We start from the raw sequence: 57671 nt of genomic DNA, 5'->3' as shown, positions 1-57671 counted from the left end.
ATCATTACTTATAAATTATAATTAACCTAAAAACTTTATATTTACAAAAAATAAACAATGAATAAATTCAAAATTTTAACTTATAGTTTCATTTTCTCAGCCTTTGCTCTTTCTTCTTGTAATAAGAATAAAACAGAGGTAATAACAGAAAACAAAAGTGACAGCTCAAAGGTTATAAAAGATAGCGCTACAATTATAGCTGAAAAAGAGGCTGCAGCAAAAGCCGAAATCGCCTCATTACCAAAAATTTATAACCCTGAAGATAATGCGGAGCAAAAAATTTCTGAAGCCGTTGCTTTAGCAAAGAAAGAAAATAAAAATGTGATGATTCAGGCTGGCGGAAACTGGTGCATCTGGTGTTTAAGATTTAATAATTACGTGCAGACAACGCCTAAATTAAAAAATTTAGTTGATAAAAATTACGTTTATTATCATTTAAATTATTCTCCCGAAGTTAAAAATGATAAAGTTTTTGCCAAATATGGTGATCCGGGTAAAAAATTCGGCTATCCGGTTTTTATTGTTTTAGATCAAAATGGTAAACAAATTCATACTCAGGACAGCTCAGTGCTGGAAGATGGAAAAGGCTACAGTTTAGAAAAGGTGATGAAATTCTTTTCAGATTATGCTCCAAAATCATAAAATTAAAAATCCCGGAAATTATTTTTCGGGATTTTTTTACATCCATTTTTTAATCGTGATAAATCTTGCATTGCTTCTAAAATAAATTTTTAGTTTGGGTGTTGATAAATAAATTTTATTTAAGATTGATTCACTTTTATTTTTGATTTTAAACGATTACTTTTGTGTCATTAAAAATTTAAAATGAATTCTTACAAAAATCCACTTGAAGAGCGATATTCAAGTGAAGAAATGCTTTTTAATTTTTCACCTGATAACAAGTTTCAAACTTGGCGCAAATTGTGGGTTGCTTTAGCCGAAATCGAAAAAGATTTAGGCTTAAATATTACCGATGAACAAATTTCTGACCTTAAAAATAACATAGAAAACATTGATTATGAAGTTGCGGCTGCATATGAAAAAAAGTTTCGACACGATGTAATGGCGCACGTTCACACGTTTGGCGATGTTGCACCTTCCGCGCAAGGCATTATACATTTAGGCGCAACTTCGGCTTTTGTTGGGGATAATACAGACTTAATTCAAATTCGTGATGGTTTAAAGATCTTAAAAGCAAAGTTAATTTCTACAATGAAATCACTTTCAGATTTTGCTTTAGAATATAAAGATCTTCCAACACTTGGCTTTACGCACTTTCAACCGGCACAATTAACTACCGTTGGAAAACGTGCGACTTTATGGCTTCAAAGTCTTCTTTTGGATTTTGAAGAATTAGAATTTTTTATTGATACACTGCGTTTTCGTGGCGTAAAAGGAACTACGGGAACGGCGGCAAGTTTTTTAGAATTATTTGATGGCGATTATTCCAAAGTAAAACATTTAGATAAAGAATTATCAAATCGTTTTGGTTTTACCAATGTTTTCGGTGTTTCAGGGCAAACTTATGATAGAAAAATTGACGCAAAAGTTGTTTCGCTTTTATCTAATATTGCTCAATCTGCGCATAAATTCAGCAACGATTTAAGATTACTTCAAAATTTAAAAGAGATTGAAGAACCGTTTGAAAAAAATCAAATTGGCTCGTCTGCAATGGCTTATAAACGCAATCCGATGCGTAGTGAGAGAATTGGAGCTTTAGCAAAATTCGTGATGTCTTTATCTTCAAGTTCGGCGATGGTTGCAGCAACTCAATGGTTTGAAAGAACTTTAGATGATTCTGCAAACAAGCGATTAACTATTCCGCAAGCTTTTTTAGCAGTTGACGCTATTTTGTTGATCTGGAATAATATTATGAATGGTTTGGTGGTTTATCCAAACAGAATTAATAAACATATTCAGGAAGAATTGCCTTTTATGGCGACGGAATATATTATTATGGAAGAAGTGAAAGCAGGTGGAAATCGGCAGGAAATCCATGAAATAATCCGCGTTCATTCAATGGAAGCCAGTAAAAAGGTAAAAGAAGAAGGTTTAGAAAATGATTTAATTGAAAGAATTATGAACGATAATTCTTTAAAAATGGATAAATCAAAATTAAAAGAAGTTTTAGAGCCACATAAATTCATAGGTTTTGCGCCGATACAAACTGAGGAATTTATAGCCAATGAAATTTCGCCTGTCTTAGACAAATACCGCGACTTAATTGATTCGAAATCAGAACTTAAAGTATAAAATAAATGCAGTCTTTTTTGGCTGCATTTTTTAGTTAAAATATTATAATGAATAAAAGAATTTTTGTAGAAAAAAGAGGTTTATTTGATGTTGAAAGTGCGTCAATTTTTGAAGAGATAAAAGATATTGTTCCTTCTATTTCAAATGTAAAGGTTTATAATATCTACGATATCTTTAATATTGAGGAAAAATATTTTGATGAATTTGTTCAAAATACTTTGTGCGATTCAGTAACTGATATTTTACATCTGGAAAATCCTGGAAAGCATCCTTTTTTTGCAGTTGAATATTTACCCGGACAATATGACCAAAGAGCAGATTCTGCCGAGCAATGCAGCTCTTTATTGACTGGAAATAATTCAGTTAAAATCCGTAGCGGAAAATTAATCGTGCTTCCAAAAATTAGCGAAGAAGATTTAAAATTAATTAAGGAAAATTTCATTAATAAAGTAGAATCACAGGAAAAAAATCTTCAAATTTTACAAATTCCAACAGAAAATAAAGCGTCGCAAGTTCCTGTTTATGAAATTTTTAACGGTTTAAATGAAACCGAATTAGAAACGTTTTATAAATCGCATGGTTTTTCTTTCGGTTTTGATGATCTGCAGTTTATCCAAAATTATTTCAAATCTGAAAGTAGAAATCCTACAGAAACAGAACTGAAAGTTTTAGATACTTATTGGAGTGATCATTGTCGTCACACTACTTTTGAAACGGAACTGATTGATATTCAATTTAATGGCGAATTTTCTGAAACTTTAAATTCTATTTTTAATGATTATTTAGAAAAAAGAAAATTTTTAGGAAGAGAATCAAAACCAATTTCTTTAATGGATTTGGCTACAGTTTGCGGCAAATATTTTTATAAAACGGGGAAATTAGATAATCTAGTAATCACCGATGAAATAAATGCCTGTACCATAGAAATTGAAGTGGAATATGATGGTAAAAAAGAGCCGTGGTATTTGTTATTTAAAAATGAAACACACAATCATCCGACAGAAATAGAGCCCTTTGGTGGTGCTTCAACTTGTATTGGCGGCGCAATTCGTGATCCTTTGTCTGGAAGAGCATTTGTTTACCAAGCGATGCGCTTAACTGGAGCGGGAAACATTTTAGAACCTGTTTCAGAAACTTTAACTGGAAAATTACCGCAAAGAATTATTTCAAAAAAAGCGGCAAATGGCTATTCTTCTTACGGAAATCAGATTGGTTTGGCGACAACTTCTGTTAATGAAATTTACCACGAAGGTTACAAGGCCAAAAGAATGGAAGTTGGTTTTGTAGTTGGTGCAGTTCCAAAAGATTGGGTTCGCAGAGAAAAACCTGAAGATGGAGATTTGGTAATAGTTTTAGGCGGCGCAACTGGTCGCGACGGCGTTGGAGGCGCAACTGGAAGTTCAAAAGAACAGGATGAAAACGCCATTCATCAACTTTCTACCGAAGTTCAAAAAGGAAATGCGGTAGAAGAACGAAAAATTCAGCGTTTATTTCGTAATCCTGAAGTCACAAAATTGATTAAAAAATGTAACGATTTTGGCGCCGGCGGTGTTTCTGTAGCGATCGGGGAAATCGCTGATTCACTGGAAATTAACCTCGATAATTTACATTTAAAATATGATGGTTTAAATGGAACCGAACTCGCAATTTCCGAATCGCAGGAAAGAATGGCAGTTGTGATTGAAGCAAAAGATAAAAATAAATTTATTCAATTTTGTAACACTGAAAATATTGTCGCTGTTGAAATTGCAAAAGTAACAGACAGTGGCAGAATGCAGATTTTTTGGCAAAATAATAAAATTTTTGATTTGAGCAGAGAATTTTTAGAAACAAATGGCTGTGCAAAGAAACAAGATGTACAAGTTTTTCATTTAAAGGAAGTTAACCAAAATAATTTGATTTTTAATGAAGATAATTTTTATAAAAAATTAAGCGAAAAAAATGTCGCTTCTCAAAAAGGTTTGCAGGAAATGTTTGATTCTACAGTTGGTGGAACAACAGTGATGCTTCCTTTAGGTGGGAAATTTCAGAATACTGAAATGGAAGGAAGTGTGCAGACTCTGCCTGTTTTAAACGCTAAAAATGTAAAAACAGTTTCTCTGGCAAGTTGGGGTTTTGACGCGGAAATTTCAGAGCAAAACACGTTAATCGGTTCAAGTTTAGCGGTGGTGGAAAGCGTTTGCAAGATCGTTGCAATGGGCGGAAATTATAAAAATATCCGACTTAGTTTTCAGGAATATTTTGAAAAGTTAGGAAATGATCCTGAAAAATGGGGAAAACCTTTGTCTTCTTTACTTGGTGCTTATGATGCCCAAACGAAATTAGGTTTGGCTGCGATTGGTGGAAAAGATTCCATGAGCGGAACTTTCCAAAATATCAATGTGCCGCCAACTTTGATTTCTTTCGCTTGTGCTAATGGAACTAATGATAATATTATTTCGCCAGAATTTAAACAGGCTGGAAATTTTATCTATCATTTTAAAGCAAATAATGATGAAAATGGTTTGCCAAAATATGATGAGTTAACTAAGATATTTGATTTTATTTATGCTAATATTTCTTCTAAAAAAATTGTTTCAGTTAAAACAATCAAAGAAGGCGGAGTTGCAGTTGCCTTGGCAAAAATGTCTTTTGGTAATTTTTTAGGTGCTGAAATTAATTTGGATAATGACTTACTTTTATCTAAAAATATTGGTGGATTTTTAATTGAAAGCAGTGAAAAATTAGATTTTAATCTACTTAAACTTATTGGTGAAGTAAAAAATATTTTAATATTGAAAATCAATGATTTAGAATTTGATATTAAGAAATTACTTGAAGTAAATTCTTCGATATTTGAAAACTTATTTCCAACAGTTGAAAAGGAGAAAATTGTTTTTGATTTTGATAAAAATTTAGAGGGAATTAATCAAAAATCAATTAATATAATTTCACATAAAATTGGAACGCCGCAGGTTTTTGCACCTTTATTTCCAGGCACAAATTGCGAATACGAAACCCAAAATGCTTTTAGAAAAGAAGGCGCAAATGTAGATAGTTTACCCTTTGTAAATCTTAGCCATCAAAGCATGGATGAATCCATTGAAAATTGGATAAAAAAAATTAAACAATCACAAATTTTGGTTTTTTCTGGCGGCTTTTCTGCTGGTGATGAGCCTGATGGTTCAGCGAAATTTATGGTAAATGTTTTAAAGAATAGCCGGATGAAAGATGCTGTTCATGAGTTTTTAGAAAAAGATGGATTGATTTTAGGAATTTGTAACGGTTTTCAGGCTTTGATAAAATCGGGATTGTTGCCTTTTGGCGAAATTAAAAATTTAGATGAAAATGCCCCAACTTTGGCGCATAATGCAATTGGAAGACATGTTTCTCAAATGGTTAATGTGAAAGTGATTAATGAGAAATCACCCTGGTCGTCGGGATTGAAAGATGAAATTTATACTATTCCTGTTTCTCACGGCGAAGGTCGTTTTATGGCCTCGAAAGATGTTATTGAGCAACTATATAAGAATGGTCAAATTGCCACGCAGTATGTTGATTTTGAGGGAAATTTAGCCCATGGAATGCCTTTTAATCCAAATCAATCTCTTTTTGGAATTGAAGGAATTACAAGTGAAAGTGGAAAAATTTACGGAAGAATGGGACATACAGAAAGGTTTAGTGAAGGTTTGTTTAAAAATATTCCAAATGCTAATTATCATAATATTTTTAAAAATGGAGTTGATTACTTTAAATAATATTAGTAAATTTTATTATATGTCTATTTATAATACTATTTTATAATAAATTTAATTATAATATAATTATATGATAATTTAAATTATAATATAATTATATGATAATTGAAATTATAATATTATTATATGATATTAATAATTATAGTATTAATATATAATAATTCTAATTATAATAGAATTGTATAATAATTTTTGTAAGTTTGTTATATGAGAGCGGTAATAACAGGAGATATAGTAAATTCTCAAAAAATAGATTTAAACATTTGGCTTAAGGCTTTAAATAAAGCGGTTGGCGAAGATTTTGAAAATCCTCAGAAATGGGGAATTTTTAGAGGTGATGAATTTCAATATTATATTGAAGATGCGAACGAAGCATTTTTAAAAAGTTTGAAAATAAAATCTCAGATAAAAATGATAAAAAATATAGATGTAAGAATGTCGATTGGGATTGGTAATAGAGACGTTGAGATGGAAAAAGTTTCAATTTCCAGCGGAACTGCATTCGTAAATTCCGGTAGAAATTTTGAAAGTCTTAAAAAAGAAAAGATAAATCTTAAAATTAATACTGGAAATAAAAATATTGATTATGATTTAAATCTAATGTTTCGCTGGGCTTCAGAAACAATGGACAACTGGACAGTCGCCGTTGCAGAAACAGTTTTTGAACTTTTATCAGATAAAAATTTAACTCAGGAAGAATTAGCAAAAAAACTAAATATAACACAATCATCAATAAGTCAGAGATTTAGTAGAGCAAACTATGCTTTAATCTCAGAAACAGATATTTATTTTAGAAAGAAATTAGCAGAATTATGATTTTTTTAAAACTCATATTAGCACATTTATTTGGAGATTTCCTTTTCCAGCCGGATAAATGGGTGCTAGATAAGGAGCAGAAAAAAATTAAAAGCAAGTATTTATATTTTCACATTTTACTTCATGTTTTCTTGGTTTTTATATTTCTATGGGATTTAAGTTTGTGGTATATTCCTTTGATAATAGGTGTTTCACACTATCTGATTGATATTTCAAAATTATATTTTCAATCTAAAAAGACCAAAAGATGGTTGTTTTTTATAGATCAGTTTTTACATTTATCAGTAATAATTGTAATTTCTACTTATTTTAAAGAAATTGATTTCAATTTTTTAAATAATCCGATTTTCTTAAAATATCTTGTTGCAGCGGTTTTTCTAACGGTTCCAACTTCTATTTTTATTAAAAACTTATTGGCTGCGTGGTCGCCAATAGTCATTGAACATAGTAAAATACAAACTGATTCACTCGTAAATGCGGGGAAATATATCGGAATTTTAGAAAGACTTTTGGTTTTCACATTTATCATTATAAATCATTGGGAAGGCGTCGGTTTTATGATCGCTGCAAAATCCGTTTTTAGATTTAGTGATTTAGCGGAAGCAAAACAAAGAAAACTCACGGAATATGTTTTAATAGGAACTTTACTAAGTTTCGGAATCGCCGTAATAACAGGAATTATCGTAAATATTTTTTAAATAAATAAAATTAAAAAAATGCAAAAAGGGGAAATGCTTTATGAGGGAAAAGCAAAACAGATCTTCGCAACGGAAGTAGCAGATGAAGTTATTGTAAAATTTAAAGATGACGCAACGGCTTTCAACGCACAAAAACGTGGAAGTTTTGACAGAAAAGGTGAAATGAACAACGCAATTACAACGCTTATCTTTGAATATTTAAATGAAAAAGGTATTGAAACGCATTTCATTAAACAACTAAATGATCGTGAACAACTGGTGAAAAAAGTTTCTATAATTCCAATAGAAATGGTAGTTCGCAACTATTCTGCGGGAAGTATGTCGCAACGTTTGGGGATTGAAGAAGGTATAAAATCACCAATTACAATTTTTGATCTTTGTCTTAAAGAAGACGCTTTAGGAGATCCATTGATCAATGATTTTCATGTCCTTTTTCTTGGTTTGGTAACAAGAGAAGAATTAGATGAAATGTATAGTTTGACAGGCAAGATCAATGAAATTTTAAAAGAATTATTTGATAAAATGGGTATTATCTTGGTCGATTTTAAAATTGAATTGGGAAAAACTACAGATGGTAAAATTATTTTAGCAGACGAAATTTCACCTGATACTTGCCGACTTTGGGATAAGGATACTATGAAAAAATTAGACAAAGATAGATTTAGAAGGGATTTAGGTGATGTAACTGAAGCCTATGTTGAAATCTACGATCGTTTAAAAAAGGCTTTAAATAAATAAAAATTTGAATCTTTAAAGGTTCAGCAAAATAAAAAAAATGTCAATCCATCAAAAATATAAGGAAGATTATTTAGATCAATTTAAGGACAGACCTTACGAAAGAAATGTCATGAAAAAAGGCAGTTCAGATTCGCCGGAAGAAGAATGTGGCATTTTTGGTCTGTATTCAGAAAATGAGATCGATACCTTTTCACTGTCGCAATTTGGACTTTTTGCTTTGCAACATCGTGGACAAGAAGCGTGTGGAATTTCGGTGATGAAAGATGGTAAAATTGTTAATTTAAAGGAAGAAGGTCTTGTTCTCGATTTTTTTAAAACCATCCGTGAACCCTCAAATTTCATGGGGAATTCCGTTATTGGACACACGAGATACACTACGGCGGGCGATAAGAAAAAGTATAATTTTCAGCCATTTTATGCTAAAAATGAGTATGACCAGATCATTCTTTCCATAGCGCATAATGGAAATTTAACTAATGCTCAGGAATTAAAAACAGAACTTGAAGCGGAAGGCGTAGTTTTTCGGGCAACTTCGGATTCGGAAGTTATTTTAAGATTAATTCAAAAACATTTAGATTTAGGATTGCGAGCAGCAATTAAAACTACAATGGAAAAAATTGAAGGCGCTTACTCCGTGGTTGGAATGACAAGAAATAAATTCTTTGCTTTCCGTGATTTTAACGGAATTCGACCTTTGGTTTTAGGTGCGATTGATGAAAAAACCTTTGTCTGTGCTTCCGAAAGTGTTGCTTTAGACGCGATTGGTGCACAATACGTTCGTGATATTTTACCTGGCGAAATTGTTTACACCAGCGAAAATGAAAGCGGTTTAAAGTCGTTTATGGTAAAAGAAAACTGCATCAATAAGATCTGTTCTTTTGAGTATATTTATTTTGCACGTCCGGATTCTATCTTAGAAAATATAAACGTTCACGAAATTCGTGAAAAATCAGGAGAAAAAATTTGGGAACAGGCGCCTGTCGAAGCCGATATCGTAATTGGCGTGCCAGATTCTGGAGTTCCCGCGGCGATAGGTTTTTCTAAAGCGAGTGGAATTCCATTTCGTCCTGTTTTAATTAAAAACAGATATATTGGTCGTTCATTTATAGTTCCTACGCAGGAAATGCGGGAAAGAATCGTCAATTTAAAATTGAACCCGATCGTTTCTGAAATTAAAGGAAAGCGTGTTGTAATTATTGATGATTCAGTTGTTCGCGGAACTACAGCGAAGCGTTTAGTGAAAATTCTAAGGGACTGTGGCGTTAAAGAAATTCACTTTAGAAGTGTGTCGCCACCGATTATTGCGCCGTGTTATTTGGGAATTGATACGCCTTCAAAAGATGAGTTGATCTCCGCAAATATGACGGTTGATGAATTGAAAGATTATTTAGGCGTAGATTCCTTGGAGTTTTTAAGTGTAGAAAACTTGAAAGGTATTTTAGGGTCGCCAAATCACTGTTTTGGTTGTTTCACCGAAATTTACCCGGTTAAAAGGGGTGAAGAAAGCGTCTTATTTTAAAGACTAGATATTTTGAAAAAATAAAATTAACCTCAATTATTTGGGGTTAATTTTTTATTGTATACTGTTGAAAAGCCTCTTCCAAACTGGAAAATTTCCCTAAAAATTCTGAAACAAGACAATCCTGAATAATTTCCCCGTTATTAATTAAAATCACTCTCGTGCAAATTGCTTCTACTTCCTGCATAATGTGGGTGGAAAGTATAACGGTTTTTTCTTTACCAATTTCCCGAATTAAATTTCTGATCTCCACAATTTGATTTGGATCAAGACCATTTGTCGGTTCATCTAAAATTAACAATTCAGGTTCATGAATAATAGCCTGTGCAATTCCAACTCTTTGTTGATAACCTTTCGACAGTTGGTGGATTTTTTTTGAATTTTCCGGTGTTAAGCCAACAGCTTCTATAACGTGATCTATTTTATCTTTCGAAATATGGTGAATTTCTGCAACGAAACTCAGATATTCCTTCACAAACATATCTTTATAAAGTGGATTATCTTCCGGCAAAAAACCAATTTTTTGTTTGGCTTTTATTTCATTTAAGATAATGTCTTCACCATCAAATAAAATTTGTCCTTCGTCAATTTTTAAAGCGCCCACAATGCTTTTCATCAAAGTTGATTTTCCTGCACCGTTTGGACCCAGAAGACCGATAATTTCGTTACCGGAACTTTTTATGTTTATTGACTTTAAAGCTGTTTGCGAACCAAATTTTTTGGTAAGATTTTGAATATCGATCGTCATTTACAGCTATTATTATAAGAATTAATTACTAACCGGCGCCACTTCACCTGTATTCATCCCGCTAAAAAGTCCCGGGAAGAAGAAAGTTAAAACGATATAAAAAATGATCACAAATGCGATCACAGCAACTACGGCGATTAGTGCTTTAGGCGGTTTATTTTTATTTGAAGGTTCCATTTTTAATTATTATAAGGTAAATCTAAGAAAATATTAGATAAAAAAAAAGAAAACCAATTTCTTGATTTTCTTTTCTAGTGACCTCGACTGGATTCAAACCAGTAACCTCCTGAGCCGTAATCAGGTGCGCTATTCAGTTGCGCCACGAAGCCTTTGTTTTGAGTTTGCAAATATAAGACTTTTTTATTTTCTTTGGGAAATGAAAAAGTACTTTTTTATAATTATTTCTCTCTTTTTAATTTTCTCCTGTAAACAAAAGAATGAAAATTCTGTTGTTGGTTGGAATGTTATTTCTCAAAATGTTAGTTATCAAAAAGATAAGAAATTTTTTAGTTTGAAATCTGGGAGATTTTCTTATCAATTTAAAAATTCAGATTTACCTTTCAAAAAAGTAATTCTTTTAAACTCCAGTCTTTTGGGTTTCATAGAAGCCATAAATTCCGAAAATAATATCATCGCTGTTTCCAGTCCGGAATATATTTACAGTCAAAAAATTAAAAATTTAATCAAATCTGGCAGAATTCAGGATGTTGGAAATGAACAAAAATTTGATGTTGAAAAAATTATTTCATTAAAACCCGACGTTATTTTTACCAATTATGTTCCCAGTTTTGAAAACACCTATAATTTATTAAGAAAAAACAGTATCGAAATTATCTTTTTTGATGAATATTTAGAACAGGATCCTCTAGAAAAATCGGCTTACGTAAAAGTATTTGGTCAGCTTTTAGGTAAAATTTCTGAAAGTGAAAAGGTGTTTGGTGAAGTAAAAAGTAATTACGAAAATCTAAAAATTTCTGCTTTAAAATCAATCGAAAAGCCGCAAGTTTTAGTTAATGAAATGTATGGAAATGAGTGGTTTTTAGCCGGTGGTAAATCAAACTTGGCTCAATTTATTAAAGATGCAAATGCAAAATACATTTTAGAAGAAAATCCAGAATCAAAAGGCATTCCGCTGAGTTTTGAAGAAGTTTTTGTTAAAGCAAAAGATGCAAAATATTGGGTAAATGTCAGTGATCATTTAGCGAAGAAGGAATTATTACAGATCAACCGCAGCTATGCAAAAATGAATGTTTTTAACATGGGAAATCTTTATTCTGTCAGCGGCAAAACAAAAAGTAAATCGAACGATTATTTTGAAAGTGGCGTTTTTCGGGCAGATCTGGTTTTAAAAGATTATATTAAAATATTTCATCCAGAATTACTTCCAGATTACAATTTAACTTACATGAAAAAGCTGAAGTAAATCCAAATTTAACTTAGTTTTAAAAAATCTCTTTAAACGAAATTTCTTATTTTTGCCTTTCAATTTTATCTATGTGGAAATTTATTAAACGAATAGTTTACCTTTTAATTCTTGCAAATATTCTTTTCATCGTGTGGGGAAAATTCTTTAATCCACCTTTTACCTTAACGCAAATTGGTGGTTTAATAGAATACGGAAAATTAAAAAGAGACTATATTTCTGATAATGAAATGGGCACAAATGTCAAAAAAGCAGTTATTGCTTCCGAAGATCAAAAGTTTTTTTCTCACAATGGATTCGATTATACAGCGATCGAAAAAGCGCTTAAACATAACGAAAAAGGAAAAACGGTTCGCGGCGGAAGTACAATTTCTCAGCAAACGGCAAAGAATATTTTTCTTTGGCAGGGTAGAAGTTGGATCAGAAAAGGCTTAGAAGCTTTTTTTACCTTTGAAATTGAATTAATTTGGGGCAAAGATATAATTCTGGAACGGTATTTAAATTCAATAGAAATGGGACGTGGCGTTTTTGGGATTGAAGCTGCGTCACAATATTATTTTACCAAACCGGCAAAAGATCTTTCTAAAAGTGAAGCCGCCTGGATCGCTGCAATTCTTCCTAATCCGCAAAAATATGATCCGAAAAATCCGTCAGCTTATCTTTCTAAAAAGCACAAGTGGATCATGCGTCAGATGAACAATGTCGTTTTAAAATAATCTAATTATAATATCAAAAGATCAGCGATGTTTTCTGCACCTTCAAGCTCTTGGAATTTCTTTAAAAAGAATGTTTTTTTTAATCTAAGGTCATTTTTTAGAAGAGCAGATTTTATTCTTAAGATTAAAATTTTTTCCTTTAAATTAACGCTTTCGATCTCCTGAAACATAATATTGTCTAAGTAATCTTCCAAAAAATCTTTAATTCTTATTGCGGTCAATTTATCTTCAAAACCATAAATTCTGGCAAAAGATTTTACAAGTTCTGAACTCTGATATTCTCTTCGCTTTTTCATTTCTTTCTAAATATTTTCAGAATTCCTGATTTATTTTTGCTTTTTGGAGTATTTTCTTTCACTGAAGTTTGGTCCATTTTAGCATTATTTTCTGCATTTTCCTGATTGGTGTAAACTTTAAAAGTTGATTTCCCCGAAGCATCATCTTTTATTTTTAGGAATATTTTTCGACCGGCTTCATCAAATGAAATTTTTGCAGGTACTTTACTTGGATCACGTTTTCTAAGTTCAGAAAATGGCACAGAAATCATCATATCAGTTTGATTTCCAAAACTATAAACGCCGTCCAAATAGAAATTTAAAGCGCTTGTCTGTACTTCCATTCGTGGAATTGTAATATTTCCGTTCTTAATTTTAACATTATTAGTGATTGATCTAAAAGCAACATCTGCAAATCTTTTTTTACTGATGATGAGCGATAACGCATCTCCTAAAGGCACAAAATTGTGAAAATTTCCATTTTTAATGTTAAAATATAGATTTCCATCCAATGAATTTGGTGAAATTGCTGCTTCGGAATTTATGAAAAAAGCCATTTTGGTTTTCAGGTCAGCACGACCTTTTAACTGACTGGTTTTTAATGAATTGATTCCGAAATAATCAAACGAAGTTAGCAATGTCTGGAAATCGACATTAGCGACGTTAATATCTGTATTAATAGCAAATCTGTTATCGGAAACATTTAAGATATCTGAATTCGATTTAATAGTTCCTCCCGCAAAATTGACGCTCAAATTATCGCATCGAAGTCGTGGATATTCTAAAATTAAATTAGCTTTCAAGTTTTGAGCGCGAAGTTTTTTATAGATAATATCCTTAAAATCAATACTTATTCGCTGATAATTTTTATTAATATTATCTAAAATTAATTTTTTGGAATTGTTTGCTGTTTTCTTCGCATTTGGATTAGATAAATAGTTTATAAATTGGATGAAATCATCAATTTTTATTGTGTTACTATTTAATTTTAGATCTAAAGCATAATTATTTGTGTTGTAAAGTAAGAACGGGACAACATTTTTAATACTTCCGTTAACGCCAAAAATTGTTTTTTGATAAGTTGATTTTATATTTTGCAGTATAAGATCCTGTCCTTTAAAGATCATTTTTCCACTGTTGATGATTTTTTCTTTTTTAGTTTTAGTAAGTAGAAGATCTGTGTCATTTATTTCGATATATCCGTCCAGATCCGGCGCTGCCAAATCTTTTTGTAGATAACCGTTCATCTTAAAATCCAGTTTAAAAGTACCGTTTCCAAGTGCCAGTTTATTATTTTTTAAAACCTGGTTCAATTCCGTGCTTTGGCCTTCTGCGCCAGCTTTTAGAGAGATTTTAACCGTATCAATATTAGAAATCTTCACGTATGGACTAATTACTTTTATCCCCTGAATTTCAGTGGTAATATTCTGGAAAAATAATTCAGAATTTTCATCTGTGCAGGCTAATTTTGGATCAACCTGATTTAGAAAATGTCCGGTCAGTTTCGTGTTTTTCGGACTAAACCAAGGCAGTATAACATCATTTTCCTCCATTTTGTAGTCAAGTCTGACGTAAGTTTCCTGGTTTGGTAAACCTTTAATATTTGCTTTTAAATAAAAATCTCCATCAACTTTATATTTTGAGACCGCTTTTTGGATATTATTTGCCAATAAACTTGACGAAGTTGCAAAATCAGTTTTTTCGTTTATTATATTAAGTTGAAAAGTAAAAACTTTACCCAAATTAAAATAGCCTCCAAGATCAAAATTTTGATTTTTTATTTTAAAATTCGTCGCGTCCCAGCTTAATTTTTTAGTCTCTTTATCGTAAATTAATTTTGGTGAACTTACCAATGAAGCATTTTGAAGAAACGCGCCATTTTTTTTATTGAAAAGCAATTGTTTTACAGAAAGATCCATTTTAGTATCAATCACAATCTGATTCGATGATGGATCTAAATCTGCTTTTAAAGCATTAATTTTTGCCTGATAATTATTCCCCTTAATTTGATTAAAGATATGAACTGAAAAATTCGAAAAACTTATTTTATCAAATTTTAAGTCAAAACCTTCAGATTTTTTTTTGTCCTGGACTTTATCTTTTTTTGGATTTAATAAATAACTGTTGCTGTAAGAATTTGACAAAGTAAAAAGGTTGAATTCACCATCTTCAAGATTCAGATTTTTTATTTTAATATTTTTAGCTAAAAGTGCTTTTAAATCTAACGCAGCTGTGAGATTTCCAACCTTTAAAGTCTCAATATGATGCTGAACGAATAGTGAATCTTTTAAACTCAAATTATCCAGAGAGACAGCACATTGTGTAATATTTCCCGAGAACTGATATTTTAGATCGCCAATTTTAAAATCGCCATTAAGTTTTTCACTAATGTTTTTACTAAATTTTTGAAGTAATTCCTGTTTATGAGAATTGATATAAAAATAAAGTATTGCGTTAAAAGCGAGCAATAACACGATTAAAATCCCCAAAATTCTGAGGAAATATTTTAAAAATTTATTCATTTAAAATTTTATTAAATTTCGAAGATCTTACTTTCTTCGTTAATTTTTTTTACTACAAATTCCGTGCGCTCTTTGCTAGTATCTGTGATAAAAATTTGCCCAAAATGTTCCTTATTAACTAAATTGATCAGTTGAGAAACGCGTAGATCATCTAATTTGTCAAAAATATCATCCAAGAGTAAAACAGGCGTTTTTCCGGTCAGATTTTTTATTCTGTTCATTTGGGATAATTTTAATGCGATTAAAAAAGATTTTTGCTGACCTTGAGAACCGAGTTTTTTTATCAAAGAATTGTCCATCTCAAAAATCAGATCGTCCTTGTGAATTCCTTTAGAAGTGTAAGTCAGGATTTTGTCTTTTTCTAAATTTTGTATTAATAATTTTTTAAAATTTTCCTCTTCTAAATCAGATTGATAGATAATTTTAATTTCTTCTTTTCCGCCACTTATAATTTTATAATATTCCTGAACAAAAGGAGAAAGATTGGTTAAAAATTCTTTTCTTTTATTAAAAATTTCCGTTCCAAATTTGCTTAATGGTTCATTGTAAATCTCTAAACTATCAATATCAAAATATCTGTTTTTCGCAAAATCTTTTAACAAAGCATTTCTTTGCTGCAATGTTTTTTGATATTGGATTAAATTAAATAAATATGCGGAATCTGTTTGAGAAATCATCGCATCTAAAAATTTCCTCCTACTTTCCCCTGAATCTGAAATTAAATTTGAATCATAAGGCGAAATCATCACAATTGGCAGATAACCAATGTGTTCGGAAAGTCTTTCGTAGCTTTTATCGTTTTTTTTAATTGATTTTTTGCCTTCTTTTGGTAAAATTATTTTTAAAATATCTGTCTTTTCTAAACCAACAATTTCCGCTTCAATAGTGAAGAAATATTCTTCTTTTTTAATGGAATTAAAATCTGAATTCCCCAGAAAACTTTTACCGACGGAGAGATAATGAAGTGCATCTAAAATATTGGTTTTTCCCGCACCGTTATTTCCGACGAAACAATTGATCTGCGGGGAAAATTCAAAAGATTTTAATGAATGATTTTTAAAGTTTATTAAAGAAAGTTTCTGAATTATCATTTACCAAAATTACTTTAAAATCATCAAAAATAAAAGAGGTAAAAGACTGCAACTTTCTACCCAAAAGGAAAAATAAGTTTCCCTGCGTTTGGTTTCAGAGAAATAAATAACAATGAAAGTAAAAACAGAAGTTAAATAAATTGAAAAACAATATAAAAAATTTAGATATAAAATGCTGATAATTAAACTTATAAAAACAAAAATATAAGCCAGATATTTTGTGTTTTGTACGCCAATTAATTGCGGAAAAGTAATAACATCGTCCGATTTCATATCGCGGATATCAAAAGGTAAAACCAACGCTGTTATAAAAAGCCATGAGATGAAAAAAATCGGCCAGTGCATTTCCGGTAAGATCAGCCAGGAATTAATTAATGCCCAGGTTAAACCAACATAAAAAACCTTAAAAAGTGGAATTTTTCTGATATAATATTTTAGAAAAAAACTATCATATAGAAGTCCTATAAAAACGATGATTCCCCAGCGAACCAATCTTTCAAAATTGTGATTCTGTAAAATTAAAAACACTGAAATTAAGCCGCACAAGCAATTAAACGCCAAAATTTTAAATAATATTACTTTATTTCCCTGATACTTTGTGTAAACATAACCACTAAAATAAGTGATGAAAATGAGCAAAACTGTTGGAAATCGGAATATGTTTTGATGAAGCATGAAAAATATGGCGAAAGATGTTCCCATCAATGAAACGTACAATTGACTGTCGATTACGTATTTTTTACTTATTTTTAAAAAATTCATCGTTCAAAAATAATCTTTATGAAATCACCATCAAAGTCTTCGATCAAAAAATAGATTAAATTTGTACTTCGCAGTAACAAAAAGAAACTTAAAAAACAACCTATGAAATTACTTACCAAACTTGTCGCGGTATTAATTCTGACCCTCACTTTTTATCAAATTTCAGCGCAGGAAAAATACGATCTGCAATGGAAAAAAGTGCAGGACAATTATCAAAAAGGACTTTATAAATCTAATTTGCCTTTAATTTTAGACATTCAAAAACTTGCTATGAAAGATAATAACGCGGTTCAATTAATTCGTTCTTTGAAAGCAGAATTTAGTATCGTAAAGCAAACGCAGGATGATACGAAAAATAATTCTGCAAGTTTATTTTTTAAAAAATTACAAGAAGTAAAACCATCTTTGAAAGGCGCTGATGAAATGGTTTTCAATGTTTTGTTGGGGGAGTTTTTTCAGGATTATTTTAACCAAAACCAGTGGAAAATTAATCAAAGAACTAATTTAAATAGCCAGGATTTTTCTCAAATAGAAACCTGGTCGAAACTGGATTTTAAAAATTATTTATCAAAATTTTATCAGGATTTTGATAAACAGCAAAATTCTCTAGAAAAAATTAGTTTAAAACCTTACAAAAATATTTTCAGCGAAACCGAAGATTTAGAGTTTTTCCCAACTTTAGCCGATTGGAATTCATCCAATAAAATTGAGTTTTTGCAGAATAGTTCTTTCTTTACTAAATATGAATTAGATTTAAATAATGTTGAAATTTTAAAAATTTATGATCAGTTAATTGCTCAAAATCTAGGAAATACGAAACTTTATTTTCAACATCAAAAATTGAATTATTCCTGTGGATTCAATCAATGTAAAGATAGGTTGCAACAACTGGAAACGCTTTACAACTCTAATGAATCCGGCGATTACAAAGTTTTAATTTCACAGGAAATTATTCAAAATTATGAAGACAAGGAAGATTTTAAAACGGCTTTACGTTGGATCGACAAAGTTGAAAAGCAGTTTCCAAAATCAAAATATTTAAGCAATATTCAAAATCAGAAAAATTCAATTCTTCAACCTTCACTGACTTTTAAATATGAAAAAACATCGCAGTCGGAAAAGCCGATTCACGTAGTTGCAAGTGCGAAAAATGTGGAAGAATTTTCCCTAAATATTTATGAAGTAAAATCGGATTTTTATAATTTTCTAAAATTTAACCAACGAGAATATGATAAAAATTTATTTGGTCAAGTTCAGAAAACATTGATTAGAAAGGATAAATTTTCGCTTCCTAAATCTGATGATCATAAAAACCATTCGACTTCTCTGGAATTAAAATCGTTGCCACCGGGAATTTATCTGGTTGATTATGTGGTGAATAAAGAAATTGTGGAACATTTTTCTTTCATTGTAAGTAATTCAAGATTGATTTATCAGAATAAAAATGAAGAATTGTTTTCTGCAAATACTTTGAAGTTAGTCAGCCGGGAAAATGGGGAAGAAGTGAAAAATCATCCTCTGGAAATTTATCAGATTCAGGATAATCAGAAAATTGTGAAATCTGAAGTTTCTACCAATTCTACAGGTCAGTTTAAATTTTTAAACTCTAAAACTGACGATTATTACAGAACTTATTTGGTTCGTGATGCTAAAACCAATGATTTTAATCTTTTGCAGGTTTATGGAAATAACAGAAACCAGGACAAATCTACAGATCCTGAATTTAAAACACAGATTTTTCTGGACCGAGCCATTTATAGACCTGGACAAATCGTTTATTTTAAAGTCATAAATACAAAACTTGATAAAGGAAAGGAAGCGGTAGCAGCCAATTTAAAACAAAAAATAACTTTAGAAGATGCGAACGGTGACGAAGTTTCAAATCAAACTTTTACGACGAATGATTTTGGTTCTTACAACGGCAGTTTTACTTTACCTAATGGAAAATTAAACGGCGAATTTACTTTGAATGTTGAAGGAGAGGATGAAGACGGAAGGAAAGATTTCCAGGTTGAAGAATACAAGCGTCCAAAATTTGAAGTGACTTTTGAACCGATAAAAGGCGAGTATAAATACGGACAAACTGTTGAATTAAAGGGAAAAGCGATGATGTTTTCCGGGGTTGCTTTGAGTAATTCTACGGTAAATTATGAAATTAAAAAACAAAATATCAGATGGCGTTATTTTTCCTGGTTTCCGCGTGGAAATGATAATGAAAACTCAATTCTTGGCGAAGTAAAAACCAATGAGAAAGGAGAATTTACCATAAAGATTGACCTTAAAAAAGATGAAAAAATTGACGGAATTCAAATTGATAATTATGCAGTTAATGCTTCGGTAACGGATATCAACGGCGAAACGCAGTCTGCGAACGAGAATTTTAAAGTGTCATCTATTTCACATTACATTAATGTCGCAGATATTCCGGATACCTTTTCTGATGAAGATTTAAAATTAAAGGTTGAAACCAAAAATTATAATGATCAGGTTTTACAAAAATCTTATCATTTAAAATTATCAAAACTGACTTCTGAAAATCGCGTGATCAGGGATAATTTTAAAAATGATATTCAGGATTTGCCAGTATTTTCAAAAGAGGAATTTGTCGCAAAATTCCCACACGATTATTTTTCCAAAGAAGAGAAGAAAGATAGGGTTGAGAAAGTTTTGGTTGAAAGGATTCAAGAACCAAGAACCAAGAACCAAGATGAAAAAGCAAACTCAAATCTTGATTCTAATATCTTGAATCTTGGTTCTTTAAAAGCAGGAAAATACAAACTCGAACTTTATAATATAGAAGGAAAAGATTCCATTAAAACTGAAAAAACCTTCGAAGTTTTTGATAAAAAATCATTATCAGATTTACAAAAACCTTTCTTAAAAGTAATTCAGCCAAAAGCAGAATTTCAGCGAAACGAAAAAGCGAAAATCTTTGTTTATTCTGCGATTCCGGATACTTTGGTGAATGTTTTTGTACAAAATGGAAAAGGTGACACTTTTACGGAACAGAAGAAATTTAAAAATGGCGTTTTAGAATATAACGTTGATTTCCCGAAAGATGAAAGTATTAAACAGATGAATGTCCAGTTTCAGTTGGTGGCTTTTAATGATGTGCAAACAGAATCTGTGAATTTAAATATTGCCTCAGATAAAAAACCATTGCGCATAGAAACCGTGACTTTTCGGGATAAAATAGAACCCGGACAAAAAGAAAAATGGACGGTAAGAGTTTTGGGCGATGATAAAGAAAAAATAAATGCCGAAGTTTTGGCAAATATGTATGATATGTCTTTGGATAAATTTGCAGTTAATTCTTACTATTGGCAAAGTCTGCAAAATGATTATTTTAGAATGTCTAATTACGGCATTAATGAAGGTTTAAGTCAAGAAAATTATAGTAAAAGAATTCCTTATTTAAACAATTACAATATTGAAAAACCTGGTTTTAATTGGTTTGATGGATGGTTAATGTTTAGAGATTATGCTATGGAACAAGAACGAAAAGTTTCAGCACCAATGGCTTTACGCGCTTTATCTGGACAAGTTGCGGGTTTAAATGTTCAAAAAGATTCTGTCAATTCAAAAAGTATTGATGATGTTGTAGTAGTTGGCTACAATTCATTAAAAAAGAAAAATATAGAAAATTTAGACAACATTCCAGTTCGTCAAAATTTAAATGAAACCGCATTTTTCTATCCTAATTTAATGACCGACAAAGATGGAAATGTGTCTTTTGAATTTACCTCGCCGGAAGCATTGGCACAATGGAAACTTATGTTTTTGGCACATACAAAAGATGCGAGAAGTGCAACTTTAGAAAAATCTGTGGTGACGCAGAAAGAATTTTCTGTAACGCCAAATTATCCGAGATTTTTGCGTGAAGGTGATGAACTTCAACTGCAATCTAAATTGTCTAGTTTGGTCGATAAGCCTTTGAACGGAACGGCGCAATTGCAGATTTTAGATGCTTTTACAAATGAAGATATTTCTTCAAAATTTAATTTAAATAACATTCAAAAATCATTTGACTTAAAAGAAAATGGAAATTCTGTGGTCAACTGGACTATAAAAGTACCGAATAATGTAAGTTCAATTATTTTAAAAGTAGTCGCAAAAGCCGGCGATTTTTCTGATGGCGAACAAAAAGCAATTGCAGTTTTACCAAATAGAATGTTGGTAACAGATGCTGTTCCGATTTTTGTGAAAGAAGGACAAACTAAAACTTTTAGCATAGAAAATTTGACTAAAAATAATTCGACAACGATTCAGAATTTTTCTAATACTTTGGAACTCACAACAAATCCGATCTGGGAAATTATGTTTGCTTTGCCAAGTCTTAAAAATGACCAAAATAATTCGGCTGATGTGGTTTTCAATAAATGGTTTGCGGATGTTTTGGCATCAGAAATTTTTAAAGCCAATCCAAAATTGAAAACTGTTTTTGATGAATATCAAAGTAAAGGTTTGCTAAAAAGTAATTTGGATAAAAATCAGGAATTAAAACAGTTGCTTTTAGAGGAAACGCCGTGGGTTTTGGAAAGTAAAAATGAGGAAGACCAAATGGCGAAAATTGCCAGATTGTTTGATGCGAATACGATGAAAAATTCCATTAACGATGACTGGTCAGAATTACAGAAACTGCAAAATCCAGATGGTGGATTTTCCTGGTATTCCGGTTATCCGAGTTCATATTCTACTTCGTTGTATATTTTGAAAAGTTTGGGCAGAATTAATGTTTGGCTTAAAGGAAACGTAAAAGATTACCAATCTTCCGAGCAAAAAGAAATGGTTTCAAAACTGGTAAAATATGTTGATTCTGAAGTTGTTCGATACGGGGAAATCGATAAAAATGTGGTTAATAATTATGTTTTAGATTATCTCGACACACGAAATTATTGGGAAAAAGATTTCCCTTTAAAACAAAAAGGAACTGCGCTGAAAAACGCCGTAATTTTAAAAGCAAAGACTGAAAAAATAACAGATTTCACTTTCGTTGGTTTGCACAGATTAGCCATTTTATTTGATGATTATGGACTGAAAGATATTTCAAAAAAATTCCTGACTTATTTAAAAGAAACTTCCACGGAAAGTGAAACGCATGGAATTTACTGGAAACAAAACTTAAATGATTGGGGTTGGTTTTCTTCAAAAGTGGTGAATCAAGCAGGTGCTTTGGAAGCGTTTAATAAATTGGTACCAATCGATGAAAAAATGATTGAGGAAATGAAAATCTGGTTGATCACGCAAAAAGAAGTCAATTCCTGGGGAAGTTCGCGCGGAACGGCAGAAGTGATTTTTACAATTTTAAATTCAGGGAAATCTTGGACCTCTTCAGATTCTGATAAAGCAACAATTATTTGGGGCGGAAAAACGTTGGAAAATCCAGATGTGAAAGCAACGGGTTATATGAAATCTACCTTAAAATCTGATGTTTTAGATAAAAAATTAGGAACAGTCACGATTACAAAACCTGGCGCTAGAATTGTGCAAGGTGGTTTATTTTGGCAATATTATGAAGATTTAGGGAAAATAAAATCGTCTGAATCTTATATTTCAATAACAAAAGAATTGTATAAAAAAGTAAAAACCGTAAATGGTGAAGAATTGCAAAAAATTGATGGAAATTCGCCGTTAAAAATTGGCGATAAAGTGACCGTCCGAATGATCTTAAACACCGACAGAAGTATGGAATTTATCCATTTAAAAGATATGCGCGCCGCAGGATTTGAACCTTTAAATGTGATTTCTGGGTATGAATATAAAAATAATCTGGGTTATTATCAATCGACGAAAGATGCTTCAACCAACTTTTATATTCAATATATGCCGAAAGGAAAATATGTGTTTGAGTACGATTATGTTTGCAACGCTGCCGGAAAATTCTCAAATGGAATTACGACTTTGCAAAATTATTACGCGCCGCAAATGAATGCGCATACGCAAGGAACGAGTGTTGAAATCAAAGAGTAAAATCAAACTGAAATATTAATCAAAAGAAAATCGCTTCCAGAATTTGGAAGCGATTTTTTAATTTAATTTGAGGAACTGAAAAGAATATCTTTTACACATTCACAAATTTAATAATAGAAATTCTACTAATTATTTTGGCATTAGTATGTGATCAACAACGTGAATTACGCCATTTGACTGATTTACATCTGCAATTGTTACCATTGCTTCACCGCCTTTTTCGTCAGTTAAATAAACTTTACCATCTTTTTCTGAAGCAGTTAATTTTCCACCGGCTACAGTAGATAAAGTTGCTTTACCATTGCCGTCTTTGATCATTTTCATTAAATCTTCTGCAGAAACTTTCCCTGCAACAACGTGATAAGTTAATACGCCTGTTAATGCTTTTTTGTTTTCAGGTTTTAATAAACCATCAACAGCTCCGTCAGGAAGCATTGCAAAAGCTTCGTTAGTTGGTGCAAAAACTGTGAAAGGTCCTGGACCAGATAATGTTTCTACCAAACCGGCTGCTTTTACAGCGGCTACCAAAGTCGTGTGATCTTTAGAATTTACTGCATTTTCGATGATATTTTTTGTAGGATACATTTCTGCACCACCAACCATTTTCGTGTCGCCAGACATTGTAGCATTTGCGCTGTCAGTCACCATTTCTGGTTGTGCCATAGCGGTGCTGTCCATACTGTTGCTAGATTCAACGGTTTCACTTTTTTTACAGCTTGTTGTGAACAATAAAGTTGCGAACAAAGCACCGACAAGTAGTTTCTGAATTTTCATAATAAAATTTTATTTAGTTAATAGCTTCTATATACGTAAACTATGTAATGTTAGATTTATAAAAATAGAAATAAAAATTTTAATTTTATTTAAATAAGAGATAAAGTGATTTATAGTAAAATTATTTAAAGAAGTATTCTTGCCACGAAAAGTGCGAAATTCCGCAATGAGAAACGCGGATTGAAAAACTGTAATTTGGATGAATTTATAAATTTTAAAAAAACCCTTTTGATAAGGACGTGATATTTGAAATTGAGATAATATGCACAAAATGAAATTTAAAAATTTTCAAATTGTTTTAAACTTTATCGTTAATTAATTTCGTTTTCATTAAAAGATTTAAAGTAAACAAAGCTCAAAAATAATCCGATGAAAGCCATTCCTGCGCCAACCAAGGAGGGATAATTATAACTTAAACCGTATACCAAAGGTAAGCCGCCCAAAAATGCACCCAAAGAATTAGCCACATTAAAACTTGCCTGCATGAAAGCAGCAGCCATCATTTCTGAATTTTTTGCAGCTTTTAACATTAAAATATTTACTGGTGCGCCAACTGACATAGAAAGTGCGCCGCAAATGAAAGTTAAGATCAGTGAAATAATTTTATATTCTGAAAACAGGAAAACTAAAATCAAAGCTAAAATCATTAACGAGAACAATAAAGCAATCGCTAAAACCGGTTTCATTTTATCTGCTAAAATTCCGCCCGCGTAATTTCCCACAACCATTCCGGCGCCCGCCAAAACCATAATATAAGAAATAGAATCTTTCTGAAAACCTGAAACATTCGTCATCAAAGGTGCGATATAACTGAACCACGTAAATAGTCCGCCAAAACCAATTGCCGTTATTGCCAAGATATTGATGGCTTTATTTGATTTAAAGAAAATCAACTCTTCTTTTAAAGTTGTTGTTCTTTGAGGTTCTAAATCAGGAAGCCAAAGTTTTAAAAAAAGTAGAGTTAAAATTCCCAATAAAGCAACAATTCCAAAGGCAAAACGCCAGTTCAGTTCGTGACCAATATAAGTAACCAACGGAACCATTGCTAAATTTGCGACCGTCAAACCACCAAACATTGCAGCAACTGCCTGTGCTTTTTTTCCTTCTTTAGCGAGTTTCACCGCGACCACAGTTCCAACGCCGAAGAAGGCGCCGTGAGGTAAACCTGAGAGAAAACGCATCACCATTAAAACATTATAACTGGAAGATAAAGCTGATAAACCATTGAAAACAGTGAAAATAACCATCAAAACCATCAGGATTTTCTTAGGTGGAAATTTCGCTGAATAGCCGATCAGCAAAGGGGCGCCAACGACAACGCCGAAAGCATAAGACGAAATTAAATGTCCCGCTTCCGGAATGCTTATTTTTAAAGAACTGGCAACATCCGGCAAAAGTCCCATAATTACGAATTCTGTAGTGCCAATTCCTAAACCGCCCAAAGCCAATGGAAATAAGTTTTTATTCATGTTCGTTTTTTGTAAGGTGCAAAATTAAGAGGATATTTTTTATAATTCAACCTCAAGAAGATTTCTTATTTAAAATTTAATTTTGATTGCAGAAATTAGAGTTAATTAAAATAATTGATTGTTTTCACTGGAAAAAAATTAATTTTGTTAAAACATAGAATTTATTAAATGCAGAACATTTTCGACCTCAAAGAAGCTCAAAATTACATTGACAGAATTCAAAAATTATCTGCAGAAACCCAGCGAAAGTGGGGAAGTATGACGGTTGACAAAATGCTGGCGCACTGCAATGTTTCTTATGTAATGGTTTACGAGCCACAAAAGCATAAAAAAGTAAGTGGGATCGCAAAATTTATTTTAAAGAATTTTGTAAAGTCTAAAATAATCAATGATGTTCCTTACAAACAAAATTTACCGACAAGTTTGGCTTTTAAAATTGCAGATTCCAGAGATTTTGACGCTGAAAAGTTACGTTTGATCGGTTTTATCCAGAAAACGCAACAACTTGGTGCCGAAGCATTTGACGGAAAAGAAAGTTCGTCTTTTGGAAAATTAAAATCTTCGGAATGGAATAATATGTTTGCAAAACATCTCAACCATCATTTGGAACAGTTCGGCGTTTAATAATGAATTAAAAAATATTTTAACTAAAAACTAAAAACTAAAAATAAAAATATGGCAACAATAAACCCTTATTTAATGTTTGACGGCAATTGCAAAGAAGCATTTGAATTCTACAAAAGTGTGTTTGACACAGCCTTTGCAGAATTTAGTTTATTTGGTGATATGCCACCGCAGGAAGGAATGGAGGAAATCTCTGAAGAGCAAAAAACTAAAGTGATGCATGCAAAACTGCAAATTTCTGAAGAAACGTTTCTTTATGGAAGCGATATAATGACGAAATCTGACAAAGAATTTTCACGCGGTGATGGTTTTCAACTTTCGCTGGATGCAAAATCACGTGACGAGGCGACAAATCTTTTTGATAAATTATCAGAAGGTGGAAACATAACAATGCCATTATCAGGCACATTTTGGGGCGCTTATTTTGGTATGTGGACCGACAAATTTGGTGTAGACTGGATGGTGAATTATGACGAACCTTCCAGAATATTGTAGTATTTTTTAGAAGCAAGAAGATTAATTTTCTGTTTCAAAATAAGTCCCGCTTTCCGCTATATCTTTTTCGGCGCTCGCTTCGCTCGCGCCAAAAAAGGATGCCGCTGCAATCGGGGCTAAAGTAGAAGTTTCGTTCTTTCAAAATAAAATTAAAAAATCCCAACATTATTGTGTTGGGATTTTTTAATTTTGATTAAATTTTAAATATTACAGTTTTCTAAAATCACCGCGTAACCTTGTCCGACGCCCACACACATGGTCGCTAAAGCGTATTTTTTTCCAGAATTTTTTAATTCCAGCGCAGCTGAATATGTTATCCTTGTGCCGCTCATTCCAAGTGGATGTCCAAGTGCAATTGCGCCGCCGTTTATATTGACACGCGGATCATTATTTTCTAAATTTAATTCCTTTAAAACCGCAATACTTTGCGCTGCGAAAGCCTCATTTAATTCGATAACATCAATTTGTTCTAATGTTAAACTGGTTCTTTTTAAAGCTAATTTGGTCGCCTCAACCGGACCAATTCCCATAATTCTTGGTTCAGCGCCCACAACTGCGGAACTTAATATTTTTGCTAAAGGTTTTAGATTATATTCTTTTACCGCATCTTCCGAAGCAATTAAAACTGCGGCTGCGCCATCATTTAAACCGGAAGAATTTCCGGCGGTGACGCTGCCGTTTTCTTTTTTAAAAGCCGGACGAAGTTTTCCTAAAATTTCTAAACTTGAATTTGGTTTTACAAATTCATCTACGTTAAAAATCAAATCATCCCCTTTTCTTTGCGCTATTTTTATATCTGAGATTTCTTCTTTTAATCTGCCTGAAATTTGAGATTTTGTAGCTTTCATTTGAGAATTTAAAGCAAATTCATCCTGTTCGTCACGGGAAATATTGAACATTTCTGCGAGATTTTCCGCAGTATTTCCCATCGCTTCAACACCAAAAAGATCTACCATTTTAGGATTTGTAAATCGCCAGCCAAAACTTGAATCATACATTTTTGCGTCGGTACCAAATGCGCTAGAACTTTTTGAAATAACGTAAGGCGCGCGTGACATTCCTTCTACGCCACCAGCAATAAAAAGATCACCTTCGTTAGATTTTATAGCTCTTGCAGCTTGAACAATTGCGCTCATTCCGGAAGCGCATAATCTATTCACCGTTTCTCCCGGCACAGAAAAAGGAATTCCTGCCAAAAGTAAAGCCATTCTTGCGACATTTCGATTGTCTTCTCCCGCCTGATTGGCGCAACCAATAATAACATCGTCAATTTTATTTAAGGGGATTTCTGGATTTTTATTGATTAAATTTTTTAAAACCTGCGCTAAAAGATCATCAGTCCGGATTTCGGCCAAAGTTCCTTTAAAATTACCAATCGCAGAGCGCGTTCCGTCAATTATATAAGCGTTTTTCATATTTTTTGTAAAAATGCAATTTAAGAAAATTAAAAGATATTACATTTTGCATTCGTCGTAAAATTTTTTACTTAAATCAGAAATTTTGAAAGGAAAAAGAATGACAAAATTTCGTAAATTTGAGGCAATTATTAAATAAAAATGAAAAAATATCTCGTTGGCGGAATGCTTTCACTCCTTTTATTAGCGGGCTGTAATAAAGATAAAGAAATCACCAATTCTTTAAATGATTACAGTAATTATATGACAACCAAAGGTTATAATTTTGGGGACAAATTGGATTTACCAAAAAATGTGACGGACAATGCTGAAAGTATCACTATCAGTTTTGGTGATAAAGAACTCAATAAACTGGTAATCGATCCTGCTTATTTTACTTTAGGTGAAAACGATGTCACTTATAATATTAAGAAAAAAAATGGTGAAGTTTTGCAACAAGACGCTACAATCAATGTTTTTGCCAAAAATGCGCCAAAAAGTTTAACTTATGAAATTGTAGCAGATTATCCGCACGATACAAAGAATTTCACTGAAGGTTTCTTTTTAGACGGAAATACTATTTACGAAAGTGTTGGTCTTGCCGGAAAGTCCAAACTGATGAAATATTCTTTAGGAAGCACAACTCCAGCTTTAGTAGTTGATCAACCCGCAGATATTTTTTCAGAAGGCATTTCTATAATGGGAGATAAACTTTATCAGCTAACTTACCAGACAAAAATTGGATTTATTTACGATAAAAATACTTTTAAACTTTTAAATCAATTTAAATCAAACGGTATGATTGCGGAAGGTTGGGGATTGACAACTGACGGAAAAAATCTTATAACAACAGATGGCACAAAAAATATCTATTTTCTCGATCCGGCAGATCCGTCAAAAATGATCCGATTTGTTGCTGTTGCAGACAATAATAAAGTTTATGATTCATTAAACGAAGTTGAATATCACAAAGGTTTTATTTATTCTAATGTTTGGCAAAAACCAATTATTTTAAAGATAAATCCAGCAACCGGTGAGATTGCGGGTATTTTTGATTTAACGAAAATTGTCAATGAAAATCTTGTGAAAGATGATAAAGACGCCGTTTTGAACGGAATTGCTTTTAAAGGAAATAATATGCTGATAACAGGTAAAAACTGGAGCAAAATTTATGAATTAAAAATCAGCGAGTAAAAAATGATAAATCTGGGAAAAATATTACAATATCAAAGTTTTAATTATTTAAAATTTTTGATAATTTTTTTCTCTTTTATTTCTTTTTTCACATCCGCTCAAAAGCAATATCCACTTGATTCTTTAAATTTAAGGGAGACAAATGCTCTTTTTGCAGATGATTACGGTGATTTTTACCTTTACAAAAATACAGATTTGAGTTTTGCGAAGTATGATTCTACTGATTTGCAGTTGTCCAAAATAATGTTCACCGTTCCTTTCAAAGTGCAATCTGTAGAAAATCCGCTCAATATTTTTGCTTTTTCCGAAAATGCACAGGAAATGCGTCTTTATGATGAAAATTTAGTGGAAATTCAGCGTATTAATTTGAGGCAGGATTTTGGCTCAATTGTGATGGCTTACGGCGCAGATCTGCAGTATTTTTGGCTTTTAGAAGACAGTACAAAACGGTTAATTAAATATAGATTTCGGGATAAAAATATTCAGAATTCTTATTTAATGAATTTTGGTTTTGAAGATATTAGATATATGATCGTTTATAGAAATCTTATTTACATTTTAAAGGAAAAAGAATTTGCGGTTTATGATCTTCAGAGCAATCTGATTTTTAAAAAAGAAATTGTCAATGGTAAAAAGTTGCATCGTGAAAATAATGATTTCTTTATTATTGAAGATAAAAAAATAGGCAAATACAATTCAGCAGGCATTTTTGCCGAAGTTTTCAAAAATCAAAATGCTAAAATTGTGGATAAAAACTCTAATAATTTTTTGGCGATCGTGAAAAACAAACTTTATATTTACAGAATTGAAAATAAGTAATTTTTCAGTTTTTTACTATTAAATAATTTAAGATGCACATTGCAGTTACGGGAAATATTGGCGCAGGAAAAACAACGTTAACAACAATGTTAGCAAAGCATTACAACTGGGAAGCGCAGTTTGAAGATGTTGATCATAATCCTTATCTTGAAGATTTTTACAAAGATATGTCGCAGTGGAGTTTTGCACTTCAGATCTATTTTCTGGGAAGCAGATTTCGCCAGGTGAAGGAAATAAGAGAAAGTGGAAAGAGCGTAATTCAGGATAGAACTATTTATGAAGATGCTTATATTTTTGCGGAGAATTTAAATGAAATGGATCTGCTGTCTGAGCGTGATTTTAAAAATTATAACTCGGTTTTTAACCTGATGAAGAGTTTTGTTTCGGCACCGGATTTGTTGATTTACTTAAGAGCAGAAATCCCAACTTTAGTGAAGCAGATCGCGAAAAGAGGAAGAGATTATGAGGCGGAAATGAGTATTGATTATTTACAGAAATTAAATAAAAAATACGATAAATGGATCAATAATTACAGCGAAGGAAAACTTCTTGTTATTGATGTTAATGACTTGGATTTTGTTTCTAATCCTGAAGATTTTGGCTTTATTTTGGAACGCATCGATGCGGAATTAAACGGTTTATTTTAAATATTATGATAAAGATTTTACATAACAATTCATGCTCAAAATCAAGGGCGATTTTGGAGTATTTGGACGAGAATAATGTAAAATTTGAGATCATCGATTTTATTGAAAATCCGCTTTCAAAACTTGAAATTAAAACGCTTTTAAAAAAGTTGAACTGTGCGCCTTCAGAAATTTTGAGAAGAAATGAACCTTCTTTCAAAACTCTCAATTTAGATTTAGAAACTATTTCAGAAGAAAAATTGATAGAGATTTTGTTTGAACATCCGATCTTAATGCAACGGCCGATTTTGATCAAAGATAAAGTCGCAATGATTGGAAGACCGCTTGAAAACGTCCGCTTTTTTATAGAGAAATAATTTTAAATTAAATCCTGAAAAGCTTCATTTAAAGTAGAATATTTAAAATTAAAACCCGTCTTTTTAATCTTTTCATTACTGGCTCTTGTTCCTGTAAGAATTATTTCAGACATTTCTCCCATCGCCAATTTCATTACAAATTCCGGAACATTGATTGGTAAGAAAAATTTTCCACTTTTTTCAGCTAAATCCTTCATAAAGTCTTTATTGGTAGGAACTTCTGATGCAACTGCGTTATATTTACCTGAAATCTCAGGATTTTCCACAGACTGGACGTACATATTTACAAGATCGTCGATGTGGATCCAGTTGAGCCACTGATTTCCATCTCCTATTGCCGAACCAATGTTGTAATTGACAATATTTTTTAACATCAGAAAACTGCCACCTTTATTTGATAAAACCATCGCCGTTCTCATCCAGACAATCTTATCAGCTATTGAAGCAAATTCATCAGCAGAGTTTTCCCAGGCAACGGAAAGATTTGAGAGGAAATCCTGATGTTTCACCTGATCATTTTCCGTTAAAATTTCATCCGAAGTGTAAGTTCCATAATAATTAATACCAGAAGCTGCGATGTAGGATTTTAATTTTAAATTTAATTTCACACATGTTTTAAATAATAGATGCGCCGTATCAATTCTGCTTGAATAAAGTTCTTTTTTATAACTTTCTGTCCATCTCTTTCCCACACTGGCACCCGCTAAATGGATAATCGAATCTATATCACTAAAAGCATTTTCATCGATCTTACCATTCTTTTCATCCCAAAGAAATTCATTTAGATCGCCTTTTTTTGTCCGGACCAGAAGATTAACTTCGTGATTTCTTTCGCGTAGTTTTTGAATTAAGGCTTTTCCTATTAAGCCTGTGCCGCCAGTTATCAGTATTTTCATTTTAAAAAAATTATAGCATCATTACGCCTTCTATTAAACCAACTTCTTTATAAATTTTGATGACCTGATCAGCATCCAAAACAAAAGCATTAATACTTATTGCAGTGTATTTTCCATTTTTGCTATCACGATTTGTCATTGTAAATTTAATGCCGTCAAAGACCCGGTAAATTTCTGTTAATTTTGCCTGATCATTTGTGACGATAAATTTATAAAGATAATCCTCCGGAAAATCGTGCGTTTGTTCTAATTTATCTTTCAGAGATGCGTAAAAAGCTTCCTGATCATTATTTTGATTTTGTCCTACAATATCCATTATTTTAGTTTTAAAAATTAAAAATTTCCCCGAAGGGAAATTAATTTATGGTTTTTCAGAAGTTGCCTCACGGGCTAAAGTTTCAGAATCGGACATTTTGCCTAAAGCTTCATCCAGCGAAAACAAAGATTCATCAGAAGCACGATCTCCACCAGCAATTTTAACTTTATCAATTAAATCTAAAGCTAATTTTTCCTCTTCAATCTGTTCTTTTACAAACCATTGCGCAAAATTCCAGGTTGCCCAGTCTTTTTCCTCAAATGATAGATCAACTAATTTATAAATAGCGGTCGTATTGTCAACTTCATGCTGAAAAACTTTATTAAAACATTCTGTGATATTAACTGGATCCTGTGGCGGAGCAGGAATTGCTTCAACAACTGGTCTTCCGCCACGTTGTAAAATATATTCCATTATTTTTATCATGTGATCTCTCTCCTCACCGGAATGTCTAAAAAGTAAATTTGCGATACCGCCATATCCCTGAGTATCTGCCCAAATTCCATATGAAAGGTATATTTGAGAGGCGTGTAATTCTTTTGTCATTTGGCTGATCAAAGCCGACTGCATTGCTGCAGATAGTCTGTTTGTATCCATTATATTATTTTGTGTTTTGATTAAGAGAATTTTTTATCATTGAGGTATTGTCAACCTCATCTTTCTGGATAATATTAAATAATCCATTTACCAACTGTTGTGTAGCGAAATTGCTTAAACCGTTTGTAGCAATGTTTTGCGTATTATTTTGTCCTAAAAGTGAGCCTAACAAATTACTTCCACTTAAGGCAGAATTTATAGTTTTGACAATGCCAAATTCATTCAATTTCTCATTAACTTTTGGAGTAAGAGCAGCAACTAATTGTGATTCTGTTTTTTCTCTTAAAATTTGTGTCGCTATACCTGAACCTCCCTGCGCAATTCTTACTGCATCTGCAGAGGTCAAATTATTAACAGCATTTGTTAAAATAGGGCGGGAAACACCAACCGTATAAACTGCAGCTTGTGCTATGTAATCTTTTTCTTTGGCAACCAGATTTTTTAAACCCAAACTTTCTAAAGTGGAGTTGATCTGACGTAGCTGACTTGGCATAGCTTGATCAATAAGGTTATTTTGTAAAAAACTGTTTTTGTCGCTAAAGATATTTAGTCCTTTATTAATACCTCCTAAAAGTACTTTTTTTAAGATTGCCAAACCAATGCCTGAAGTTGCAAGCGCAACGCAGGAAGTTGTAGTAGCGGTAACGGTGACTGCAGAAACTGCGGCTATAACGTAAAAGTTAGTTTTCATATTTCTTTTTCGATTTTTTGTCAAATATTAAGCCATCTATTTTAGAAAATATTTCAAATTTGTAAGCCAGCGTTAATTTTTGGTTAATATTATGATGTTTTTTAAATTTTTATTTTAAATATTAGAGATTGTATTTTCATTAATTTTACTTAAAATTAATTTTATCCAAATGGCATAAGATATTTATTTACAGTAAATTATATTTAAAATTTTGAAAATAAAAACCAGGTTTGCTTTTTATAATATATTTTAGAGCAAAATAGAACATTAACTGTAAATTTTAAAGATATAATTAAATAAAATATTTATAAACTTTCATTGATAATTCTAATGTATTACATAACAGTTATTTATGTCTTTATTACTTTTTAAGATTCGCTGCTTTATTTTTTAATTATTAAATTTTAACATTCAAATCCAAATTTTTTGTTAAAATTTATTTCACGTTTCATTATATTATCTAACTTTGAGATTATAACATTCAGGAAACTAAAAATGACAAAATTTATGAAAACTAATAGTTTAAAATTCCCCTGCCTTGTCGCTGCACTGTACTTTGGTATGAGTGTAAATGCACAGCAAACGCAGGGAGATAGTGCTTCTGCAGAGAAAAAAATTGAAGAAGTTGTATTAGTGGGGTATGGTACTCAAAAAAAGGACAATATCACAGGAAGTATCGGTGTAATATCCGCAAAAGATCTTGCCAATAAGCCAAACGCCAATCCGCTTAGCTCCATTCAAGGTAAAATTTCGGGTGTACAGATCATTAATTCAGGGAGTCCGGGAACTTCTCCCAGAGTTGATATTCGTGGAATTGGCTCCTTGACGGGGAAAACAGTTTTTATTGTTGATGGTAATATTACTGACGATATTTCTTTTTTAAATCCTCAGGATGTAGAATCTATGAGTGTTTTAAAAGATCCTTCGAGTTTGGCAATCTACGGGGCAAGAGCTTCCAACGGGGCAGTGATCATCAAAACTAAGACAGGTAAAGGAAAACCGGTATTTAATTTTAATAATTACTACGGTATTAAAACCGTAACAAATGTACCGAAGTTAGCAAACGGCGATCAATATGTTGAGCTTTACAACGAAAAACTTTTGAACGATACTGGTTCAACCAACGGTTCTATCACCAGAGCAAATTATCCTGCAAATACAGATTGGTTCAAAGAAATTTTCAGAACGAGTATGATAAGCTCGAATGATTTTTCCGGTGCAGGAAAGGTAAAAAATCTGACTTATTATGCAAGTGTTGGTAACCTTCAGGATGAAGGAAATTTAGCGGCGGAAAGAGGTGTTAATTCTGGAAGTGGCTATAACAGATTAAGCACAAAACTAAATTTAAGTTACAAAATAAACGATCATTTAACAATAGGTAATAACTTCACGTTTGTTAAATCAAAAATTGATGTTTCAAGGAACCCTTTGTTAAATGCCTATAATGCGCCACCGGTTTATGATCCGATCGATCCGGCAACAGGAAATTACCAGTTTATCACTTTAGTTTCTGTTGCGAATCCAAGAGCGCAACTTGATCTTTACAGATCACAGATCAGAGAAGAAAGACTTTTAAATAATGTTTTTGGAGAATATAAATTCCTTCAGGATTTTACCTTAAGAGTTAGTTATTCTACAGATAATAAAAACGCAAGTCAGTATGAATACGTTCCTGTTTCTACATATCTTCCTAATCCTAATTTGTCAAATTTAGTTACAAATAATAACAGAGACCGGAATTATATTTGGGACAACACATTAGCATGGAAAAAAAGCTTGGGTAAAAATAATATAGAGTTATTGGCTGGTTTTTCCAGAACCAGAAATTCTTTTACACCTTCCTATAGATATGCTAATAACGTAAATTATGACGGTTCTAATGGATCGTTAAATATTGGCGACGGAACAGAGATTCTTGAAACAACTTTCGACCTTGGTCGTGGCGTTGTTCCTACGCAGTACAGAATAGAATCTTACTTTGGTCGATTAAATTATGATTTCAACGGAAAATATTTGCTAAATGGATCTATCCGTCGTGATGGAAGTTCAAAATATCCTTCCAGTAACCGATTCAAATATTTCCCTGCGATCAGTGCAGGTTGGGTGATCTCTAAAGAAGAATTCATGAGCGGTCAAAATTTCTTTAACCTTTTAAAACTTAGAGGAAGTTACGGTAGATTAGGAAATCCAGATGTCGCTTTGGCGTATAATTTAAATGTGACGACGCTTAATTCCGGAGCTTATTATGGAAATACGGGTTCGCCTGCACAAACCATTGACCAGATCGTTGATAAAAATATTGATTGGGAGATCACAACAGGAAAGGATTTCGGTATTGAAATGGCGATGCTTAACAATGATCTAAAAATTGAAGCAACCTATTTTGATAAAGACAGTAAGAATGTAGTTTACGGTGTAGTACAAGGTACAGTTTCGGGAGCTGCTAACTACAATAATTATGTTACCAATGCCTATTCCTTTAATAACAAAGGTCTGGAAGCATCAGTAAATTATGATCATAACATTAATGAAAATATTAAATTTGGTGTTTATGCAAACTATACTGCACTTAAAAATAGAATCACGTCAGTATTTGGAGGCTCTTATCTGGAAACTGGCGCATCACTTTTTGGTAATTCTATCGTTAGATTACAAGAAGGTCAGGCGGTAGGTTCTTATTATGGTTATCAGGTGGCGGGCGTTTTTCAAAACTCTGGTGAAGTAACTTCTTCAGCTACTCAAAATGGAGCGACAGTTGGTGGCTTTAAATTTTCAGATATTGACGGAAATGGTATCATTGACGCAAGAGATAAAACGTTCTTGGGAAGTCCGGTACCAAAGGGAACTTATGGTTTTGGTCTTAATTTCAATGTGAAAAATGTAGATTTTGCTATTGATTTTCAGGGTGTTTTTGGTAATAAGATCTACAATTTTAATAGAGAACAGCGTTTTGGTAATGAAAACTGGGATGAAGATATCTACAACAATAGATGGACAGGTCCAGGCACATCAAACAGTTATTCATTAATTACTAATAACCAGGCTATAATTTTACCAAGTAGTTTTTATGTTGAAGACGGAAGCTACATCAGAATTAGAAATATACAGTTTGGATATACTTTACCTAAAGGATTTTCTGAAAAACCAAAAATAAATAAAGTAAGGATTTATTTAAGTGCTCAAAATCCTTGGACTTCATTTAAATACCATGGCTTTTCACCAGAGATTTTAAATGGGGACAGAGTTCAGTTAGGAATCGATAATAATATTTATCCGATTTCTGCGATCTATTCAATGGGAATGAATTTAACTTTTTAAATATATCATAATGAAAAAAATATTTTTTATAATATCAGCACTTTCGCTTACAGTTAGCTGTAAGGATGAATTTCTTGATATAAAACAGGAAGGTGTTACGGATGCCACCGCATTCTTTAAAACACAGGATGACGCTATTAAAGCAACGAGCGCAGTTTACAGTTCACTGAGAACATGGGAAAATTCAGCTTTTCCTACTCAATTTGTATTCGGGGTTCCTGCGGACGACGTTGAAAAGGGATCAAATCCTGGTGATGCCTCTTTTATCAATGTTTATGATAATTTTACTTATACGCAAAGTGATGGTGGAGTTGAAGGTTACTGGATTGGTCAGTTTCAGTTTATAAACCGAGCCAATCAGGTGATTACAAATGTTCCTGCGATTGAAATGGACGCTAATCTTAAAACCAGATTACTTGCTGAAGCAAAAATGCTACGCGCATATTTTTATTTTAATTTAGTTCGTATTTATGGCGGTGTTCCGATTTTTGATGGTTTACAGTCAAATTATAACATTCCAAGAAATTCTAAAGATGAAGTTTACAATTTCATTATTTCGAATTTAATTGCCGCAGCAGATGTTTTACCTACAACTTATCCCGCAAGTGATCAGGGTAGAGTGACAAAAGGTGCTGCATTAGGATTGCTTGCGAAAGTTTATATGTATAAAAAAGATTGGCAGAAAGCTTATGATACTTCAAATCAGGTGATAGCTTTGGGATATTCTTTAGATCCAAGTTATAATCATCTATTCAGAGTTCAAGGCGAATTTGGTTCAGAATCTGTTTTTGAAGTCAATTGTGGCTGTTCCTCACAATACGGTGGAAGTCAGTTTGCACAAGTACAGGGTGTAAGAAACCAATATGGTTGGGGATTTTTCACTCCAGCAGCTTCTTTAGAATCTGCTTACGAACCGGGTGACATTAGAAAAGAGCTTACACTTTTAAGAGAAGGAGAAACTACACCGGAAGGCGATGTTATCAAAAAACAAGATCCACAGGCTGGAAATGTTTGGAATCAAAAAGCGTACGTTCCGTCTAAAGATCAAGACGCAGCCTGCGATCAGGGTTCTGTACAGAATATCAGAATTATCAGATTTGCAGAGATTTTATTAATAAATGCTGAAGCTGCGAATGAGTTAGGAAACACAACAGTTGCAACTACACAACTTAATAAAGTAAGAACCAGAGCAGCTTTAGCAGGTACTACGGCGATTGGTCAACCTGCTTTAAGAACAGCGATCTGGAAAGAAAGAAGAGTTGAACTCGCGATGGAAGGTGACCGTTTTGTAGATTTGGTAAGAACAGGTCAGGCAACTACAGTTTTAGCACCATACGGTTACAAAGCCGGGAAAAATGAAGTTTTTCCGATACCTTTAAATTCTATAATCAGCAGTCAGAACTTACTGACACAAAATCCTGGTTACTAAAATAACAATAGAGACAATAGCCAAGGTTTATACTTTGGCTATTTTTTTATTTAAAATTTTAAAAATTTTTTAATGAAATTTCAAAACATTTCCTGCGTCCTGGTTTTAAGTTTATTGTCCTGTAAAACTGCAAATAACACTTTATCTAAATCTGATACATCTATTTCTAAAAATGTATATTCTTCAGAAACGGTATTGCTAAATAAAGTTCAACAGCAAACTCTAAAATATTTTTGGGATTTTGCAGAACCAAAATCTATGATGGGCAGAGAACGTTATCATGAAGATAATATTTATCCGGATAATGACAAAAATGTTGTCACAACCGGTGGTTCAGGTTTTGGTCTGATGACAATTCTCGTGGGTGTTGACCGTCATTTTATTCCAAGAGATGAAGCCGTGAAAAAATTAAATCAAATTGCAGATTTTTTGGCAAAAGCTGACCGTTACAAAGGCGCTTGGAGCCATTGGATAAATGGTGAAACCGGCAAAACTGTCCCTTTTGGTAAAAAAGATGACGGCGGTGATTTAGTAGAAACTGCATTTTTAGCACAAGGATTATTATGCATTCGTGAATATTTTAAAAATGGAAATGCTGAAGAAAAACTTTTAGCTCAAAAATGCGATGTACTTTGGAAAGGTATTCAATGGAACTGGTACACAAAAGGCGGTGAAAAAACACTTTACTGGCATTGGTCACCAAATTATAATTGGGAGATGAATTTCCCTCTTCAAGGTTACAACGAATGTTTGATCACTTATATTTTGGCCGCATCCTCGCCAACATATCCTATCGATGCGGAAACTTATTACAAAGGTTGGTCAAGAAATGGCGACATAAAAAGTACTAAAACAAAATATAATTTGCCTCTTTTTGTAAAAAACAACGGCGCGGAAGAATTTGGCGGACCACTTTTTTGGACGCAATATTCCTATCTCGGTTTAGATCCCCGAGGTTTGAGTGATAAAAATGTCAAAAATTATTTCACTTTAAATCAAAATCAAGTTTTGATCGATTACAAATACTGCATCGAAAATCCTAAAAATTACAAAGGTTACGGCAAAAATTATTGGGGATTAACAGCAAGTTACAGCAGAAATAGCGACGGTTCTACCGGTTACAATGCGCACATGCCTTCCAACGATTTGGGCGTAATTTCCCCGACCGCCGCTCTTAGCAGTTTTCCCTACACACCAAAAGAATCAATGGATTTTTTAAAATTTATTTACACTGAAAAACCGCAGTTTATTGGCGAAGCAGGTCCTTTTGACGCTACTTCCATTAACAATGATGATTGGTTTACGCCGCGTTATTTAGCCATTGATCAGGGAACAATTTCCCCAATGATCGAAAATTACAGAACAGGATTACTCTGGAAATTATTTATGAATGCGCCGGAGATCAGACAAGGTTTAAAAAAACTGGATTTTCATTCCACACAATATAATTTTTAGGTTTTTAAACAATTTTAAATATTTTTTTTGAAGCTATTTCCCGCTGTCCGCTATATCTTTTGCTCTTCGTTCCTCATCACAAAAGGATGCCGCTTCCATCGGGGCTATAAGTTTTGTTTCAAAAAATAAAAGTGTATTAAAATAGAATATTTAATTAATTTTCGTAATTTTTAAAAATCAAAAAATCTTTTAAAATCCCACTTATGAAATTAAGATCCATTTACATAATTCTGTTTTCAGTCATTATCACAACTTTTCACGCACAGGAAATCAAAGCCAGTTTTGATAAAGAAGTAAAAGTCAAGAAAAGTTTAAACTACATCATAGATTATCCTCAAAACGTAAAATCTGCAGTTCCTTTAATTGTTTTTTTGCATGGTTCCGGCGAGCGAGGTACAAACTTAGATATTGTTAAAAACCACAGTCCGTTCACTTACAAAAATTTAATAAAAGAACCCGTTGCGATCTTGGCACCGCAGTGTCCGGAAAATACCTGGTGGGATACGCAGGCAGTTTATTTTTTAATCAAAGAAATTCAGGATAAATATAAGATAGATGCTTCAAGAATTTATCTCACGGGTTTGTCCATGGGAGGTTGGGGAACTCTTAAATTAGCAGGTGAACATCCTGAAATGTTTGCGGCAGTTGCTTCAGTTTGTGCGCCAGTTGATCGCGTCATGGAAGCAACAATTAATAATTACAAAGATTTAAATATCAAAATCTTTCAGGGAGGAATGGACGATATCGTAAATCCTGAAAATGCATTTCGTTTTTGGCAGGTTTTACATCCCATAAATCCGAAGGCAGAACTTACTGTTTTTCCAAATGACAATCATAATTCCTGGGATTCTACTTATTCTGATCCCAAACTTTACGACTGGATGCTTTCTCAAAAGAAAAATTAAAGAAAACAATTTGACCTTTATAAAATATTCTCTGATTTTAGAAAGAGATACAGTTTTTATCTTTAAACAAATTAACATCACATAAAAAATAAAAAATGAAGAAGATTATAATAGCAGCGGCGTTAGCTTTAGCGCCTTTCTTTTCTGCGCAGGAAATGGTGACAAAACCTGTACAAAGTTATCAGGCAAAAGACTACAACACAAAGCGTAAAGTTTTCGTAGATGCGCTGATGGTAAAAATGACTTTAGACGAAAAAATTGGTCAATTAAATTTACCTTCTTCGGGAGATTTTACCACTGGAGCCGCGCAAAGTTCTGATATTGGTAAAAAAGTGGAGCAGGGCTTAGTTGGTGGTTTGTTCAATATAAAAGGAGTAGACAAGATTCGCGAAGTACAAAAAGTAGCAGTTGAAAAAAGTCGTCTTCATATTCCACTTTTTTTCGGAATGGATGTAATTCATGGCTACGAGACTACTTTTCCAATTCCGCTTGGTTTGGCTTCTTCCTGGGATATGAATTTAATTCAAAAATCTGCCAGAATTGCCGCAACAGAAGCCACTTCAGACGGAATTAACTGGTTTTATTCGCCTATGGTTGATATCGCGAGAGATCCAAGATGGGGTAGAGTTGCAGAAGGTGCGGGTGAAGATCCTTTTTTAGGAGGAGAGATCGCAAAGGCAATGGTTTACGGCTATCAGGGAAATGATCTTGCGAAAAATAATACAGGTTTGGCTTGTGTAAAACATTTTGCACTTTATGGCGCAGCAGAAGGCGGACGCGATTACAACACAGTTGATATGAGCCGTCTGAAAATGTATAATGATTATTTTCCACCCTATAAAGCCGCGGTTGATGCGGGCGTTGCTTCAGTAATGGCTTCTTTTAATACTGTTGATGAGATTCCTGCAACTGGAAATAAATGGCTTCAAACAGAAGTTTTAAGAAATCAGTGGAAATTTAAAGGGTTTGTTGTTACAGATTATACTGGAATTAACGAAATGATTGACCACGGAATGGGCGATTTAAAGCAGGTTTCTATGCTTGCATTAAACGCAGGAATTGATATGGATATGGTGGGTGAAGGTTTTTTAACAACCACAAAAAAATCTTTGGCTGAAGGAAAAGTGTCTCAAAAAGATATTGACAGCGCAGCGAGAAGAATTCTGGAAGCAAAATATGATCTTGGTTTATTTAATGATCCTTATAAATACAATGATTCTGCTAGAGCAAAAACAGAAGTTTTTAGTCAGGCAAATCAGAATTCGGCGAGAGAAATTTCCTCTGCGTCAATGGTTTTGTTAAAAAACAGTAATCAAACTTTACCTTTAAAAAAATCAGGAACTGTTGCTGTGATCGGACCTTTAGCAGACAATGCAGAAAATATGCCTGGAACCTGGTCAGTTGGCGCCGTTCATAAAAATTCAATTTCTTTGCTGAAAGGTTTACAGGAAACTACGGGTAAAGATGTTAAATTTCTTTATGCCAAAGGAAGCAATGTTTTTTATGATGCTGCAACAGAAGAAAGAGCTGCAATGTTTGGGAAAAACACCAACCGCGACAGCCGCTCAAAAGAAGCATTATTAAAAGAAGCGTCAGACATCGCAAAAAAGTCAGATGTAATTGTTTTGGCAATTGGGGAAAGTGCAGAAATGAGTGGTGAATCCAGCTCACGAACTGACATTTCAATTCCTGATGCACAAAAAGATCTTTTAGCAGAACTGAAAAAAACTGGAAAGCCGATAGTTTTGGTTTTATTTAATGGCAGACCTTTAACTTTAAATGACGAAAATAAACAGGCAGATGCAATTCTTGATGTTTGGTTTCCGGGAAGTGAAGCCGGACTTGCAATTTCTGATGTATTATTTGGAAAAGTAAATCCTTCCGGTAAATTGCCGATGAGTTTCCCAAGAAGTGTGGGTCAAATCCCGATTTATTACAATCATTTTAATACAGGTAGACCGTTAAGCGTTGAAAAAACAGAGAAATGCGAGTTTGAAAAATTTAGATCAAATTATTTTGATGAGTGTAATTCACCACTTTTTCCTTTTGGATTTGGTTTGAGTTACACCAACTTTAACTATTCTGATATTTCAGTTTCAGATATTAAACCAAAAGGTAATAAAGCAATTCAGGCGAGTGTCACTTTAACTAATTCCGGTAAATTTGATGGTTCAGAAGTTGTTCAGCTTTACATCCGCGATATGATTGGAAGTATTGTGAGACCTGTTCAGGAACTAAAAGGTTTTCAAAAAGTAGCTTTAAAAGCAGGTGAAAGTAAAAAAATCACATTTGACATTTCACCCGAAGATTTGAAATTTTATAATTCAGATTTAAAATTTGATTGGGAATCTGGTGATTTTGATATTATGATCGGAACAAGTTCTCATGATGTAAAACATTCAAAAATAAGCTGGAGCAAATAATCCATATTAATTTCAAAAGATCACTTTTATAAAGTGGTCTTTTTTTCATTAAATAAAAAAAAGTCCCGGCAAAATTTGTCGGGACTTTTAAGTTTATAAGAATTGAATCTTATGATTGCTCAGAAGTTGTTTCGTCAGAAACTTCTACTTTTTTAGCAACTGGCGCTTTTTGTAGCGCAACTACTGGCGGAGCATCAGAAATTACTTCAAAATCGTAATCGTACTCAACCTCTCTGTGTAATCTTACTTTTGCAGTATATTTACCAGTTCTTTTGATCGTACTTCCCGGGATTTTAATGTATTTTTTATCAATAGAAACACCTTTTTTAGATAGCTCATCAGAAAGATTTCCGTTGTTGATAGAACCAAATAATTTATCACCAGAACCTACTTTAGTTTCGATAACCATTGTTGTTTTCTTCAATTGCTCAACTATTTTGTTAGCGTCTGCAACTAATTTTGCTTCTTCTTCTTTTCTGCTTTCCAGAGTTTCTGCAAGAGTCGCTCTGTTTTTAGGCGTTGCTAAAAGTGCATAGCCTTGTGGTAAAAGAAAATTTCTCGCGTAGCCAGGTTTTACATCGATAGTATCGAATTCTAAACCTAAATTTTCTACGTCTTTTTTTAAGATAATTTGCATTGTTGTCCTTTTTTTAAATTAAAAGTTAGGTGTAAAATTACAACCAACAAGTATTTTGTTAAATATTATTTAAGTAAATCTGCCACATAAGGCATTAAAGCCAAATGTCTCGCTCTTTTGATTGCAGAAGAAACTTTTCTTTGGTATTTTAAAGAAGTTCCTGTGTAGCGTCTTGGTAAGATTTTACCTTGCTCATTTACAAACTGTAAAAGGAAATCTGGATCTTTGTAATCTACATATTTAATACCGAATTTTTCAAATCTGGAATATTTTTTTCCTGATTTTGTATTGATATCAATTGGGGTAAGAAATCTAATTTCGCTTTCTCCACCTGCTGCGGCTTGTTGAGCCATATCATCTATTGCCATGTCTTTTTGTTTTTAAGGATTAATAATTAAGCTTTCGCAGATTTTCTTTTTGCTCTTCTGGTCACAGCCCATTCGATAGCATGTTTATCTAATTTCGTTGTCAAATAACGGATAACTCTTTCGTCACGTTTAAAAGCCAATTCTAGATCTGCAACTACAGTTCCTTCGCCTTTAAATTCGATCAAAGTGTAAAATCCATTCTTTTTCAATTGAATTGGATATGCTAATTTCTTAAGTCCCCATTTTTCTTTGGCAACGATTTCGCATTTGTTTGAAGTCAATAGATCTTCAAATTTTTGTACTGCTTCCTCCACCTGTGCGTCAGATAGAACGGGAGTTAAAATGAAAACAGTTTCGTAATTGTTCATAATTGTAAATTAGTTGTTAATAATTTCAAGGTGCAAAAATAAGAAATAATATTTAATTACAATTAACTTTCTTTGATTTAATCTGTTATAAAAGTGTATTTTAATTGTGTAATTAATTTGGGCAGCAATTTCCGCCCTCCGTTCCCGCTTTTTAAGTTCCACTTCGTTCCACATAAAAAGAGCTCCACTCAGGTCGGGCTGCGGGTTATTCCTTTTTAAGAAAAAATTTTCAAATTAATTGAGCATTCTATTTCACTAAATCTGCTATCGTTTCCTTATCTAATCTGTAAACCGTCCATTCTTTCATTCCTTTCGCACCAAGTGATTCATAAAAATTAATTGCAGGTTCATTCCAGTTTAAAACCGACCATTCCATTCTGCCACAGTTCTTTTCCTTAGCGATTTTTGCTAAATGCAGAAGCAGTTTTTTACCGTAACCTTTGCCACGATGATTTTCTTCCACATAAAGATCTTCTAAATAAAGACCTGGTTTTCCTAAAAATGTTGAAAAATTAAAGAAGTACAAAGCAAAACCAACAGGTTTAGAATTTTCTTCTGCAATCACAACTTCAGCAAAATTATTCTTAAAAATATTTTCCTTTAATTGTTCTGCAGTTGTAATGACGTCATTTTCCATTTTCTCATAAATGGCTAATTTTTTAATTAAGTTAAAAATCAGTTCTGCATCATTTTCAGTCGCTTTTCTTATAATAAATTCTGGTTGGTTCATTTGCTTTAAATTTTTTAATATTTCAAAATTAAGAATTTGCAATTATATAAAGAATTACTTTTAACTTAAATATAACAGTCACAATTTTTTTGAAACTTAAATTTTATTAAATTTGCGATGCATAAAATAATATATGACCACAGAAAAAATTCTTATCACAGGCGCTTTAGGACAAATCGGAACAGAACTAACAAACCGTTTGGTTGAAATACACGGCGCGGAAAATGTGATTGCTTCAGGCTTAGACAGGTGGCAAAAAGGTTTAACTTCTGCTGGTTATTATGAAAGAATGGACGTTTCTAACACGCAATTGGTTCGCCAGGTTATCAAAGATTATGAGATAACAACAGTTTATCATTTAGCATCTTTATTGTCCGGAACTTCAGAAAAACAGCCACTTTTTGCCTGGAAATTAAATGTTGAACCTCTGCTTAATTTCTGTGAAATGGCAAAAGAAGGTTTAATTTCAAAAATATTTTGGCCAAGTTCTATTGCTGTTTTTGGAACAGGAATTCCCAAAGAAAATGTGGGTCAGGATGTGGTTTTAAATCCAACAACGGTTTATGGAATTTCTAAAATGTCGGGTGAAAAATGGTGCGAATATTATTTTGATAAATACGGAGTTGATGTACGAAGCATCAGATATCCTGGTTTAATTTCCTGGAAAACACCTGCCGGTGGCGGAACTACAGATTACGCTGTTGAGATTTTCTACGAGGCTTTAGAAGAGAAAAAATATAAAAGTTACATCACGGAAAACACGGCTATGCCGATGCTTTATATGGATGACGCTATCGATGCTACTCTAAAATTAATGGCGGCGCCGAAAGAAAATCTTACTATTCACAGCTCGTATAATTTAGGCGGAATGTCATTTACACCAAAAGAATTAGCCGCAGAAATTAAAAAAGAAATCCCGGAATTTGAAATTTCTTACGATGCAGATTTTCGTCAAAAAATTGCAGATTCCTGGCCAGCTTCGATTGATGACTCAATTGCTAAAAAAGATTGGGATTTAAATTACACTTTTGGCATTTCTGAAATGACCCAGGATATGATAAAAAATTTAAAGATAAAACTCGGAAAGTAATTTTAAAAATATTTTTTTAGTTCAATAAAATTATTGTCCGAAAGGTTTTTGAGTAGCACAGGAAATATTGTCACCTGGCGAAACTTTAAAGTAATCACAAAAATACCGATAATAGTCATATCGGTATTTTGTTTTTTCGAGATCTTTACCATTTCCACACTCAATTCCACCATTTATAACATTTACGGTTGAGCCGAAACCAGCTAAACGACCATTTAAAATATCATTATCGCTTGGCGTCCATTTTCCGGTCATTATCTCGTGACATGAAGGCTTTGGAAACTGCGGCGTCATCCAAAACCAAATTGCCGAGGCAAAGGAAAGAACTGGATCTTCAGATAATAAATCCGGATTTTTTAATAAAATATCTTTTGAGCCAAACCAAGCTTCACTGAATTGTCCATAATTATAATTCCAGCTTAATTGTTTTGGTCCGCGCCCAAAATATTTTTTACCATCTACCGGTGGATAATTTAATTTAGAAAAATCGGCATAATCATTTTGTAAACCCGTTTGCTGCTCATCCACAAAATATAAACCCCACTTAAAATAGCCACCCGGAGCTTCTGGCCAGCCACCGCTTGTTTCTTGTGCAATATTTGCTAAAAAAGCGGCAAGCTCACGTTTTTTAATTTCATCATTGTCGGAAAGAAATTCAGGAAAATATTTTGAGGCTTTAACAAAAGATTTAAAGGAATAAAAATCTTTACTATTTTTTAAATCCGAACGGTTTGGGAAAAGTTCATTCCAATTTTTCTCATTTAAAAGGGAAGTTAATCCGGTTTTTGATGAGTCAATTTTTCTTTCTGATAAAGGTTTTTCAGATAATTTTAAAATCTGCGAAGAATATTTTGGAAATAAAAAAAAGTAAAGCAAAAGTGATAGGTATTTCATTGACAAAACTTTAGTTTACATTAAATAATAAGCACAAATCTATAAATTATCGTTCATTATTTTCCCATAAAGTTTGGCGCTTTTTTTACCTCTAAAAAATTTTAAAAATCGTATTTTTGCAGTAAACAAAGTATTTATGGAATTTTTGGAAGACTATCAGAAAATTGTTGCAAAGGCGATTGCGCGGTATACATTTAAAGACAAACCGGAAGAATTGTATGCGCCGATGAACTACATTATCAGTCATGGAGGCAAAAGGTTAAGACCAATTATGGTTTTAATGGCAAACGATATGTTTGGTGGTGATCAAAAGAAAGCGATAAAACCTTCTTTAGCGATAGAATTCTTTCATAATTTCACTTTGATTCATGATGATATTATGGATGAAGCGCCTTTAAGACGTAATAAACCAACAATTCACACACTTCACGGAATCAATGTCGGTATTCTTTCAGGAGATGGATTATTATTGAAAGCCTATAAATTTTTCGAAGATCTGGAACCAGAATTATACAAGGCCTGCGTGAGAATTTTTACCCACACGGGGATTTTACTTTGTGAAGGACAGCAATACGATATCAATTTTGAGTCTGAAAAAGATGTTACTTTCGATGACTATCTAAGAATGATCACTTATAAAACGGGTATTTTAAGCGCTTCGTCTTTTGAAATCGGTGCAGTAATAGCTGGCGCAAATTTTAAAGATGCCAAACATTTGTTTAATTACGGAAAACACGTCGGTATTGCATTCCAAATTATGGATGATTATCTTGATGTGTTTGGCGATATGGCGCAGTTTGGAAAAAAGCATGCTGGCGATATTTATGAAAATAAAAAAACGGTTTTGTACCACTATGCCATGCAAAACGCAACGCCAGAAGAGCGTGACGAATTGAATTACTGGTATTCTAAAAAAACCGACAACATTGACAAAATTCATGGTGTTGAGAAAATTTTCCGCAGAACTAGGGTAGAAGAAAAGGTGCTTCAGCTTATTCAAAAGCACAATCATTTGGCGCAAGAGTTTCTTGCTAAAATTGATGTTTCTGAAGATAGAAAAAAACCATTCGTAGAACTCGCCAATTATTTACTAAAAAGAGAAGTATAAAAAACGCGCACATATTATTACATTATGAAATTTCGAACGGAAGTTGATCTTCCCATTTCCTCCAATAAAATCAATTTAAACTCAAATATTTTCAGCATTGGTTCCTGTTTTTCCGCAGAAATATCTGCCAAACTTTTAGAAGGACAGTTACAAAGTTTTAATAACCCTTTTGGAACCCTATTTAATCCATATTCAATAAATAAAGCTTTAAAAAAAATTCATGATGCAGAATTTTATACAGAAGAGGATTTAATAAAATTTAATGGCGAATATATTTCTTTGGATCACAATTCTACTTATAATTCAAGATTTTCTCATCAGACTTTAGATTCTATAAACCACCAGATTCAGCTAAGTAACGAGTTTTTGAAATCTGCCGATTTTGTAATTATAACTTTGGGAACTTCTTTCATTTATGAATTTTTACCCAAGAAAAAATTAGTAGCAAATTGCCATAAAATTCCTGCAAAATATTTTGAAAAAAGATATTTGACGCACTTAGAAATTTGTGATTCTATATCGGAAACCATCTCACTTCTAAAAGATATTTGTTCGGAAAATGTTCAGATTCTCTTTAGCATTTCGCCGGTTCGTCATACAAAAGATGGAATTACAGAAAATCAACTAAGCAAAGCAAAACTATTTACAGCGCTTCACGAGGTGATTTCTACTTTTGAATACGTTAATTATTTGCCGGTTTATGAAATGATGATTGACGATCTTCGGGATTATCGTTTCTATAAAGATGATTTGATTCATCCAAATTCCCAGGCCATTCAATACATTTGGGAAAAGTTTGTGGAAGCTTATTTTACGGAAGAATGTAAAAGTTTTTTCGGTGAAAATTTGAAGATAAGAAAAGCTTTAGAACATAAAACAGATGATACAAAAAATCCAAAATATCTGGAATTTCAGGAAAAATTAAAACTTAAAATTGCTTCTCAACAAGCCAAAGTTAATCATAAGATCTTTTAAAATTATTTGGGCAGCTTTATCCGCCTTCCGTTCCCGCTTTTTTTGTTCCGCTTCGCTGCACATAAAAGAGCTCCACTCAAGTCGGGCTGCAAGTTTTCGCAAAAAATTTAATGAGTTTTAAAAATCCTAAGAGTTTTAAAGATTTCAAATAATAAAATTTCAGTACAACAAATGATCGATACGCACACGCATTTATATTCAGAAGAATTTGACGAAGATCGCGATAAAATGATTGAAAGAGCCATTTCTAAAGGTGTTTCTAAATTTTTTCTACCAGCAATTGATTCTCAAAGTCATCAAAAAATGTTTGATTTGGAGACAAAATATCCAAACCAAATTTTCTCAATGATCGGACTTCATCCTTGTTATGTAAAACCAGAATCGTGGGAAAATGAATTAAAATTGGTTGAAGATTTTTTAAATCAAAGAAAATTTCCCGCAATTGGTGAAATAGGAATTGATCTTTATTGGGATAAAACGACTTTGGATATTCAGATAAAAGCGTTTGAAAAGCAAATAGATTGGGCAATTGAAAAAGATTTACCAATTGTAATACACACAAGAAGTAGTTTTGATGAAACTTTTGAGGTTTTAGAACGAAAAAAACATTCAAAATTGAGAGGGATTTTTCATTGTTTTTCCGGGGATTTAGAGCAAGCAAAACACGCGATTGATTTGGGATTTTCCTTAGGAATTGGTGGCGTAGTGACTTTTAAAAATGGGAAAATAGACCAGTTTTTAAATGAAATTTCGTTAGACAAAATTGTTTTGGAAACAGATTCGCCGTATTTGGCGCCCGTTCCGTTTCGTGGTAAAAGAAATGAAAGTTCTTATCTCGATTTAGTTGTGGGGAAATTAGTTGATATTTATCAAAAAGATTTTGCAGAAATTGATAGGATCACAACAGAAAACGCTGAGAAAATATTTGAAATTTTGTAGGTTTATTTAACCACAAAGTCACAAAGATTTGGACAAAAAATTTGATCGAAGATCATAAAGTTTTAAATATTATTTTTTATAACTTTATGATCTTCTACATTCTGAACACATATAAATCTTTGTGACTTTGTGGTTTTTGGTTAATAACTACGCCGAATTCCGGCTTGCATTAATATTTCCAAAAAGCGAACGAATCACCAATTTTTCAAAAGCTTCTTTATTTTCCGGATTTTTCTTAATTTTTATCAGCGCATATTGTTGGATACTCAACAAAGGCAGCACAATTTTTTCCCGGATTTCGACAGATTTTTTAGAAACAGGTTCTTCTTCCATTAAAGCTTTAAATCCTGTTAATTCAAGCATCAAAGCTCTTGAAAGTTGATATTCATCAAATAAAATTTGCCAGAAATCGCCGTATTTTTCATCTTTTTTCATGTAAGAAGTCAGCGGAAAGTATGATTTGCTCAAACTCATCATACTGTTCAAAATCAGCGTTCTAAAGAAATCTGAATCTTTGTAAAGCTGTCTAACTTCTTCAAATTTATTTTCTTTTTTAAATTGATTCAAGGCCGTTCCAACACCAAAAAATCCGGGAACATTTTGCTTTAATTGCGACCAGCTTCCCACAAATGGAATGGCGCGCAGATCTTCAAATTTAAGTTCAGAACTTCCGCCTCGTTTGCTTGGTCGGCTTCCGATATTTGCTTTTCCATAATATTCTAAAGTGCTCATTTCCTGTAAATAGGGCACGAAAAGAGGATTTGCCTTTAATGAAGAGTATTTTTCAAAACTTAAAGTTGATAATTCTTCAAACAATGTGCGTTCATTTTCAGTCAGTTCTTTTTTAAAATTACTAAAAACATCATTTTCAATTCCGGCGGTTAAAAGTTGTTCAAAATTAAATTTTGCCTGTTCTTTATTTCCAAAAACGCTCGTAATAGTTTGTCCTTGGATCGTTAATTCTATCTTATTATTAGCAATCGTTTTTCCTTGCGATGCATAAAAGTCGTGTGTTTTTCCGCCACCACGCGCTGGTGGACCACCGCGACCATCGAAGAAAACAACTTTAATTCCATATTCTTTTGAGATTTTTGTCAATTTTTCTTTTGTGGTGAAAATTTCCCAGTTGGCTTTTAAATAGCCGCCATCTTTTGTACCGTCAGAAAATCCAAGCATAATAGTTTGCTGATTTCCGCGACGTTCTAAATGCGCTTTGTAAAAAGAATTTTCATACAATTCTTTCATCACGCTTTCGCCATTTCCCAGACCTTCCATTGTTTCAAAAAGCGGAATAATATCCATTTTGATTTCATCATCTTCATATTGACACACTTTAAAAAATGCCAGAACATTCATCACATCTTTTACGGCTTCAGAATTAGAAATGATATATCGGTTCATGCCGCGTTCGCCATTTTTCGCCTGAATTTGTGTGATTTGAGCAATTGATTGTAAAGTATCTTTTGTTAAATCTTCATCCCAGTTTGCAAAATTAAAATCCGGTTTATTTTCAATTAAATATTTAAATTTTTGATTTTCCGTTAAACTTTCGCTTTCATTGATTTCACTTTTAGAAATAAGAAAATCGATTGCTTTTTGTAAAACCCTACTGTCTTGACGTAGATCTAAACCGGCGAAATGCGTCCCGAAAATCCTGATTCGATCGCGGAAATTTTCAAGTAATTCTTTAAATAAACCGTTATGTTTTTCAGATAAAATTTCTTCTGCTTTATTTATTTCGGTAATCATTTCTTCCGCAGAAATATCACAATCTTCTTTAAAAATAGCATCGTAAAGTTTCTGACTCAACTTTTCTAAAATTTCTGAAACACCGCTAAAACTCAATCTTCTCCGAACATATTTTAAATGGCTGTAATATGATTTCAGAATTGAAAGATGTAATTCCTCTGCCACTTTTCTCGTGATTTCTGCAGTCACAAAAGGATTTCCATCTCTGTCGCCACCTGGCCAAAATCCAAGTTGAAAAAGATCTTCATTCAGGTGAAAATTTTCAGTTTTAAAAACAGATTTTATTTCCGTGAAAAGTTCGCCCAAACTATCGTAATAAATGTAGCGCAGATAATAAATAATGCTCATCGCTTCGTCTAAAGGCGTCGGTTTTTCTTTATTTACAAAAGGCGTTTTTCCTAATTGTTGTAATAATAAATCAATGTTTGTAATGGAATCTGCCGTAATTTGAGTTTTAAGATCATGCAAAATTCGTTGTACAGAATTAGGATAAAACTGTGTTGGATGCGCGGTAAAAACTACTTTCACGCCAAATTCATTTAATTTGTCACGAACTTCCTGCACAGAATTTTGTTGCGTCGCGCGGTCAAAAATGTTTTGCACAGTTCCGGCGTCAGAATCTGAATGCAGTTGTGGAAAAGCAGCGTCTTCGATACTGTCAAAAAGCACAACTTGCCGTTCGATATATTGTATTATTTTAAAAAGCAGATCGAGTTTTTCTTTTTCTGTTTTTAGATGCGTGTGGTTTGTGAAAAAATTCTCTAAAATATCTTCCGGCGTTTTTCCGGCTTCGTAGCCTTCCTTGCTTTCTTCGTATAAAAAAGGCAGCAACATCCCGATATTACTCATTTTGTCATAAGGCAAACTCATAAAAAGTGAGTTATAAATTTGAAATTTATTTTCTACTATTTGCCGGAATTTCTCTGAACGGTTGTTGTTTCGCATGTTCAAATTTAAGATTTTCTAACTTAAAATAGCGCAACTTTTTGGACAGACATTTGACTTTGTCGAATGCGTAATTTATATTTTATTTTGGCAGACATTTCCGCCTTCCGTTCCCAATCTTTTTGCTTCGAAAAGTTTTCACAAGAACAAAGGTTTTTTTTAGGCAAAAAGGATTTCCACTCAAGTCGGGCTGCAGGTTTTGTATAATAACAAAGTTTTGTTTCAAAAATATAAGACAAAAATTCAGGAAGTTTTTTGTCATTCCGTAGGAATCTAAACTGTTGAGATTCCTACGGAATGACAAAATGGTTTGTTTATTTTCTAGTAATTTCGAAGTGATATTTAATTTTTTTAAAATTAAAATAAGCAGAATTTACGTCCTGTCGAACAAAAAAATATCCTTCAACCTAGCCGCGATGGGAACGGCATCCTTTTTTCCCGCGACAGCGGGAAAAAAGATATAGTGGACAGCGGGAATGATTTTCTAAAAAGAGATAATCTTCTTGCTTCTAAACAAAAAAAATACCTTCCGGAGAAAGTACTTTAAGATTTATAAAAGTGAAATTTTATCTGTTACGGGTAAAATTGCTTTTATTATTTGGCTTTTTTGTGTGACTTGAACTATTTGGTTGAGAAGGTCTTTGACGCGGCGTAAACGCTTTGTTGTTGGAATCTCTTTTTTCCGCCACCAAATTATCAGTGTGAAATGGATGGTCTTTTTCAACCGGAATTTTCATTCCGATCAATTTTTCAGTATTTTTTAGATTAATCAAATCTAAACCGTCAACGAAACTGATGGAATTTCCTTCTGCGCCGGCTCTTCCGGAACGACCAATTCTGTGAACGTAGGTTTCAGAAACGTCGGAAAGTTCAAAATTAACAACGTATTTTAAGGAATCAATATCAATTCCACGCGCTGCAATATCTGTCGCAACAAGAATTCTTGTTTTTCCGTCTTTAAAGTTGCTCAATGCATTTTGACGGGCATTTTGAGACTTATTTCCGTGAATCGCTTCTGCGGAAATCTTATTACTTTGAAGTTTTCTTGCAATTTTATCTGCGCCGTGTTTCGTGCGGGAAAATACCAAAACAGAATCTTTAATATCGTTCTGTAAAATGTGCGTAAGCAAATCTAATTTGTCATTTTTATCAACAAAATAAACTGATTGATTAATGGTTTCTGCGGTAGAACTAACCGGCGCAACATTCACTCTCACTGGATTTGTCAAAATCGAATTTGCCAAAGAATCAATTTCCTGAGGCATTGTTGCAGAGAAAAATAAAGTCTGTCTTTTCTGCGGAATCATCTTGATAATTCGTTTCACATCGTGTACAAAACCCATGTCAAGCATTCTGTCGGCTTCATCTAATACAAAAATTTCAATATTTTTTAAGGAAATAATCCCTTGAGAGATGAAATCTAATAATCTTCCTGGCGTCGCAACCAAAACATCAACGCCTTTGCGAAGTGCTTTTTCCTGTGCTGCCTGTTTCACACCACCGAAAACTACTAAAGTTCTCACGGGTAAGTTTTTACCGTAATCATAAAAGTTTTCCTCAATCTGGATCGCCAATTCTCTGGTCGGCGTCAAAATTAAAGCTTTGATTTGATTGTTTTTTGGTGCTTTTCTTTCCGTTAAATTTTGTAAAATTGGAATGGCGAAAGCCGCTGTTTTTCCTGTCCCAGTTTGTGCGCAACCAAGGAAGTCTTTTCCTTCTAAAATCGAAGGAATTGCTTTTTCCTGAATAGGCGTAGGTTTTTCATAACCTTGTTTTTCAAGCGCATCTAAGATGGGCTTAATAATTTTTAAGTCTGTAAATAACAAATTGTTTGTTTTTTAATTTTAATGTGCGGATGAAGTATTTTACTTCTTCATTTTGAGCAAATTTGCAGAAGCAAATTGAGTAATCTAAAATTACTGTGGCTAAGAATGCCGCGAAATATTTTGCAAAGATACACTTTAAAAGTGAATTATGAATTTAAAAAATAAATTAGATAATTTTTATTTAAAATGTAAATTAATTGGAAATTTTTATCCAGTTTTGTGTTTTAGGCAAGGCTTCCATTACGTCATAAACTTTTCTTAATTCCGGAGTTCCGCGTTTACCATAATCTTCGATAGTTTTTGTATTTCCACCGATCATAGTAATAGCTAAAGTCGAAGTTGGAAGATCTGTCACATTTTGGTTGCCATACTTATTTTTTAAAGAAGAAACGTTTAGTTGATTGATCAACATTACCAAATTATTATAATCAGCTTCTTTTAAAACAGTTTTAAAAGTCCCTTCTCTGGAATCACCGGAACCACCTTTTGTGTTGCTTTTTGTAAAAGTGTTGCTTTCCGCTTCAATTATCGCGGTTCTGTCGGAATTAATTGTCACTTTAAATATCGGACAAAAACCGTAACAAGCGCCTGCGCTGTATTCAATTTTTGAATATTTTGATTGGTTTTTTGGGGCACAAGAAAAGAGTAGAAATGCGGCTGTGAAGGCAATAAGATATTTCATAATTTTTTTTGAAAGACTTTCAACTATTGTTCCAAAGCAATTTTATCCGTGCAATTGTTTCCAGATCGCATCTTTTAATTCCATCAAACCTTCCTGAGAAACGGCTGAGAAAAATAAAGGTTGTCTGTTTTCTGGGAATTCTGCGGAAATTTCTTTTTTAAGTTCATCATCCAGCAAATCTGCTTTTGAAATAGAAAGTATGAATTCTTTGTCTAGTAATTCTGGATTAAATTCCTTCAATTCATTTTCCAGAATTTTATATTCCTGAAAATGATCTTCAGAATCTGCCGGGATTAAAAATAATAAAATAGAATTTCTTTCAATGTGACGTAAAAAACGGTGTCCTAAACCTTTTCCTTCCGCAGCACCTTCAATAATCCCCGGAATATCTGCCATTACAAACGACTTGTAATTTCTCCATTCTACAATACCTAAATTTGGGGTTAAAGTGGTAAAAGCATAATTAGCAATCTTTGGTTTTGCTGCAGAAACTGACGCTAAAAGAGTCGATTTACCTGCATTTGGAAAACCAACTAAACCAACATCTGCTAAAACTTTCAACTCAAAAGTCACCATTCCTTCTTCGCCGGGCAAGCCTGGCTGGGCGTAACGTGGCGTTTGATTGGTAGAAGTTTTAAAAAACTCGTTTCCCATTCCACCTTTTCCACCCTTAAATAATATGATTTCCTGACCATTCTCTAGAATTTCAGCCATTACTTCACCGTCTGCATTTTTTGCGATAGTACCCAAAGGAACTGTGATATAAATATCTTCGCCATCAGCGCCTGTTAACTGACTTTTTTGTCCGTTTTTTCCTCGACCTGCAGCAACGTGTCTTGTGTAACGCAAGGGTAGAAGTGTCCACTCATTTTCGTTTCCTTTCATTATCACATTTCCACCGCGACCGCCATTTCCACCGTCAGGCCCACCTTTTGGGATATATTTTTCACGGCGCAAATGCGCAGAACCGCCACCACCGTGACCTGATTTACAATTTATTCTAACGTAATCTACGAAATTGGACATAACTTTGTTGTTGGTTGTCAGTTGTTGGTTGTCAGTTTTGCTTGTTGAAAATTAAAATTTAATTCTGACAACTAGCAGCCGACAACTGTCAACTATTTTATTTTTTCTACTTCTGCGAAAAGTTTTTGGGAGATTTCAGCTATTTCGCCGACTCCATTTATTTCCACATATTTTCCCTGCTCTTTGTAAAGTTCTGCAACTTCAGCAGTTTTTTTATAATATTCTGAGATGCGGTTTGTGATGATCGAAACTTCAGAATCATCTTTTCGACCGCTTGATTTTCCCCTATTGATAAGTCTTTCAACCAATATTCTATCCTCAACTATAAGCGATAAACAAATAGAAATTTCAGATTTTAATTCTTCTTTTACGATTTTATCGAGACATTCCGTTTGAAAAGAAGTTCTTGGATAACCGTCGAAAATGTAGCCGTCGCAATCGCAAGGTTTTTTTAATTCGTCTATCAGCATATCCGTTGTCACCTTATCAGGAACGAGTTCGCCTTTGTCGATATAAGATTTTGCCAAAATTCCTAAAGGTGTGTCATTTTTCATGTTAAATCTGAAAAGATCACCTGTTGAAATCTGCTTAAGATTAAATTTACTGATTAAATTTTCTGCCTGTGTTCCTTTTCCGCTTCCGGGAGGGCCGAATAAGACAATGTTTATCATTTTTTTTAAGTAAAAGGTAAAAAGTAAGAAGTTTTTTTTAATGGTTGATTTGTCCGTCTTCCAATTGGTACAAATCTTTTAAATTTCTGCCCAATTCATCGTAATCTAAACCATAACCCAAAACAAATTTGTTAGGAATTTCCTTTCCAACATAATCAATTTTGAAATCTTTGGAGTAAACTTCAGGTTTTAATAAAAAGGATGCTATTTTTACTGATTTTGGACGTTGGGTTTCTGTAAAGTATTGAAACAAACTTTCAACCGTATTTCCCGTATCAACAATATCTTCCAAAATTATAATGTGACGGTCTTTTACATCTTTCGTGAGATCCATTTTTTGGTAAACAATCCCTGTAGACTGTGTGCCAACGTATGAACTCATTTGAATAAAAGCAATTTCACATTTCCCGGGATAATGTTTTAATAGATCTGAAAAAAACATGATAACACCATTTAAAACACCAATGAATACGGGCGTTTCATCTTTATAATCTTCGTAGATCTTTAAAGCAGTTTCTTTTACGATAGATTGAATTTCTTCATCTTTCATATAAGGAACAAAGGTCTTGTCGTGTATTGTAATACTTTCCATA

At 32.9% G+C, this 57671-nt stretch carries 49 protein-coding genes and 1 tRNA gene; 25 read left to right on the top strand and 25 right to left on the bottom strand.

Going from position 1 to position 57671, the window contains the following annotated elements; genetic code table 11:
* Window positions 1-57 precede the first annotated feature (57 nt).
* The 7 genes from BM238_RS04570 (at window position 58) to purF (ending at window position 9761) form a co-directional block, all read left to right on the top strand.
* On the top strand, window positions 58-642 hold the full coding sequence (locus BM238_RS04570; protein ID WP_090078976.1) for a thioredoxin family protein: 585 nt from the start codon (window positions 58-60) through the stop codon (window positions 640-642).
* A 183-nt stretch (window positions 643-825) separates the two neighbouring features.
* Complete coding sequence (gene purB / locus BM238_RS04565) at window positions 826-2253, top strand: adenylosuccinate lyase (protein ID WP_090078975.1); 1428 nt, start codon at window positions 826-828, stop codon at window positions 2251-2253.
* Window positions 2254-2300: 47 nt separating this feature from the next.
* On the top strand, window positions 2301-5990 hold the full coding sequence (locus BM238_RS04560; protein WP_090078974.1) for a phosphoribosylformylglycinamidine synthase: 3690 nt from the start codon (window positions 2301-2303) through the stop codon (window positions 5988-5990).
* 207 nt (window positions 5991-6197) lie between these two features.
* Window positions 6198-6806, top strand: a complete 609-nt coding sequence (locus BM238_RS04555) for a SatD family protein (RefSeq protein ID WP_090078973.1) — start codon at window positions 6198-6200, stop codon at window positions 6804-6806.
* A complete protein-coding gene (locus BM238_RS04550; RefSeq protein ID WP_090078972.1) occupies window positions 6803-7504 on the top strand; it encodes a DUF3307 domain-containing protein in 702 nt (233 codons plus the stop codon). Before BM238_RS04555 ends, BM238_RS04550 begins: the two co-directional genes overlap by 4 nt.
* An 18-nt stretch (window positions 7505-7522) precedes the next feature.
* Window positions 7523-8242, top strand: coding sequence for a phosphoribosylaminoimidazolesuccinocarboxamide synthase (gene purC, locus BM238_RS04545; protein ID WP_143093353.1), 720 nt, complete (start codon window positions 7523-7525; stop codon window positions 8240-8242).
* A 37-nt stretch (window positions 8243-8279) separates the two neighbouring features.
* Entirely contained in the window at window positions 8280-9761 is a 1482-nt protein-coding gene (gene purF, locus BM238_RS04540; RefSeq protein WP_090078971.1) for an amidophosphoribosyltransferase, read from the top strand.
* A 46-nt stretch (window positions 9762-9807) separates the two neighbouring features.
* Here the strand turns inward: purF and BM238_RS04535 are convergent, their stop codons facing one another.
* The 3 genes from BM238_RS04535 to BM238_RS04530 form a co-directional block, all read right to left on the bottom strand.
* The gene (locus tag BM238_RS04535; protein ID WP_090078970.1) at window positions 9808-10509 is read right to left on the bottom strand and encodes an ABC transporter ATP-binding protein; all 702 of its coding nucleotides are present in this window, start codon (window positions 10507-10509) and stop codon (window positions 9808-9810) included.
* A 21-nt stretch (window positions 10510-10530) separates the two neighbouring features.
* Window positions 10531-10686, bottom strand: a complete 156-nt coding sequence (locus tag BM238_RS14380) for a hypothetical protein (RefSeq protein ID WP_177205424.1) — start codon at window positions 10684-10686, stop codon at window positions 10531-10533.
* A 78-nt stretch (window positions 10687-10764) separates the two neighbouring features.
* A tRNA-Arg gene (locus BM238_RS04530) sits at window positions 10765-10838 on the bottom strand.
* A 47-nt stretch (window positions 10839-10885) separates the two neighbouring features.
* On the opposite strand from BM238_RS04530, the gene BM238_RS04525 reads away from it, so the two are divergent.
* Together BM238_RS04525 and mtgA are read left to right on the top strand one after the other, a co-directional pair.
* Window positions 10886-11932: an ABC transporter substrate-binding protein gene (locus BM238_RS04525; RefSeq protein ID WP_090078969.1), complete on the top strand. Its 1047-nt coding sequence runs from the start codon at window positions 10886-10888 to the stop codon at window positions 11930-11932.
* A gap of 71 nt (window positions 11933-12003) precedes the next feature.
* Entirely contained in the window at window positions 12004-12648 is a 645-nt protein-coding gene (gene mtgA, locus BM238_RS04520) for a monofunctional biosynthetic peptidoglycan transglycosylase (RefSeq protein ID WP_090078968.1), read from the top strand.
* 5 nt (window positions 12649-12653) lie between these two features.
* Here mtgA and BM238_RS04515 read toward each other — a convergent pair whose 3' ends face one another.
* Genes BM238_RS04515 through BM238_RS04500 form a run of 4 tightly spaced genes read right to left on the bottom strand, consistent with a single transcriptional unit; the run spans window position 12654 to window position 17298 of the window.
* Window positions 12654-12944 (bottom strand): hypothetical protein, encoded by a 291-nt coding sequence (locus BM238_RS04515; protein WP_090078967.1) that lies wholly within the window; start codon window positions 12942-12944, stop codon window positions 12654-12656.
* A complete protein-coding gene (locus BM238_RS04510; RefSeq protein ID WP_090078966.1) occupies window positions 12941-15445 on the bottom strand; it encodes an AsmA family protein in 2505 nt (834 codons plus the stop codon). Before BM238_RS04510 ends, BM238_RS04515 begins: the two co-directional genes overlap by 4 nt.
* A gap of 11 nt (window positions 15446-15456) precedes the next feature.
* Window positions 15457-16536, bottom strand: a complete 1080-nt coding sequence (gene recF / locus BM238_RS04505) for a DNA replication/repair protein RecF (protein WP_090078965.1) — start codon at window positions 16534-16536, stop codon at window positions 15457-15459.
* Window positions 16537-16545: 9 nt separating this feature from the next.
* Window positions 16546-17298: a UbiA prenyltransferase family protein gene (locus BM238_RS04500; protein WP_090078964.1), complete on the bottom strand. Its 753-nt coding sequence runs from the start codon at window positions 17296-17298 to the stop codon at window positions 16546-16548.
* A gap of 102 nt (window positions 17299-17400) precedes the next feature.
* On the opposite strand from BM238_RS04500, the gene BM238_RS04495 reads away from it, so the two are divergent.
* Window positions 17401-23268, top strand: a complete 5868-nt coding sequence (locus BM238_RS04495; RefSeq protein WP_090078963.1) for an alpha-2-macroglobulin family protein — start codon at window positions 17401-17403, stop codon at window positions 23266-23268.
* 129 nt (window positions 23269-23397) lie between these two features.
* Here the strand turns inward: BM238_RS04495 and BM238_RS04490 are convergent, their stop codons facing one another.
* Entirely contained in the window at window positions 23398-23931 is a 534-nt protein-coding gene (locus BM238_RS04490) for a fasciclin domain-containing protein (protein WP_233741921.1), read from the bottom strand.
* Window positions 23932-24353: 422 nt separating this feature from the next.
* On the bottom strand, window positions 24354-25511 hold the full coding sequence (locus BM238_RS04485; protein WP_090078962.1) for an MFS transporter: 1158 nt from the start codon (window positions 25509-25511) through the stop codon (window positions 24354-24356).
* 168 nt (window positions 25512-25679) lie between these two features.
* Here BM238_RS04485 and BM238_RS04480 point away from each other — a divergent pair, with 168 nt between their 5' ends.
* Together BM238_RS04480 and BM238_RS04475 are read left to right on the top strand one after the other, a co-directional pair.
* The gene (locus tag BM238_RS04480) at window positions 25680-26135 is read left to right on the top strand and encodes a DUF1569 domain-containing protein (protein WP_090078961.1); all 456 of its coding nucleotides are present in this window, start codon (window positions 25680-25682) and stop codon (window positions 26133-26135) included.
* Between the two features lie 51 nt (window positions 26136-26186).
* Complete coding sequence (locus BM238_RS04475; RefSeq protein ID WP_090078960.1) at window positions 26187-26630, top strand: VOC family protein; 444 nt, start codon at window positions 26187-26189, stop codon at window positions 26628-26630.
* Between the two features lie 200 nt (window positions 26631-26830).
* On the opposite strand, the gene BM238_RS04470 is transcribed toward BM238_RS04475, so the two are convergent.
* Window positions 26831-28045 (bottom strand): acetyl-CoA C-acyltransferase, encoded by a 1215-nt coding sequence (locus BM238_RS04470; RefSeq protein WP_090078959.1) that lies wholly within the window; start codon window positions 28043-28045, stop codon window positions 26831-26833.
* A gap of 141 nt (window positions 28046-28186) precedes the next feature.
* On the opposite strand from BM238_RS04470, the gene BM238_RS04465 reads away from it, so the two are divergent.
* From BM238_RS04465 to arsC, 4 genes are read left to right on the top strand one after another with little or no spacing between them, the layout of a single operon-like run.
* Window positions 28187-29218 carry a glutaminyl-peptide cyclotransferase gene (locus tag BM238_RS04465; RefSeq protein WP_090078958.1) on the top strand — a complete coding sequence of 344 codons (1032 nt, stop codon included), beginning with the start codon at window positions 28187-28189 and terminating at the stop codon, window positions 29216-29218.
* Between the two features lie 57 nt (window positions 29219-29275).
* Entirely contained in the window at window positions 29276-30037 is a 762-nt protein-coding gene (locus tag BM238_RS04460) for a hypothetical protein (RefSeq protein ID WP_143093352.1), read from the top strand.
* Window positions 30038-30069: 32 nt separating this feature from the next.
* Window positions 30070-30684 (top strand): deoxynucleoside kinase, encoded by a 615-nt coding sequence (locus tag BM238_RS04455; RefSeq protein ID WP_090078956.1) that lies wholly within the window; start codon window positions 30070-30072, stop codon window positions 30682-30684.
* A gap of 5 nt (window positions 30685-30689) precedes the next feature.
* Window positions 30690-31040, top strand: coding sequence for an arsenate reductase (glutaredoxin) (arsC, locus tag BM238_RS04450; protein WP_090078955.1), 351 nt, complete (start codon window positions 30690-30692; stop codon window positions 31038-31040).
* Window positions 31041-31042: 2 nt separating this feature from the next.
* Here the strand turns inward: arsC and BM238_RS04445 are convergent, their stop codons facing one another.
* The 4 genes from BM238_RS04445 to BM238_RS04430 are packed head-to-tail and all read right to left on the bottom strand — an operon-like array spanning window position 31043 to window position 33540.
* Window positions 31043-31936, bottom strand: coding sequence for a TIGR01777 family oxidoreductase (locus BM238_RS04445; RefSeq protein ID WP_090078954.1), 894 nt, complete (start codon window positions 31934-31936; stop codon window positions 31043-31045).
* Between the two features lie 10 nt (window positions 31937-31946).
* Window positions 31947-32252 carry a DUF493 domain-containing protein gene (locus BM238_RS04440; protein ID WP_090078953.1) on the bottom strand — a complete coding sequence of 102 codons (306 nt, stop codon included), beginning with the start codon at window positions 32250-32252 and terminating at the stop codon, window positions 31947-31949.
* A 45-nt stretch (window positions 32253-32297) separates the two neighbouring features.
* Window positions 32298-32849 (bottom strand): ferritin, encoded by a 552-nt coding sequence (locus BM238_RS04435; RefSeq protein ID WP_090078952.1) that lies wholly within the window; start codon window positions 32847-32849, stop codon window positions 32298-32300.
* A gap of 4 nt (window positions 32850-32853) precedes the next feature.
* The gene (locus tag BM238_RS04430) at window positions 32854-33540 is read right to left on the bottom strand and encodes a DUF4197 family protein (protein WP_090079120.1); all 687 of its coding nucleotides are present in this window, start codon (window positions 33538-33540) and stop codon (window positions 32854-32856) included.
* Between the two features lie 495 nt (window positions 33541-34035).
* Here BM238_RS04430 and BM238_RS04425 point away from each other — a divergent pair, with 495 nt between their 5' ends.
* The 5 genes from BM238_RS04425 to bglX all read left to right on the top strand — a co-directional run bounded on the left by BM238_RS04425 (window position 34036) and on the right by bglX (window position 43070).
* The gene (locus tag BM238_RS04425; protein ID WP_090078951.1) at window positions 34036-36858 is read left to right on the top strand and encodes a SusC/RagA family TonB-linked outer membrane protein; all 2823 of its coding nucleotides are present in this window, start codon (window positions 34036-34038) and stop codon (window positions 36856-36858) included.
* A gap of 10 nt (window positions 36859-36868) precedes the next feature.
* The gene (locus BM238_RS04420) at window positions 36869-38287 is read left to right on the top strand and encodes a RagB/SusD family nutrient uptake outer membrane protein (protein ID WP_090078950.1); all 1419 of its coding nucleotides are present in this window, start codon (window positions 36869-36871) and stop codon (window positions 38285-38287) included.
* Between the two features lie 72 nt (window positions 38288-38359).
* Complete coding sequence (locus BM238_RS04415; protein ID WP_090078949.1) at window positions 38360-39742, top strand: glucoamylase family protein; 1383 nt, start codon at window positions 38360-38362, stop codon at window positions 39740-39742.
* 203 nt (window positions 39743-39945) lie between these two features.
* A complete protein-coding gene (locus tag BM238_RS04410; protein ID WP_090078948.1) occupies window positions 39946-40647 on the top strand; it encodes a carboxylesterase family protein in 702 nt (233 codons plus the stop codon).
* A 95-nt stretch (window positions 40648-40742) separates the two neighbouring features.
* Window positions 40743-43070, top strand: a complete 2328-nt coding sequence (bglX, locus tag BM238_RS04405; RefSeq protein ID WP_090078947.1) for a beta-glucosidase BglX — start codon at window positions 40743-40745, stop codon at window positions 43068-43070.
* A 109-nt stretch (window positions 43071-43179) separates the two neighbouring features.
* On the opposite strand, the gene rplI is transcribed toward bglX, so the two are convergent.
* The 4 genes from rplI to BM238_RS04385 all read right to left on the bottom strand — a co-directional run bounded on the left by rplI (window position 43180) and on the right by BM238_RS04385 (window position 45173).
* Window positions 43180-43707, bottom strand: coding sequence for a 50S ribosomal protein L9 (gene rplI, locus BM238_RS04400; RefSeq protein WP_090078946.1), 528 nt, complete (start codon window positions 43705-43707; stop codon window positions 43180-43182).
* A gap of 65 nt (window positions 43708-43772) precedes the next feature.
* Window positions 43773-44075, bottom strand: a complete 303-nt coding sequence (gene rpsR / locus BM238_RS04395) for a 30S ribosomal protein S18 (protein WP_090078945.1) — start codon at window positions 44073-44075, stop codon at window positions 43773-43775.
* A gap of 26 nt (window positions 44076-44101) precedes the next feature.
* On the bottom strand, window positions 44102-44443 hold the full coding sequence (rpsF, locus tag BM238_RS04390) for a 30S ribosomal protein S6 (RefSeq protein WP_090078944.1): 342 nt from the start codon (window positions 44441-44443) through the stop codon (window positions 44102-44104).
* A gap of 247 nt (window positions 44444-44690) precedes the next feature.
* Window positions 44691-45173: a GNAT family N-acetyltransferase gene (locus BM238_RS04385; RefSeq protein ID WP_090079119.1), complete on the bottom strand. Its 483-nt coding sequence runs from the start codon at window positions 45171-45173 to the stop codon at window positions 44691-44693.
* Window positions 45174-45306: 133 nt separating this feature from the next.
* Between BM238_RS04385 and BM238_RS04380 the strand changes: the two genes are divergently transcribed.
* A complete protein-coding gene (locus BM238_RS04380) occupies window positions 45307-46263 on the top strand; it encodes an NAD-dependent epimerase/dehydratase family protein (protein WP_090078943.1) in 957 nt (318 codons plus the stop codon).
* Between the two features lie 30 nt (window positions 46264-46293).
* Here BM238_RS04380 and BM238_RS04375 read toward each other — a convergent pair whose 3' ends face one another.
* Window positions 46294-47157 (bottom strand): chitinase, encoded by an 864-nt coding sequence (locus tag BM238_RS04375; RefSeq protein WP_090078942.1) that lies wholly within the window; start codon window positions 47155-47157, stop codon window positions 46294-46296.
* A 136-nt stretch (window positions 47158-47293) separates the two neighbouring features.
* On the opposite strand from BM238_RS04375, the gene BM238_RS04370 reads away from it, so the two are divergent.
* The 3 genes from BM238_RS04370 to BM238_RS04360 all read left to right on the top strand — a co-directional run bounded on the left by BM238_RS04370 (window position 47294) and on the right by BM238_RS04360 (window position 50179).
* Window positions 47294-48265, top strand: coding sequence for a polyprenyl synthetase family protein (locus BM238_RS04370; RefSeq protein WP_090078941.1), 972 nt, complete (start codon window positions 47294-47296; stop codon window positions 48263-48265).
* A gap of 24 nt (window positions 48266-48289) precedes the next feature.
* Window positions 48290-49240 carry a GSCFA domain-containing protein gene (locus tag BM238_RS04365; protein WP_090078940.1) on the top strand — a complete coding sequence of 317 codons (951 nt, stop codon included), beginning with the start codon at window positions 48290-48292 and terminating at the stop codon, window positions 49238-49240.
* A gap of 171 nt (window positions 49241-49411) precedes the next feature.
* Complete coding sequence (locus BM238_RS04360) at window positions 49412-50179, top strand: TatD family hydrolase (protein WP_090078939.1); 768 nt, start codon at window positions 49412-49414, stop codon at window positions 50177-50179.
* Between the two features lie 147 nt (window positions 50180-50326).
* Here the strand turns inward: BM238_RS04360 and BM238_RS04355 are convergent, their stop codons facing one another.
* From BM238_RS04355 to hpt, 6 genes are all read right to left on the bottom strand, one after another.
* On the bottom strand, window positions 50327-52873 hold the full coding sequence (locus BM238_RS04355) for a phosphoenolpyruvate carboxylase (protein WP_090078938.1): 2547 nt from the start codon (window positions 52871-52873) through the stop codon (window positions 50327-50329).
* Window positions 52874-53439: 566 nt separating this feature from the next.
* A complete protein-coding gene (locus tag BM238_RS04350; RefSeq protein ID WP_090078937.1) occupies window positions 53440-54699 on the bottom strand; it encodes a DEAD/DEAH box helicase in 1260 nt (419 codons plus the stop codon).
* A gap of 193 nt (window positions 54700-54892) precedes the next feature.
* Entirely contained in the window at window positions 54893-55381 is a 489-nt protein-coding gene (locus tag BM238_RS04345) for a DUF6438 domain-containing protein (RefSeq protein WP_090078936.1), read from the bottom strand.
* 42 nt (window positions 55382-55423) lie between these two features.
* Window positions 55424-56407 (bottom strand): GTPase ObgE, encoded by a 984-nt coding sequence (obgE, locus tag BM238_RS04340; RefSeq protein WP_090078935.1) that lies wholly within the window; start codon window positions 56405-56407, stop codon window positions 55424-55426.
* A 92-nt stretch (window positions 56408-56499) separates the two neighbouring features.
* Window positions 56500-57078, bottom strand: coding sequence for an adenylate kinase (locus BM238_RS04335; RefSeq protein ID WP_090078934.1), 579 nt, complete (start codon window positions 57076-57078; stop codon window positions 56500-56502).
* 37 nt (window positions 57079-57115) lie between these two features.
* Window positions 57116-57670: a hypoxanthine phosphoribosyltransferase gene (hpt, locus tag BM238_RS04330; protein ID WP_090078933.1), complete on the bottom strand. Its 555-nt coding sequence runs from the start codon at window positions 57668-57670 to the stop codon at window positions 57116-57118.
* Window position 57671: the final 1 nt, after the last annotated feature.

The organism is Halpernia frigidisoli (assembly GCF_900113805.1).
Classification (GTDB): Bacteria; Bacteroidota; Bacteroidia; order Flavobacteriales; family Weeksellaceae; genus Halpernia; species Halpernia frigidisoli.
The sequence above is the reverse complement of the archived record's forward strand: the minus strand, read 5'-3'. Positions and strand labels throughout refer to the sequence as shown.

Bases quoted from the DNA above. Each gene is read 5' to 3' on its own strand.
- BM238_RS04570 (WP_090078976.1), top strand. From the start codon at position 58: ATGAATAAATTCAAAATTTTAACTTATAGTTTCATTTTCTCAGCCTTT.
- purB (WP_090078975.1), top strand. From the start codon at position 826: ATGAATTCTTACAAAAATCCACTTGAAGAGCGATATTCAAGTGAAGAA.
- BM238_RS04560 (WP_090078974.1), top strand. From the start codon at position 2,301: ATGAATAAAAGAATTTTTGTAGAAAAAAGAGGTTTATTTGATGTTGAA.
- BM238_RS04555 (WP_090078973.1), top strand. From the start codon at position 6,198: ATGAGAGCGGTAATAACAGGAGATATAGTAAATTCTCAAAAAATAGAT.
- BM238_RS04550 (WP_090078972.1), top strand. From the start codon at position 6,803: ATGATTTTTTTAAAACTCATATTAGCACATTTATTTGGAGATTTCCTT.
- purC (WP_143093353.1), top strand. From the start codon at position 7,523: ATGCAAAAAGGGGAAATGCTTTATGAGGGAAAAGCAAAACAGATCTTC.
- purF (WP_090078971.1), top strand. From the start codon at position 8,280: ATGTCAATCCATCAAAAATATAAGGAAGATTATTTAGATCAATTTAAG.
- BM238_RS04535 (WP_090078970.1), bottom strand. From the start codon at position 10,509: ATGACGATCGATATTCAAAATCTTACCAAAAAATTTGGTTCGCAAACA.
- BM238_RS14380 (WP_177205424.1), bottom strand. From the start codon at position 10,686: ATGGAACCTTCAAATAAAAATAAACCGCCTAAAGCACTAATCGCCGTA.
- BM238_RS04525 (WP_090078969.1), top strand. From the start codon at position 10,886: ATGAAAAAGTACTTTTTTATAATTATTTCTCTCTTTTTAATTTTCTCC.
- mtgA (WP_090078968.1), top strand. From the start codon at position 12,004: ATGTGGAAATTTATTAAACGAATAGTTTACCTTTTAATTCTTGCAAAT.
- BM238_RS04515 (WP_090078967.1), bottom strand. From the start codon at position 12,944: ATGAAAAAGCGAAGAGAATATCAGAGTTCAGAACTTGTAAAATCTTTT.
- BM238_RS04510 (WP_090078966.1), bottom strand. From the start codon at position 15,445: ATGAATAAATTTTTAAAATATTTCCTCAGAATTTTGGGGATTTTAATC.
- recF (WP_090078965.1), bottom strand. From the start codon at position 16,536: ATGATAATTCAGAAACTTTCTTTAATAAACTTTAAAAATCATTCATTA.
- BM238_RS04500 (WP_090078964.1), bottom strand. From the start codon at position 17,298: ATGAATTTTTTAAAAATAAGTAAAAAATACGTAATCGACAGTCAATTG.
- BM238_RS04495 (WP_090078963.1), top strand. From the start codon at position 17,401: ATGAAATTACTTACCAAACTTGTCGCGGTATTAATTCTGACCCTCACT.
- BM238_RS04490 (WP_233741921.1), bottom strand. From the start codon at position 23,931: ATGGCACAACCAGAAATGGTGACTGACAGCGCAAATGCTACAATGTCT.
- BM238_RS04485 (WP_090078962.1), bottom strand. From the start codon at position 25,511: ATGAATAAAAACTTATTTCCATTGGCTTTGGGCGGTTTAGGAATTGGC.
- BM238_RS04480 (WP_090078961.1), top strand. From the start codon at position 25,680: ATGCAGAACATTTTCGACCTCAAAGAAGCTCAAAATTACATTGACAGA.
- BM238_RS04475 (WP_090078960.1), top strand. From the start codon at position 26,187: ATGGCAACAATAAACCCTTATTTAATGTTTGACGGCAATTGCAAAGAA.
- BM238_RS04470 (WP_090078959.1), bottom strand. From the start codon at position 28,045: ATGAAAAACGCTTATATAATTGACGGAACGCGCTCTGCGATTGGTAAT.
- BM238_RS04465 (WP_090078958.1), top strand. From the start codon at position 28,187: ATGAAAAAATATCTCGTTGGCGGAATGCTTTCACTCCTTTTATTAGCG.
- BM238_RS04455 (WP_090078956.1), top strand. From the start codon at position 30,070: ATGCACATTGCAGTTACGGGAAATATTGGCGCAGGAAAAACAACGTTA.
- arsC (WP_090078955.1), top strand. From the start codon at position 30,690: ATGATAAAGATTTTACATAACAATTCATGCTCAAAATCAAGGGCGATT.
- BM238_RS04445 (WP_090078954.1), bottom strand. From the start codon at position 31,936: ATGAAAATACTGATAACTGGCGGCACAGGCTTAATAGGAAAAGCCTTA.
- BM238_RS04440 (WP_090078953.1), bottom strand. From the start codon at position 32,252: ATGGATATTGTAGGACAAAATCAAAATAATGATCAGGAAGCTTTTTAC.
- BM238_RS04435 (WP_090078952.1), bottom strand. From the start codon at position 32,849: ATGGATACAAACAGACTATCTGCAGCAATGCAGTCGGCTTTGATCAGC.
- BM238_RS04430 (WP_090079120.1), bottom strand. From the start codon at position 33,540: ATGAAAACTAACTTTTACGTTATAGCCGCAGTTTCTGCAGTCACCGTT.
- BM238_RS04425 (WP_090078951.1), top strand. From the start codon at position 34,036: ATGACAAAATTTATGAAAACTAATAGTTTAAAATTCCCCTGCCTTGTC.
- BM238_RS04420 (WP_090078950.1), top strand. From the start codon at position 36,869: ATGAAAAAAATATTTTTTATAATATCAGCACTTTCGCTTACAGTTAGC.
- BM238_RS04415 (WP_090078949.1), top strand. From the start codon at position 38,360: ATGAAATTTCAAAACATTTCCTGCGTCCTGGTTTTAAGTTTATTGTCC.
- BM238_RS04410 (WP_090078948.1), top strand. From the start codon at position 39,946: ATGAAATTAAGATCCATTTACATAATTCTGTTTTCAGTCATTATCACA.
- bglX (WP_090078947.1), top strand. From the start codon at position 40,743: ATGAAGAAGATTATAATAGCAGCGGCGTTAGCTTTAGCGCCTTTCTTT.
- rplI (WP_090078946.1), bottom strand. From the start codon at position 43,707: ATGCAAATTATCTTAAAAAAAGACGTAGAAAATTTAGGTTTAGAATTC.
- rpsR (WP_090078945.1), bottom strand. From the start codon at position 44,075: ATGGCAATAGATGATATGGCTCAACAAGCCGCAGCAGGTGGAGAAAGC.
- rpsF (WP_090078944.1), bottom strand. From the start codon at position 44,443: ATGAACAATTACGAAACTGTTTTCATTTTAACTCCCGTTCTATCTGAC.
- BM238_RS04385 (WP_090079119.1), bottom strand. From the start codon at position 45,173: ATGAACCAACCAGAATTTATTATAAGAAAAGCGACTGAAAATGATGCA.
- BM238_RS04380 (WP_090078943.1), top strand. From the start codon at position 45,307: ATGACCACAGAAAAAATTCTTATCACAGGCGCTTTAGGACAAATCGGA.
- BM238_RS04375 (WP_090078942.1), bottom strand. From the start codon at position 47,157: ATGAAATACCTATCACTTTTGCTTTACTTTTTTTTATTTCCAAAATAT.
- BM238_RS04370 (WP_090078941.1), top strand. From the start codon at position 47,294: ATGGAATTTTTGGAAGACTATCAGAAAATTGTTGCAAAGGCGATTGCG.
- BM238_RS04365 (WP_090078940.1), top strand. From the start codon at position 48,290: ATGAAATTTCGAACGGAAGTTGATCTTCCCATTTCCTCCAATAAAATC.
- BM238_RS04360 (WP_090078939.1), top strand. From the start codon at position 49,412: ATGATCGATACGCACACGCATTTATATTCAGAAGAATTTGACGAAGAT.
- BM238_RS04355 (WP_090078938.1), bottom strand. From the start codon at position 52,873: ATGCGAAACAACAACCGTTCAGAGAAATTCCGGCAAATAGTAGAAAAT.
- BM238_RS04345 (WP_090078936.1), bottom strand. From the start codon at position 55,381: ATGAAATATCTTATTGCCTTCACAGCCGCATTTCTACTCTTTTCTTGT.
- obgE (WP_090078935.1), bottom strand. From the start codon at position 56,407: ATGTCCAATTTCGTAGATTACGTTAGAATAAATTGTAAATCAGGTCAC.
- BM238_RS04335 (WP_090078934.1), bottom strand. From the start codon at position 57,078: ATGATAAACATTGTCTTATTCGGCCCTCCCGGAAGCGGAAAAGGAACA.
- hpt (WP_090078933.1), bottom strand. From the start codon at position 57,670: ATGGAAAGTATTACAATACACGACAAGACCTTTGTTCCTTATATGAAA.